At 72.7% G+C, this 53627-nt stretch carries 56 protein-coding genes (2 of these 56 only partly in view); 29 read left to right on the forward strand and 27 right to left on the reverse strand.

The genetic code is table 11. The features are described from left to right. A protein-coding gene (locus ACS5RC_RS05885) for a cytochrome ubiquinol oxidase subunit I (RefSeq protein WP_478342891.1) crosses the window boundary here: on the forward strand, nucleotides 1–190 show its final stretch. Its footprint begins 1226 nt before the window's first position; the window shows 190 of its 1416 coding nt (coding positions 1227–1416); the start codon falls outside the window, past its left edge; the stop codon is at nucleotides 188–190. Between the two features lie 32 nt (nucleotides 191–222). On the opposite strand, the gene ACS5RC_RS05890 is transcribed toward ACS5RC_RS05885, so the two are convergent. Both ACS5RC_RS05890 and ACS5RC_RS05895 read right to left on the reverse strand, forming a co-directional pair. Further along, a complete protein-coding gene (locus ACS5RC_RS05890) occupies nucleotides 223–882 on the reverse strand; it encodes a response regulator transcription factor (protein ID WP_478342892.1) in 660 nt (219 codons plus the stop codon). Nucleotides 883–1169: 287 nt separating this feature from the next. Continuing rightward, nucleotides 1170–2066, reverse strand: coding sequence for a GGDEF domain-containing response regulator (locus ACS5RC_RS05895; RefSeq protein WP_478342893.1), 897 nt, complete (start codon nucleotides 2064–2066; stop codon nucleotides 1170–1172). 92 nt (nucleotides 2067–2158) lie between these two features. Here ACS5RC_RS05895 and ACS5RC_RS05900 point away from each other — a divergent pair, with 92 nt between their 5' ends. Then, nucleotides 2159–2521: a hypothetical protein gene (locus ACS5RC_RS05900; RefSeq protein ID WP_478342894.1), complete on the forward strand. Its 363-nt coding sequence runs from the start codon at nucleotides 2159–2161 to the stop codon at nucleotides 2519–2521. A 107-nt stretch (nucleotides 2522–2628) separates the two neighbouring features. On the opposite strand, the gene ACS5RC_RS05905 is transcribed toward ACS5RC_RS05900, so the two are convergent. Both ACS5RC_RS05905 and ACS5RC_RS05910 read right to left on the reverse strand, forming a co-directional pair. After that, nucleotides 2629–3102, reverse strand: coding sequence for a hypothetical protein (locus ACS5RC_RS05905; protein WP_478342895.1), 474 nt, complete (start codon nucleotides 3100–3102; stop codon nucleotides 2629–2631). Nucleotides 3103–3362: 260 nt separating this feature from the next. Then, nucleotides 3363–3602, reverse strand: coding sequence for a hypothetical protein (locus tag ACS5RC_RS05910; protein WP_478342896.1), 240 nt, complete (start codon nucleotides 3600–3602; stop codon nucleotides 3363–3365). Nucleotides 3603–4048: 446 nt separating this feature from the next. Between ACS5RC_RS05910 and ACS5RC_RS05915 the strand changes: the two genes are divergently transcribed. Beyond that, a complete protein-coding gene (locus ACS5RC_RS05915) occupies nucleotides 4049–4879 on the forward strand; it encodes an FTR1 family iron permease (protein WP_478342897.1) in 831 nt (276 codons plus the stop codon). A gap of 146 nt (nucleotides 4880–5025) precedes the next feature. Here ACS5RC_RS05915 and ACS5RC_RS05920 read toward each other — a convergent pair whose 3' ends face one another. Continuing rightward, nucleotides 5026–6510, reverse strand: a complete 1485-nt coding sequence (locus ACS5RC_RS05920; protein ID WP_478342898.1) for a carbohydrate porin — start codon at nucleotides 6508–6510, stop codon at nucleotides 5026–5028. Between the two features lie 141 nt (nucleotides 6511–6651). Here ACS5RC_RS05920 and ACS5RC_RS05925 point away from each other — a divergent pair, with 141 nt between their 5' ends. After that, nucleotides 6652–8250 carry a gamma-glutamyltransferase family protein gene (locus tag ACS5RC_RS05925; RefSeq protein WP_478342899.1) on the forward strand — a complete coding sequence of 533 codons (1599 nt, stop codon included), beginning with the start codon at nucleotides 6652–6654 and terminating at the stop codon, nucleotides 8248–8250. A gap of 70 nt (nucleotides 8251–8320) precedes the next feature. Here ACS5RC_RS05925 and leuC read toward each other — a convergent pair whose 3' ends face one another. Next, the gene (leuC, locus tag ACS5RC_RS05930; protein WP_478342900.1) at nucleotides 8321–9733 is read right to left on the reverse strand and encodes a 3-isopropylmalate dehydratase large subunit; all 1413 of its coding nucleotides are present in this window, start codon (nucleotides 9731–9733) and stop codon (nucleotides 8321–8323) included. Between the two features lie 278 nt (nucleotides 9734–10011). Between leuC and oxlT the strand changes: the two genes are divergently transcribed. The 5 genes from oxlT (at nucleotide 10012) to ACS5RC_RS05955 (ending at nucleotide 14020) form a co-directional block, all read left to right on the forward strand. Then, nucleotides 10012–11301, forward strand: a complete 1290-nt coding sequence (oxlT, locus tag ACS5RC_RS05935; protein ID WP_478342901.1) for an oxalate/formate MFS antiporter — start codon at nucleotides 10012–10014, stop codon at nucleotides 11299–11301. A 153-nt stretch (nucleotides 11302–11454) separates the two neighbouring features. Continuing rightward, nucleotides 11455–11649, forward strand: a complete 195-nt coding sequence (locus tag ACS5RC_RS05940; protein WP_478342902.1) for a hypothetical protein — start codon at nucleotides 11455–11457, stop codon at nucleotides 11647–11649. Between the two features lie 145 nt (nucleotides 11650–11794). Next, nucleotides 11795–11944: a hypothetical protein gene (locus tag ACS5RC_RS05945; RefSeq protein ID WP_478342903.1), complete on the forward strand. Its 150-nt coding sequence runs from the start codon at nucleotides 11795–11797 to the stop codon at nucleotides 11942–11944. A 205-nt stretch (nucleotides 11945–12149) separates the two neighbouring features. Then, nucleotides 12150–13148: a 2-hydroxyacid dehydrogenase gene (locus ACS5RC_RS05950; protein ID WP_478342904.1), complete on the forward strand. Its 999-nt coding sequence runs from the start codon at nucleotides 12150–12152 to the stop codon at nucleotides 13146–13148. After that, nucleotides 13145–14020, forward strand: coding sequence for an AprI/Inh family metalloprotease inhibitor (locus ACS5RC_RS05955; protein ID WP_478342905.1), 876 nt, complete (start codon nucleotides 13145–13147; stop codon nucleotides 14018–14020). The genes ACS5RC_RS05950 and ACS5RC_RS05955 overlap by 4 nt, the downstream gene beginning before the upstream one ends. Before the next feature lie 9 nt (nucleotides 14021–14029). Here the strand turns inward: ACS5RC_RS05955 and ACS5RC_RS05960 are convergent, their stop codons facing one another. Beyond that, nucleotides 14030–14596 (reverse strand): cytochrome b, encoded by a 567-nt coding sequence (locus ACS5RC_RS05960; protein ID WP_478342906.1) that lies wholly within the window; start codon nucleotides 14594–14596, stop codon nucleotides 14030–14032. A 260-nt stretch (nucleotides 14597–14856) separates the two neighbouring features. Between ACS5RC_RS05960 and ACS5RC_RS05965 the strand changes: the two genes are divergently transcribed. The 5 genes from ACS5RC_RS05965 (at nucleotide 14857) to ACS5RC_RS05985 (ending at nucleotide 18653) form a co-directional block, all read left to right on the forward strand. Further along, on the forward strand, nucleotides 14857–15408 hold the full coding sequence (locus ACS5RC_RS05965) for a glutathione peroxidase (protein ID WP_478342907.1): 552 nt from the start codon (nucleotides 14857–14859) through the stop codon (nucleotides 15406–15408). 82 nt (nucleotides 15409–15490) lie between these two features. Continuing rightward, entirely contained in the window at nucleotides 15491–15640 is a 150-nt protein-coding gene (locus ACS5RC_RS05970) for a hypothetical protein (RefSeq protein WP_478342908.1), read from the forward strand. A gap of 220 nt (nucleotides 15641–15860) precedes the next feature. Then, nucleotides 15861–16574, forward strand: coding sequence for a TetR/AcrR family transcriptional regulator C-terminal domain-containing protein (locus ACS5RC_RS05975; protein ID WP_478342909.1), 714 nt, complete (start codon nucleotides 15861–15863; stop codon nucleotides 16572–16574). 133 nt (nucleotides 16575–16707) lie between these two features. Then, nucleotides 16708–16962, forward strand: coding sequence for a hypothetical protein (locus ACS5RC_RS05980; RefSeq protein WP_478342910.1), 255 nt, complete (start codon nucleotides 16708–16710; stop codon nucleotides 16960–16962). 155 nt (nucleotides 16963–17117) lie between these two features. Continuing rightward, nucleotides 17118–18653 carry a cation:proton antiporter gene (locus ACS5RC_RS05985; RefSeq protein WP_478342911.1) on the forward strand — a complete coding sequence of 512 codons (1536 nt, stop codon included), beginning with the start codon at nucleotides 17118–17120 and terminating at the stop codon, nucleotides 18651–18653. Here the strand turns inward: ACS5RC_RS05985 and ACS5RC_RS05990 are convergent. Then, a complete protein-coding gene (locus ACS5RC_RS05990; RefSeq protein ID WP_478342912.1) occupies nucleotides 18590–19399 on the reverse strand; it encodes a Crp/Fnr family transcriptional regulator in 810 nt (269 codons plus the stop codon). The genes ACS5RC_RS05985 and ACS5RC_RS05990 overlap by 64 nt on opposite strands. Nucleotides 19400–19751: 352 nt before the next feature. Between ACS5RC_RS05990 and ACS5RC_RS05995 the strand changes: the two genes are divergently transcribed. Next, complete coding sequence (locus ACS5RC_RS05995) at nucleotides 19752–20570, forward strand: Crp/Fnr family transcriptional regulator (RefSeq protein WP_478342913.1); 819 nt, start codon at nucleotides 19752–19754, stop codon at nucleotides 20568–20570. Nucleotides 20571–20583: 13 nt separating this feature from the next. Here ACS5RC_RS05995 and gshB read toward each other — a convergent pair whose 3' ends face one another. Then, complete coding sequence (gshB, locus tag ACS5RC_RS06000; RefSeq protein WP_478342914.1) at nucleotides 20584–21534, reverse strand: glutathione synthase; 951 nt, start codon at nucleotides 21532–21534, stop codon at nucleotides 20584–20586. Between the two features lie 407 nt (nucleotides 21535–21941). Beyond that, entirely contained in the window at nucleotides 21942–22244 is a 303-nt protein-coding gene (locus ACS5RC_RS06005; RefSeq protein ID WP_478342915.1) for a hypothetical protein, read from the reverse strand. Between the two features lie 488 nt (nucleotides 22245–22732). On the opposite strand from ACS5RC_RS06005, the gene ACS5RC_RS06010 reads away from it, so the two are divergent. Both ACS5RC_RS06010 and ACS5RC_RS06015 read left to right on the forward strand, forming a co-directional pair. Further along, the gene (locus ACS5RC_RS06010) at nucleotides 22733–22939 is read left to right on the forward strand and encodes a hypothetical protein (protein ID WP_478342916.1); all 207 of its coding nucleotides are present in this window, start codon (nucleotides 22733–22735) and stop codon (nucleotides 22937–22939) included. A 113-nt stretch (nucleotides 22940–23052) separates the two neighbouring features. Continuing rightward, the gene (locus tag ACS5RC_RS06015; RefSeq protein ID WP_478342917.1) at nucleotides 23053–23832 is read left to right on the forward strand and encodes a hypothetical protein; all 780 of its coding nucleotides are present in this window, start codon (nucleotides 23053–23055) and stop codon (nucleotides 23830–23832) included. A gap of 137 nt (nucleotides 23833–23969) precedes the next feature. On the opposite strand, the gene ACS5RC_RS06020 is transcribed toward ACS5RC_RS06015, so the two are convergent. The 3 genes from ACS5RC_RS06020 to ACS5RC_RS06030 all read right to left on the reverse strand — a co-directional run bounded on the left by ACS5RC_RS06020 (nucleotide 23970) and on the right by ACS5RC_RS06030 (nucleotide 26087). Beyond that, nucleotides 23970–24233 carry a 3',5'-cyclic-nucleotide phosphodiesterase gene (locus ACS5RC_RS06020; RefSeq protein WP_478342918.1) on the reverse strand — a complete coding sequence of 88 codons (264 nt, stop codon included), beginning with the start codon at nucleotides 24231–24233 and terminating at the stop codon, nucleotides 23970–23972. 278 nt (nucleotides 24234–24511) lie between these two features. Then, nucleotides 24512–25213: a hypothetical protein gene (locus tag ACS5RC_RS06025; RefSeq protein ID WP_478342919.1), complete on the reverse strand. Its 702-nt coding sequence runs from the start codon at nucleotides 25211–25213 to the stop codon at nucleotides 24512–24514. A gap of 265 nt (nucleotides 25214–25478) precedes the next feature. Continuing rightward, nucleotides 25479–26087: a DUF1134 domain-containing protein gene (locus ACS5RC_RS06030; RefSeq protein ID WP_478342920.1), complete on the reverse strand. Its 609-nt coding sequence runs from the start codon at nucleotides 26085–26087 to the stop codon at nucleotides 25479–25481. Nucleotides 26088–26321: 234 nt separating this feature from the next. Between ACS5RC_RS06030 and ACS5RC_RS06035 the strand changes: the two genes are divergently transcribed. Next, complete coding sequence (locus ACS5RC_RS06035) at nucleotides 26322–26774, forward strand: YHS domain-containing (seleno)protein (protein ID WP_478342921.1); 453 nt, start codon at nucleotides 26322–26324, stop codon at nucleotides 26772–26774. 33 nt (nucleotides 26775–26807) lie between these two features. Here the strand turns inward: ACS5RC_RS06035 and ACS5RC_RS06040 are convergent, their stop codons facing one another. Further along, nucleotides 26808–27653, reverse strand: coding sequence for a 3'(2'),5'-bisphosphate nucleotidase CysQ family protein (locus ACS5RC_RS06040; protein ID WP_478342922.1), 846 nt, complete (start codon nucleotides 27651–27653; stop codon nucleotides 26808–26810). A gap of 186 nt (nucleotides 27654–27839) precedes the next feature. Between ACS5RC_RS06040 and chpT the strand changes: the two genes are divergently transcribed. The 7 genes from chpT to ACS5RC_RS06075 all read left to right on the forward strand — a co-directional run bounded on the left by chpT (nucleotide 27840) and on the right by ACS5RC_RS06075 (nucleotide 35279). Then, the gene (gene chpT, locus ACS5RC_RS06045; protein WP_478342923.1) at nucleotides 27840–28568 is read left to right on the forward strand and encodes a histidine phosphotransferase ChpT; all 729 of its coding nucleotides are present in this window, start codon (nucleotides 27840–27842) and stop codon (nucleotides 28566–28568) included. Nucleotides 28569–28833: 265 nt separating this feature from the next. Continuing rightward, nucleotides 28834–31524, forward strand: coding sequence for a hybrid sensor histidine kinase/response regulator (locus tag ACS5RC_RS06050; RefSeq protein WP_478342924.1), 2691 nt, complete (start codon nucleotides 28834–28836; stop codon nucleotides 31522–31524). Nucleotides 31525–31617: 93 nt separating this feature from the next. Continuing rightward, nucleotides 31618–32136 (forward strand): chemotaxis protein CheW, encoded by a 519-nt coding sequence (locus ACS5RC_RS06055; protein ID WP_478343423.1) that lies wholly within the window; start codon nucleotides 31618–31620, stop codon nucleotides 32134–32136. A gap of 22 nt (nucleotides 32137–32158) precedes the next feature. Next, a complete protein-coding gene (locus ACS5RC_RS06060; protein ID WP_478342925.1) occupies nucleotides 32159–32545 on the forward strand; it encodes a response regulator in 387 nt (128 codons plus the stop codon). A 166-nt stretch (nucleotides 32546–32711) separates the two neighbouring features. After that, entirely contained in the window at nucleotides 32712–33935 is a 1224-nt protein-coding gene (locus ACS5RC_RS06065; RefSeq protein ID WP_478342926.1) for a protein-glutamate methylesterase/protein-glutamine glutaminase, read from the forward strand. Then, complete coding sequence (locus ACS5RC_RS06070) at nucleotides 33932–34834, forward strand: CheR family methyltransferase (RefSeq protein WP_478342927.1); 903 nt, start codon at nucleotides 33932–33934, stop codon at nucleotides 34832–34834. The genes ACS5RC_RS06065 and ACS5RC_RS06070 overlap by 4 nt, the downstream gene beginning before the upstream one ends. Nucleotides 34835–34979: 145 nt before the next feature. Then, complete coding sequence (locus ACS5RC_RS06075; protein ID WP_478342928.1) at nucleotides 34980–35279, forward strand: hypothetical protein; 300 nt, start codon at nucleotides 34980–34982, stop codon at nucleotides 35277–35279. Between the two features lie 3 nt (nucleotides 35280–35282). Here the strand turns inward: ACS5RC_RS06075 and deoA are convergent, their stop codons facing one another. The 4 genes from deoA to cdd are packed head-to-tail and all read right to left on the reverse strand — an operon-like array spanning nucleotide 35283 to nucleotide 38593. After that, on the reverse strand, nucleotides 35283–36587 hold the full coding sequence (deoA, locus tag ACS5RC_RS06080) for a thymidine phosphorylase (protein ID WP_478342929.1): 1305 nt from the start codon (nucleotides 36585–36587) through the stop codon (nucleotides 35283–35285). Continuing rightward, on the reverse strand, nucleotides 36584–37327 hold the full coding sequence (gene deoC / locus ACS5RC_RS06085) for a deoxyribose-phosphate aldolase (protein ID WP_478342930.1): 744 nt from the start codon (nucleotides 37325–37327) through the stop codon (nucleotides 36584–36586). Before deoC ends, deoA begins: the two co-directional genes overlap by 4 nt. Continuing rightward, complete coding sequence (locus ACS5RC_RS06090) at nucleotides 37324–38157, reverse strand: purine-nucleoside phosphorylase (protein ID WP_478342931.1); 834 nt, start codon at nucleotides 38155–38157, stop codon at nucleotides 37324–37326. The genes deoC and ACS5RC_RS06090 overlap by 4 nt, the downstream gene beginning before the upstream one ends. Continuing rightward, nucleotides 38138–38593 carry a cytidine deaminase gene (gene cdd / locus ACS5RC_RS06095; protein ID WP_478342932.1) on the reverse strand — a complete coding sequence of 152 codons (456 nt, stop codon included), beginning with the start codon at nucleotides 38591–38593 and terminating at the stop codon, nucleotides 38138–38140. The genes ACS5RC_RS06090 and cdd overlap by 20 nt, the downstream gene beginning before the upstream one ends. 192 nt (nucleotides 38594–38785) lie before the next feature. Between cdd and ACS5RC_RS06100 the strand changes: the two genes are divergently transcribed. Continuing rightward, nucleotides 38786–39373 carry a peroxidase-related enzyme gene (locus ACS5RC_RS06100; RefSeq protein ID WP_478342933.1) on the forward strand — a complete coding sequence of 196 codons (588 nt, stop codon included), beginning with the start codon at nucleotides 38786–38788 and terminating at the stop codon, nucleotides 39371–39373. 153 nt (nucleotides 39374–39526) lie between these two features. On the opposite strand, the gene ACS5RC_RS06105 is transcribed toward ACS5RC_RS06100, so the two are convergent. The 5 genes from ACS5RC_RS06105 to ACS5RC_RS06125 form a co-directional block, all read right to left on the reverse strand. Then, nucleotides 39527–40300 (reverse strand): YfdX family protein, encoded by a 774-nt coding sequence (locus tag ACS5RC_RS06105; RefSeq protein ID WP_478342934.1) that lies wholly within the window; start codon nucleotides 40298–40300, stop codon nucleotides 39527–39529. A 267-nt stretch (nucleotides 40301–40567) separates the two neighbouring features. Continuing rightward, nucleotides 40568–41149 carry a c-type cytochrome, methanol metabolism-related gene (locus tag ACS5RC_RS06110; RefSeq protein WP_478342935.1) on the reverse strand — a complete coding sequence of 194 codons (582 nt, stop codon included), beginning with the start codon at nucleotides 41147–41149 and terminating at the stop codon, nucleotides 40568–40570. Between the two features lie 138 nt (nucleotides 41150–41287). Then, nucleotides 41288–42055, reverse strand: a complete 768-nt coding sequence (locus ACS5RC_RS06115; protein WP_478342936.1) for an anti-sigma factor family protein — start codon at nucleotides 42053–42055, stop codon at nucleotides 41288–41290. A 75-nt stretch (nucleotides 42056–42130) separates the two neighbouring features. Then, nucleotides 42131–42751, reverse strand: a complete 621-nt coding sequence (locus ACS5RC_RS06120) for a sigma-70 family RNA polymerase sigma factor (protein ID WP_478342937.1) — start codon at nucleotides 42749–42751, stop codon at nucleotides 42131–42133. A gap of 135 nt (nucleotides 42752–42886) precedes the next feature. Beyond that, complete coding sequence (locus tag ACS5RC_RS06125) at nucleotides 42887–44065, reverse strand: patatin-like phospholipase family protein (protein ID WP_478342938.1); 1179 nt, start codon at nucleotides 44063–44065, stop codon at nucleotides 42887–42889. A 328-nt stretch (nucleotides 44066–44393) separates the two neighbouring features. Here ACS5RC_RS06125 and ispG point away from each other — a divergent pair, with 328 nt between their 5' ends. Further along, nucleotides 44394–45707: a flavodoxin-dependent (E)-4-hydroxy-3-methylbut-2-enyl-diphosphate synthase gene (gene ispG / locus ACS5RC_RS06130; RefSeq protein ID WP_478342939.1), complete on the forward strand. Its 1314-nt coding sequence runs from the start codon at nucleotides 44394–44396 to the stop codon at nucleotides 45705–45707. 265 nt (nucleotides 45708–45972) lie between these two features. Further along, nucleotides 45973–47937, forward strand: coding sequence for a potassium transporter Kup (locus ACS5RC_RS06135; protein WP_478342940.1), 1965 nt, complete (start codon nucleotides 45973–45975; stop codon nucleotides 47935–47937). A gap of 132 nt (nucleotides 47938–48069) precedes the next feature. Here the strand turns inward: ACS5RC_RS06135 and ACS5RC_RS06140 are convergent, their stop codons facing one another. Beyond that, complete coding sequence (locus ACS5RC_RS06140; protein ID WP_478342941.1) at nucleotides 48070–49656, reverse strand: DHA2 family efflux MFS transporter permease subunit; 1587 nt, start codon at nucleotides 49654–49656, stop codon at nucleotides 48070–48072. Nucleotides 49657–49707: 51 nt separating this feature from the next. Continuing rightward, nucleotides 49708–50919, reverse strand: coding sequence for an HlyD family secretion protein (locus ACS5RC_RS06145; RefSeq protein WP_478342942.1), 1212 nt, complete (start codon nucleotides 50917–50919; stop codon nucleotides 49708–49710). A gap of 120 nt (nucleotides 50920–51039) precedes the next feature. On the opposite strand from ACS5RC_RS06145, the gene ACS5RC_RS06150 reads away from it, so the two are divergent. Continuing rightward, nucleotides 51040–51684, forward strand: coding sequence for a TetR/AcrR family transcriptional regulator (locus tag ACS5RC_RS06150; protein WP_478342943.1), 645 nt, complete (start codon nucleotides 51040–51042; stop codon nucleotides 51682–51684). A gap of 3 nt (nucleotides 51685–51687) precedes the next feature. On the opposite strand, the gene dxr is transcribed toward ACS5RC_RS06150, so the two are convergent. Then, the gene (gene dxr / locus ACS5RC_RS06155; RefSeq protein ID WP_478342944.1) at nucleotides 51688–52866 is read right to left on the reverse strand and encodes a 1-deoxy-D-xylulose-5-phosphate reductoisomerase; all 1179 of its coding nucleotides are present in this window, start codon (nucleotides 52864–52866) and stop codon (nucleotides 51688–51690) included. A 16-nt stretch (nucleotides 52867–52882) separates the two neighbouring features. Beyond that, nucleotides 52883–53627 carry the 3' portion of a phosphatidate cytidylyltransferase gene (locus ACS5RC_RS06160; RefSeq protein ID WP_478342945.1) on the reverse strand. Its footprint extends 104 nt past the window's final position, so only the last 745 of its 849 coding nucleotides appear in the window; the start codon falls outside the window, past its right edge; its stop codon occupies nucleotides 52883–52885.

The following is a 53627-nucleotide window of genomic DNA, read 5'->3' on the forward strand; positions in this document are numbered from 1 at the left end:
CTCGATCTCGCTCGTGGCCTTCCTCGTCGCCTACGCGATCATCTTCGGCTTCGGCAGCTACTATCTCGCCAAGCTCCTGCGCAAAGGCCCGGAGCCGCTGGAGGAGGCGGTCGGCGGGGACGACGTCGCCCGCAAGCCGAAGCGGCCGCTCTCGGCCGTCGCCGAGACCCTCGAGCCGACGGGGGCCTGAAGCGCCCTCGGGCGCTGGCCCGCCCGTCGCGCTCAGTGGCGCGACGGACGGCCCTGGTCGCTCTCGACGACCGGTGCGAGGCCGAGCTGGCGGGCCAGCGAGACGAGGTCCTTGAGGCGGCCGGTCTGGGTCTTGCGCCGCAGGTTGAGCCGATGCGTCTCGACCGTGCGCACGCTGAGGGCGAGGCGCCGGGCCACCTCCTTGTTGCTGAAGCCGGCGCTGAGGAAGCGCAGCACCTCGGCCTCCCGGGGCGTGAGGCCGAGCGCCTCGCCGCCCGCATCCGCCGCGGCGCCCGCCTCCGCCGCGGCACCCGCCTGGGCCGTCAGGCAGGGCGCGTCCTCGGCGAGCGCCAGCATCGCGGCGCAGACCTCGCGGGGATTGGCCGAGCGCGCCACCAGGGCGTCGGCCCCCGCGGCCAGCACGGCCCGGATGTCGTCGGCGGCGAGCACCTGGATGGCGGCGAGCACGCGCATCCGCGGGCGGCGCTCCTTCAGGGCGACGATGCGGGCGAGGCAATCGGCCATGTGCGCGGCGTCGATGACCACCAGGGCGACGACGCGGTCGACGGCGGGCTCGTCGAGATCGGCCTCGCTCACCGTCTGGAATTCCGGCGCGTGCTCGAGGGTGGCGCGAAGCGTCGGGTTTAGAACGTGCGGCCCGTCGAAAACGAGGACGCCCACAGCTGTACTCATCACCCCACACCCTCTGTTCCCGGTATGAAACGTCTTCACCGGTTGCGGGGTAGGATTTCCAAGATTTGTTCCAAGCCGTTTCTGAATTGATTAAGGTTTATACGCAGCCGCTGCAGAGTGCTGAGCTTTGACGATGCGTTAAGACCTGTCCCATCCCGAAACCCGCCGCGGCCCGCCTCCGCGCCACCTGTACCGATCTTGGCCGTTTCCGTGGGGCCCGGAGGCCCGCGCGCGCCGAGCCCTCCCATTCTGACTCAAACCGGCGCGTCGGGCCGCCGGATCGCGGCTCAGCCGGCCCGGGCGAGGATCAGGTCGGTGGCCGCGGAGACCACGCGGTCGCGCCCGCTGGTCTTGGCCTCGTAGAGCGCGATGTCGGCCCGCTTCATCAGGGCCTGGACCGAATCGCCCTCCGTCCAGGTGCTGACGCCGAAGCTCGCGGTGAGGCGCACGGGCCCGCGCGCGCCGCGGATGCGCAGGTCGCGCGTCTTGCCGCACAGGCGCTTGGCCACCGCCTCGGCGGCGTCCAGATGGGTGTTGGGCAACAGGAGCGCGAACTCCTCGCCGCCGAGGCGGCCGGCCCGGCCCTCGCTGGCGATGAGCTTGGCCATCGCCTGGATCGCGAGGTCGCCCACGTCGTGGCCGTGCTCGTCGTTGACGCGCTTGAAGTGGTCGATATCGGCGAGCACCATCGACATCCGCCCGTGATTGCCGGCGCGCTCCGTCTCGGTACTCGCCTGCGCGAAGAAGGCGCGGCGGTTGAGGAGGCCGCTCAGCGGGTCGGTGTCGGCGAGGTGGATCAGGCGCTCCTGCAGCGAGGTCAGCCGCTCGGCGGCCCGGAGGCGGGCGTGCAGCTCCTCGGCGCTCGGCGGCTTCTCGATGAAGTCGTCGGCGCCGCTATCGAGGGCCTCGGCGAGATTGCGGGCGTTGCGCGCCGAGGACATGGTGATGACGTAGAGCGGCTGGCGCTCGTCCGCGAGCAGGCGGGCGGACCAGCACAGTTCCAGTCCGCTGATCGGCCGCACCTGCAGGCTGGTGATCAGGACGCGGACGCTCGAGTTGTCCTGTAGAAAGCTGAGCGCCTCGGTCGAGTCGGTGAAGCATCGCACGTCGTGACCGCGCGGTTCGAGCAGCCCCGCCACGATCTTGAGCACGACACGGCTGGAATCGACGATGACGATCTGCATGGGGAGCCTTCGAGCCAAGACGGGGCTTCTGTCCAAGTCTCGCGCAGAGTCCTTAATGCTCCGCCCTCTCCTGCCTTCTCCTCGGCCGGCCGATGCGTGAGCCGGACGACGGAAGCGGCCCACCCGTCACCCCGGACGGACGCTACATCGTGGTGCGCGGGCGGCTGTGGCGCCGCTCCGATCCCGGCCTCGGCGCGGCGGCCCGCGACGCGGCGGTCGCGGACCTGATGGCGGCGCGGCGCGCGGTGCGCTCGGCCAAGCAGGCCGAGCGCGACGGCGATGCGGCGGCGGGCGCAGCGCTCAGGGCGGCGCGTGCGGCGGTCGACGCCGCGAAGGTGGCGCTCGGGGAGCGGGGGCCGGTCTGGTGGCAGGACGGCGCGCCGGACGAGACCCGCCGCATGGCGCGCAACACCCGCTACGCGGCGTGGTTCGCCGCGCTCCCGGACGAGGCCTGAGGGCGCAGGTCCGAGCCATGTCAGGCCGGTCGGTTCTCAGGCCAGTTGGTTCTCAGGAAGGTCGGCTCAGGCCATTTGCCCCGGGACGGGTGGCGCCCGGGATCCCCTCAGCGTCGCGGAACCCGGACCTCGATGACGCGCAGATCCGCGCTGCGCGCCCCGCCGTCCTGCTCGACCCAGCCGCCGTCGCCGCCGCGCGCCAGGATGCGAGGGCCGCGGGCGCTCCTGGCCTGGCGGCGGACGGGCTCCTGCGCGTTGATCCGGGTCAGGGTCGGCTGGCCGACGGGCGCCGGGGCGATGCCCGAGACGGTCGGGATGCCGTAGGTGCCGTAGGTCCAGGCCGGCGGAACCAGGGCGCTCGGGCGCGGGAACCGGGTGAGCGGCGCGCCGATATAGGCTCCGCGCACCGCCTCGTCGGCGAAGCCGTAGCCGCTGCGGCCGTATCCGGTATCGCCGTACCCGTAGGCGGGGGCGTAGGCCGGCGGGATCTGCCGGACCTCGAGGGCCTGGGCCGCGCCGGACCCGGCGAGCAGGAGGACGGCGAGGGCGCCGAGGGCGGCCCGGGGGTGCGGCACGGACATGGGCGGATCCTCCGGCGCTGAGAAGGCGGGGCAGGCGCCGCGCGCGACGGGCCGCGCGGCACGGGAGAGCTGTCCGACGGGAACGGCCCGGTCCGAGATGTCGTTCCGGCCGGGCGCCCCGGACCAGCCGCGCAGAGTGCGTACCCGCCCGCGGGCGGCCGGCTGCGCACATGAAAAAGCCCCGGACGGGCCGGGGCTGCATCGACGGGGGGCTTGCGGGGACCGGCGCGAGTCCGGCGGCGCGATTCGACGGCCCTGCGTCAGCGGCAGGTCGTGATCCGCCGCACCACCCAACCCTCGCCCTCGACCCAGAGGCGGCGGCGGGCGCGGCTGCACGTGGCATCCTCCTCGCCCTCGTTCACCGAGGCCGGGCGGATATTCGTCGCCTCGGCCACCTTGGCCACGGCGTGGTCCGAGTTCGGGGCTGCCAGCGCGGGGCCGGCGCTGAGCGCGAGGAAGGAACCCGCGGCAAGGCTCGCGGCGAGGGCAAACTTGATCATGGCGATTCTGTCCGTTGATCGGTGCGCGGCGCCCCGCGATCCGGTGCGGGATGGCGGTCCTGCGACGCGCCCGTCTCTCGCCTGCTTCAATGCACGGCTCGGCCGTTCGGTTGCACGCCGCGACGCGCATTTCCGCGCGCGCCCGCGCCGGTTGCCCACAGCTATCCGAGCGCGCCGCCCGAGTGCCGTACGGCCCCCAGACGGCCCTCGCACCGCCCTCGCCGCGCGCGGGTGCGACGATCGGAGCGCGATTTCGCGGGCGCGCGGAGATCGGCGCCCTTGCGGGACGGCGTTGCGGGGATTAGGGACGCAGAGACAAGCAGATCCTCGCAAGCTCCAAGATCTCGACCCGCGGCCGGGCTTCTTCAGAACGCTTCTAATCAACGAATGCTCTGAAGCATCCGCCGCCGGCCTTGTTTTTAGCGCTTCCAAACTGGAGATCGATCATGGCGGATGGCTCGACATTCGTTCAGGCCTTCACCATCCTGTTCCGGGAGGGCCTCGAGGCGCTCCTCGTGATCGCGGCACTGGCCGCCTTCCTGCGCCGCGCCGGCGCGGCCGACAGGATCGCGCCGGTCTATGCCGGCGCCGGCGTCGCGGCGCTCGCCAGCGTCGCGATGGCCTGGGTGTTCGAGACCTATTTCGACGGCAACCACAACGACCTGATGGAGGCCGGCGTCATGCTCGCGGCCGCCGCGCTGATGTTCTACATGAGCGGCTGGCTGTTCGTGCGCCAGGATCCGCGGGCGTGGCAGGCGGACCTCAACCGCATGGCCGAGCGGGCGCTCGGGGCCGGCACCGTGGTGTCGCTCGCCGGCATCGCCTTCCTGGCGGTGTTCCGCGAGGGCGCGGAGACGATCCTGTTCCTGCACGCCCTGGCCAAGACCGGCAACGGCTTCGACGGCTCGCTGTTTGCCGGCCTCGGCGTCGCGGTGGTGGCGCTCGGGGCGATGTTCGTGGCGATGCAATGGCTGGCCCTGCGCCTGCCGCTGCGGCCGATGTTCCTGATCACCTCGGCCTTCCTGTTCGTGATGGCGCTGAAGATGATCGGCGAGGCGTTCCAGGAGTTCCAGGAGCAGACCCTGATCCCGGTCCACAACGACGGCGTGCCGGACCTCGTCACGAATCTCGGCTTCAACGGCAGCTGGGAGGCGCTGGGGACGCAGGGCGCCCTGGTGCTGATCGCGCTGGCCTGCCTCGGCGCCTACCTGATGCGGAACCGGGCGAGACCGCCGGCCGAGGGCGTGCGCCCGGCCGCGCACGCCAAGACGGCTTGACCAAGACCACTTGAACAAGACCGCCTGAAGGCGCCCGGGCGCACCCGCCCAGATCCCGGCTCCCGACGAAGGCCCGCCCCACGGCGGGCCTTTTCCGTTCCGGCACCGCCCGGAGGAGGCTCAGGCACGATGCCCAGGCACGCCGCTCAGTACTGGACGGTCGCCCGGACGCCGAGCACGGCGGCGTTGCGCAGGCGGCGCCCGTCCGGGCCCGCCACGCCCCCGCCGGGATGCATCACGTACTGGACGTCCGGCTGCACCGTGAAGCCCGGCACCACCAGGGCCTGATAGGTCGCCTCGATCACCGCCTCCGCCCGCCGCACCGGCATCGGATTGCCCGTGAACAGGATCGCGTCCCTGTCGGCCCGGCGCGTCGCGTCGCCGATGCGCGCGTAGGCGAGGCCGAGGCCGATCGTGTCGTCCTCGCGGCCCGGGAACAGCCCCTTGTAGGCGAGGCCGCCGTCGACATAGGCGTCGATCAGGCTGGAGCGGGTCGGCGAGACCGCGGCGCGCAGGAACACGCTCAGGCCCTCGTCGTCCTTGTCCTTCTCGATGAAGAGGCTCTGGTCGACGAGGGCGTAGAACCCGGCATTCCCCCGCAGGCGCCGGGGCAGCCCGGTCGAGGCGGGGTCGGCGAGCGCGCGTCCCGCCGTGTCGAGGCGCGGGTCGTCGAAGCGGCCGAAATGCTGCCAGCCGCCGAGGGTCACCGTCCCGGGCAGGGCCGTGCCGCCCCGCTCGGTGTTGTAGGCGTAGGCCGCCTCGGCCACGATCAGCGCCGGGTCGTGGGCGCGGAAATCCGTGCCGGTGCGGTTGAGGCGCTGCGCCTCCGGGTCGTCTCCGGGGCGGTTGGCGCCGGCCGGATCGCCGTCGTAGAGCCCGACCTGCAGCGAAAGTCCCCCGCCCGCCTCGTATTTCATCCGCACCGCCGGCGTGGAGAGCGGATAGGCGGGGCCGCCGCTCGGCAGGTTGAGCCCGGTGATGGCCGGCCAGCCGAAGGTCGAGTTCACGAACAGCGTCGCGGTCTGGCTCACGATGAACTCGGTGTCGGCCGCCTGCTGGCCGATGCGGATCCCGAGCTTGCCGTCCATCAGGCTCTGGTCGAACCAGAGCACGTAGAGGCGGGTCGCCGGCAGCGCCTCGATCACGCTCGTCGTCAGCAGGTTGCCCACGTAGTAGCGCGACAGGCCGGTGCCGTGGATGAAGTAGGCGTTGGCGTGGACGGTCGCGCCCTCCCAGCCGGCGATCCGCTCCAGGTTGAGATTGAGCCGCAGGTTCAGCCGGTCCTCCGCGATGGCGCCCCGGCGCAGGCCGCCGACGGGGTTGCCGAGCACGTCGGCGATGTAGGTCAGGCTGTACTCGATGCCGCGCGCCTTCAGCTCCGGGCGGATCCCCAGGGGATCGGCGAGCGGCCCGAGATAGGGCTCGACCGAGCGGACATAGCCGCCCGAGGCCTGGCTCGTCGTCTCGGGCTGGGCCACCGAGGTGCGGGGATCGGCGCCCGCGCCCTCCCGGATCACCGGGATGAGCCGCGGGGCCGCCGGGCCGGCCTGTTGGGCCGCCGCCGGCCCGGCCGCGAGCGCGAGGCAGAGGGCGGTCCGGAGGGAGAAGCGGGACAGGCGCGGGCGGGACATGCGCGGTGGGGATCTGCGGCCGGAACCTTGCAACGAGAGGTCGCATCCTGGCACGGCGCGGCGCCCGCATCCACCGGACGTCTTTCCAGGCGGCGCGCCCTCCCGTAACCCTCAGGCACGATCGGCCTTCAGGAACGCATCATGTCCGAGACCCCCGTCTTCGCGCACGCCGCCGTCGCCGCGCCCCACAGCCTCGCCGCGCAGGCGGGCCGGACAGTGCTCGCGCAAGGAGGCAACGCCATCGAGGCGATGGTGGCGATGGCGGCCTCGATCGCGGTGGTCTACCCGCACATGAACGGCATCGGCGGCGACGGCTTCTGGCTGGTGCGCGACCGGCGCGGCCGGGTGCGCGGCATCGAGGCCTGCGGGCCGGCCGGATCCGGCGCCACCCGCGCGCGCTACCGGGAGAAGGGCTACGACGCCATCCCGGCCCGCGGCCCCGACGCGATGGTGACGGTGGCCGGCGCCGTCGGCGGCTGGCGCCTCGCCCTCGAGCTCTCCCACGCGCTCGGCGGGCGCCTGCCGCTGGACACGCTGCTGGCCGACGCGATCGGCCAAGCCCGCGACGGCGTCCCGGTCTCGCCCTCCGAGGCGCGCTACGTGCCGCAGGAGCTCGACAGCCTGCACGACGCCCCGAACTTCGCCGCGACCTTCCTGAAGGACGGCAAGCCCCTTCCGGCGGGCGAGATCCGCCGCCTCCCGAAGCTCGCCGCCACCCTGGAGCAGCTCGCCCATGCGGGGCTCGCCGACTTCTACCGCGGCGATCTCGGCCGCGAGATCGCCGCCGACCTCGAGCGCCTCGGCGCCCCGGTGACGCGGGCCGATCTCGAGGCCTACCGCGCGGCCGAGCGCGCGCCCCTGACGATCCGGCGGCGCGACGCCACGCTCTACAACTTCCCGCCCCCGACCCAGGGCCTCGCCGCGCTGATGATCCTCGGGATCTTCGACCGGCTCGCCATCGCCGAGGCCGAGAGCGCGGCGCATTACCACGGCCTGATCGAGGCGACGAAGCGCGCCTTCGCGGTGCGCGACGCGGTGGTGACGGATTTCGGCCGGCTGCGGCACGATCCGGCAGCGTTCCTGACGGCCGACGCCCTCGCCCGGGAGGCGGCGCAGATCGACATGCGCCGGGCGGCCCGCGTGCCCCTGCCGGCGCCGGGCCACGGCGACACGGTCTGGATGGGAGCGATCGACAACGACGGGCTCGCCGTCTCCTACATCCAGTCGGTCTACTGGGAATACGGCTCGGGCACGGTGCTGCCGGGCACCGGCATCTGCTGGCAGAACCGCGGCATGTCCTTCTCGCTGGATCCCGCCGCCGTGAACCCGCTGGAGCCGGGGCGGCGCCCGTTCCACACCCTGATCCCGGCGCTCGCCGCCTTCGACGACGGCCGGGCGATGGCCTACGGCAGCATGGGCGGCGACGGCCAGCCGCAATTCCAGGCCCAGATCTTCGCGCGCTACGCCGATTACGGGATGTCGGTGGCCGAGGCGATCGACGCGCCGCGCCTGCTCTACGGGCGGACCTGGGGCGCGCCCTCGCTCAGCGTGAAGGTGGAGGACCGCTTCGATCCCGGCTGCATCGCGGCTTTGCGCCGCCTCGGCCACGAGATCGAGGAGCTCGACGCCCCCTACATCGACTCGCTCGGCCATGCCGGCATGCTGGTGCGCCACCCCCGCGACGGCCGGATCGAGGCGATGCACGATCCGCGCTCGGACGGGGGCGCTTTGGGCCTCTGAGGCGGCGCGCGCCGCCCCGGGATGGGGCCGGCGCGCCGAGGCCCTGACCGGGAGCCTCGACCCTGGGGCCTCAGCCCTGCGGCCACTCCCGGATGTCGACGAAGCGGCCGGCGACCGCCGCGGCAGCGGCCATCGCCGGGGAGACGAGGTGCGTGCGGCCGCGATGGCCCTGGCGGCCCTCGAAATTGCGGTTCGAGGTCGAGGCGCAGCGCTCCAACGGGTTCAGCCGGTCGGCGTTCATGCCGAGGCACATGGAGCAGCCCGGCTCGCGCCAGTCGAAGCCCGCGGCCTTGAGCACCCGGTCGATCCCCTCGGCCTCGGCCTGCGCCTTCACCAGCCCGGAGCCCGGCACCACCATCGCCGAGACCCCGTCATGGACCTTGCGGCCCTCGACCATCCTGGCCACGACCCGCAGATCCTCGATGCGCCCGTTGGTGCAGGAGCCGATGAAGACCCGGTCGAGGGTGATGTCGGTGATCGGGGTGCCCGGCGTCAGGCCCATGTAGGACAGGGCCTGCTCCTTCGACTTGCGCTTGTTCTCGTCGGCGATCGCGGCCGGGTCCGGCACGCGGCCCCGGATCGAGATCACGTCCTCGGGGCTGGTGCCCCAGCTGACGATCGGCGGCAGGGCGGTGGCGTCGAGGCGGACCTCCCGGTCGAACTGCGCCCCCGCATCGGTGACGAGGCTCTCCCAGTAGGCCTGCGCCCGCGCGAAGGCCTCGCCCTTGGGCGCCTTCGGCCGGTCCTTGACGTACGCGAAGGTGGTGGCGTCGGGCGCCACCAGGCCGGCGCGCGCGCCGCCCTCGATCGACATGTTGCAGATCGTCATCCGGCCCTCCATCGAGAGGGCGCGGATGGCCTCGCCGGCGTATTCGATGACGTGGCCGGTGCCGCCCGCGGTGCCGATCTCGCCGATGATGGCCAGGATGATGTCCTTGGCGGTCACGCCGGCCGGCAGGCGGCCGTCCACCGTGACGCGCATGTTCTTCGCCTTCTTCTGCACCAGCGTCTGGGTGGCGAGCACGTGCTCGACCTCCGAGGTGCCGATGCCGTGGGCGAGCGCGCCGAAGGCGCCGTGTGTCGAGGTGTGCGAATCACCGCAGACGATGGTCTGGCCCGGCAGGGTGAAGCCCTGCTCGGGACCGATGATGTGGACGATGCCCTGGCGGCGATCCAGCGCGTCGTAGAACTCGATGCCGAACTCGCGCACGTTGTCGGCCAGCGCCTCCAGCTGCGTGCGGCTCTCCGGATCCTCGATGCCCTTGCTGCGGTCCGAGGTCTGGACGTTGTGGTCGACGACGGCCAGGGTCTTCTCGGGATGGCGCACCCGGCGGCCGGCCGCGCGCAGTCCCTCGAAGGCCTGGGGGCTCGTCACCTCGTGCACGAGGTGGCGGTCGATGTAGAGGAGGCTGGTGCCGTCCGGCTGAACATCGACGACGTGGTCGTCCCAGATCTTGTCGTACAGGGTGCGCGGGTTGGCCATGGCTGTGTTCGCTTGCGGAGGCTGCCGGCGCCTCGCGGGACACCGGACGGTCGAGCCCTTCTGTTTAGGGATTCCGGGCCGGTTTCGAAAGTGGGCGGGCGCGCGGCGCGGCGATGCCTGGGTGGCGCCCGTCGCAGAGATGGGCGACCTCGCCCACCGGTTGACCGCAGCCGCGAGGCATGTACGGGTGTGGTTGCAATTTAATCCGTGGTATATTGCATACAACGAAATTTAATGCTCTTCTGGGGCCGGGAGAAAACGACGAAAGGGAATCCCGGATGGAACGCCACGATCCGCCGGCCGCCAAGTGGTGGCAGCTCAGCTTCGGCATCCTGTGCATGGCGATGATCGCCAACCTTCAGTACGGCTGGACGCTCTTCGTCGATCCCATCGACGCGCAGCACCACTGGGGCCGCACCGCGATCCAGTTCGCCTTCACGATCTTCGTCGCCACCGAGACCTGGCTCGTCCCGGTCGAGGCGTGGTTCGTCGATCGGTACGGCCCGAAGATCGTCGTCTGCTTCGGCGGCGTCATGATCGCGCTGGCCTGGGTGCTCAACGCCTACGCCTCGTCCCTCGTCGTCCTCTACCTCGCGGCCGTGATCGGCGGCATCGGGGCGGGTTCCGTCTACGGCACCTGCGTCGGCAACGCGCTGAAGTGGTTCCCGCATCGCCGCGGCCTCGCGGCCGGCGCGACCGCCGCGGGCTTCGGCGCGGGCGCCGCCGTCACGGTGGTGCCGATCGCCAAGACCATCGCGGCCAGCGGCTACCAGACCGCCTTCCTGTATTTCGGCCTCGGCCAGGGCATCGTCGTGGTGCTGCTGTCCTTCCTGCTGCGCAAGCCGTCGGTGGCGGTGGCGGTGCAGCGCAAGAGCCTGCGCCTGCCGCAGTCGAAGGTCGACCGCACCCCGCGCGAGACCGTGCGCACGCCCGTCTTCTGGGTGATGTACGCGATGTTCGTGATGGTGGCCTCCGGCGGCCTGATGGCGGCGGCCCAGATCGCGCCCATCGCCCACGACTACAAGGTCGCGGACGTGCCGGTGAGCCTGTTCGGGCTGCAGATGGCGGCGCTGACCTTCGCGATCTCCCTCGACCGGATCTTCGACGGCTTCGGGCGGCCGTTCTTCGGCTTCGTCTCCGACAACATCGGCCGCGAGAACACGATGTTCATCGCCTTCTCCACGGCGGCGCTGGCGATCATCGTGCTCACCACCTACGGCGCCAACCCGCTGATCTTCATCTTCGCCACGGCCATCTACTTCGGCGTCTTCGGGGAGATCTACTCGCTGTTCCCGGCGACCTGCGGCGACACCTTCGGCTCGAAATTCGCCACCACCAATGCCGGGCTGCTCTACACGGCCAAGGGCACCGCATCCTTCCTCGTGCCGGTGGCGAGCATCATCTCGGCCCGCTACGGCTGGTCGGCGGTGTTCACGATCATCATCTGCCTCAACGTGGTCGCGGCGGCGCTGGCGATGTTCGTGCTCAAGCCGATGCGGAACCGCTACCTCGCCGCGTCCGAGGCGGCCCCCGCCGCCCGCGAGGCCCAGTCGATCAAGCTCGCCTGAGCCTGATCCCCGGCGCTCCCGCCCGCGGGCGGGAGCGTCGACCGGAACCCGTGCCCGGCCCGGCGCCGGGCACGCCTCCACCCCCTGTCCCGGGATCGGCGGCCGACAGCCCATCGCCCGGCATCGCCGTCTCCGGCAGGCAACGAGGTCGGCATGAACGTACCCGCGATCCTGGCCATCCAGAGCATCCCCTTCGCCGGGCTGGCCCTCGTCCAGAGCAAGCACAAGGATCTGCTCCTGGTGTGCTACATCTGCGCCCTGGGCCTGATCCTCTCCACCATCGCGATCATCGACGATTACTACGGCTTCTCCCCCTTGATCGGGATCTCGGTGGAGGCGCTGCAATAGGGCGATCCGGGTCGCGCGCGGGGCTCCGGGTCGCCGCCCGGCTGGCTATGCAGGCTTTGCAGATCTGATCAGTGGGATGTGGCATACCAAGGTCGATGGTGCGGTGCCATATCCGCTGCATCGCAACCGCCACCAGATCGCTCCGATGACCGCTCTCCTCCTCGCCTCCCTGATCGCCGCGGCCGCCGCCAACATCTCGCTGGTCGCCTACGTGGCCGACCGCCTGAGCCCGACGGACGGCGCCGATGCCGCCTCGCGCGGCTTCTCCGCCGGCAAGGCCGCGCACGCCGCCTGACCGCCGCCGGGCCATCCGCCGCCGTCGTTTTCTTTTGCGGCGCACCATGACGCCGTCGTTCGGCCGGTCCTGCTCGAGGGGCCGGCCGAACGCGTTTCGGGACGTCTCCGCTCCGGGATCCTGCCAGTGAGCGCGTGGCGGCGCTCCGCGCCTCCGACCGGCGCTTGCATCCGGGCGCCGCGAGGGACACAGCACGGAGGCCCGCATGCCGGGCCCAGTGGAGGCTGAACCCGCGTTGACCGACCCCGCCGACATCCTGCTGATCCGGCCGATGCATGCGGCCGTGATCGACGGCCTCGCCAAGGCCTTCACCCTGCACCGTCTCGATACGGCGCCCGACCCGGACGGGCTGCTCGCCGCGGTCGGCCCGCGCATCCGCGGCCTCGCGGTCGGCGCGCAGACCCGGGTCGACGGCGCCCTGATGGACCGGCTGCCGAAGCTGGAGATCGTCGCCAATTTCGGCGTCGGCTACGAGACGATCGACGCGCACGCGGCGGCCTCCCGCGGCATCGTCGTCACCAACACGCCGGACGTCCTCACCGACGAGGTCGCCGACCTCGCCGTCGGCCTCCTGCTGGCGACGCTGCGGCGCATCCCGCAGGCCGACCGCTACCTGCGGGCCGGGCATTGGCCGAAGGCCCCGTTCCCGCTGAGCCCGTCGCTGCGCGGGCGCCGGGTCGGCATCCTGGGTCTCGGGCGGATCGGCCGGGCGATCGCGCGGCGGCTCGAGGGCTTCGGCGTCGAGATCGCCTATCACGGCCGCAACCCGCAGGCGGACGTGCCCTACGCCTACCACCCGACCCTTCTGGGCCTCGCCGAGGCCGTGCAGGTGCTGATGGTGGTGGCGCCGGGCGGGACGGAGACGGTCAACCTCATCGATCGCCCGGTGCTGGAGGCGCTCGGTCCCGAGGGCGTGCTTGTCAACGTCGCCCGCGGCAGCCTCGTCGACGAGGCGGCGCTCGCCGCCGCGCTCCGGGACGGCACGATCCAGGCCGCGGGCCTCGACGTCTTCGCTAACGAGCCGCACGTGCCGGCCGAACTCGCCGCCCTCGACCAGGTGGTGCTGCTGCCCCATGTCGGTTCGGGCTCGCACCACACCCGGGCCGCGATGGGCCAGCTCGTGATCGACAACCTCCTCGCCTGGTTCGCCGGCCGCGGGCCGCTGACCCCGGTGGCCGAGACGCCCTGGACGGCCCGCTCGTGAGGCGGCGCGCGGCACTCGTCGGCCTCGCGCTCCTGGCCGCCGGCCCGGCGGCGGCGCAGGTGCCCGTGCCCGACGCCGTTCCGAACCCCGACGCGGCGCCGGCTCCGGACGCTGCCGTCCCTGCGCCGCCGGCGCCGCCCGAGCCGTCGGCGGCCGGGCGCCTGCCGGACCGGGTCACCGGGGTGCCGGGCACCTGGGACCTCTCGCGCGACGGCACCAACATGCGCTGCGTGATGACGCTCGGCCTCGACAGCGGACCGGCGGGCCGGCGCCTCGGCTTCCCGGCCGGGTGCCGCCGGGCGCTGCCGATCACCGCCACCATGGCCGGCTGGCTGTTCACCGAGGCCGGCGTGCGCCTCGTCGACCGGAACGTGCGGCCCCTGCTGATCTTCACCCGGCGGCCCGACCAGGGCAGCTTCGTCGCCCGCGCCGAGAGCGGCGAGGTCTACAGCCTCGTGCCCCTCGACATCGCGGCGATGCGCCCGGCCGAGCCCGAACCCGCCGCGCCGCCCGCCGCGCCCTCCGCGCCGGACGGCGCGGCAGGCGCTGCGGGCACGCTCCGCCAGCCCGCCGCTCTGCCGGCGGCGGAGGGCGTGCGGCCGGCGCCCGGGCTCTACGCGCTCGACCGCTACCGCGACCAGGACGTCTGCCGGCTCGACCTGGAGGCCGCCGCGGGCGTGCGCCTCCTGCCGGGCTGCCGCGACAGCGGCATCGAGGTGTTCGCCCCGGTCTCGTGGTCCTTCGCCAACGGACGCCTGACCCTGAAGGCGAAGCGCGGCCACACGGTCAGCCTCGTCCCCAGCGGCGAGGGGACCTGGCGGCGCGACCCGGAGACCGGCGCGACCTTCATCCTGCGTCGCCTCGATCCCTGAGCCCGGGCCTCAGCCGACCCGGTCCTGCACCGGCATCATGCGCTCGTGCAGGCCGTCGCGGCGGACCATCACGTGCCAGACGGTCGCCAGGATATGCAGGCCGACGAGCCCGTACACCGCCCATTGGCCGACGAGATGAATCGCGGCGAACGTTTTCTGCAGGCCCTCGTCCTTGGTCAGGCCCGGGATGGTGAACAGCCAGAAATACGGGGTGGCCCGGCCTCCGAAGGCGCTCAGCAGGTACCCGCTCACGGGCATCACCAGGAACACCGCGTAGAGCAGCCAGTGGTTGATCCGGCCGAGCACGGCGAGGGCGGTGGGCATCCGCGGCTCGGGCGGGGCGGGCTGCCGGGCGCGCCAGAGGATGCGGGCGGCGACGAGGGCGAGGAGGGTGAGGCCGACGGACTTGTGGAGCACGAACAGGGGGCCCTTGCTCGGCGCGTCGGGCGCGAGGCTGGTGGCGACCCAGGCCAGAGGCAGGACGGCGGCGACGAGGAGCGCGGTGAGCCAGTGCAGCGCCTGGGAGACCGGATGGTAGCGCGGCATGCCCGAGGCGGTGACATAGGTGGGCGGCATCGGAGTCTCTCCTCCCGGAGGGATCGTTCTCCGTTCACCTAGAGTGCCTTTGGCCGAAGGGGATGCCGGCCCGGCGCATGAAAGCCCCGCCCGACGCAGGTCCAGCGCCGGGCCCGGGGCAGGGATCGCGGGGGACCGGGAATGCGGTCCGTCCGTCGGGCGCCTCCGCGCGGGCCGCGATGTCGCGGGGCGTGGACCTGCGCCGCCGCGGCGCTAGACTTTCGCCGACGCGGCGAAGAACCGCCTCCGGGAATCACGCCATGACCCTTCTGCGACGCGAGGCCCTCGTCCTGATCGGCGCCGCCCTGGCGGGGGGCGCCCGCGCGGCCGGCGAACGGGCCACCGCCTTCGCCTTCGACCGGCCCGAGGGCGGGGCGATGCCGCTCTCCGCCTATGCGGGGCGCCCGATCCTCATCGTCAACACCGCCACCGCCTGCGGCTTCGCCGGCCAGCTCTCCGGCCTCCAGACCCTGTGGACCCGGTTCCAGGACCGGGGCCTCGCGGTGATCGGCGTGCCCTCGCCGGATTTCGGCAACCAGGAGCCCCTCGACGGCCCCGCGATCGCCGAGGCCGCGCGGAAGAACCACGGCGTCACCTTCCCGCTCACCGCCAAGACACGGGTGAAGATGCCGCGCGCGCACCCGTTCTACGCCTGGGCGGCCGAGCAGCGGCCGGGCGAGACGCCGCGCTGGAACTTTCATAAGTACCTCGTCGCCCGCGACGGCAGCTTGGCCGGAGCCTTCGCCACGCAGGTGGAGCCGACCGATCCGCGCGTGATCGCGGCGATCGCGGCCGAGCTCGACAAGGCCTGACGCGTCCCCGGGCCGGCGCGCGGAAGCGGGCCGTTAACCCGCGTCGGCGATGCTTCCCGCACCCGCAGCGGGAGGACGCGCGATGGACCGGATCTATCACGGCCTGGAGACCGGATTGCTCGGCCTCACCCTGGGGCTGGTGCTCGCCGCCTTCACCGCCTTGGCGGTGCCGCGCGAGACCGCCGGCCATCTCGCGATCAGCCTGCCGATGCTGACGGTCACGGCGCCCTGAACCGACGGCCGCGCGCCGGCGGCAGCGCCGCTCGGGACCGGAACCGGGCCGGGTCTCGATCGCGGTCTCGGTTTCGGTCTTGGTCGGCCCCGGAACCGCCTTGACCGGCCGGCGATTTGTCGAGACCACAACCTTCGGTGGTGTCGGTCCTTCGGGGCGACGGGACCGGCAGTCCTGCGGCCGGTCCGGGGCCGGAGGGCTCGGACAAGGGGACCGGGACGTGAGCGCGAAGGATCTGACTGCGCCGCGCCGCCTCGGACGGCCGCCGCGCGGGAGCGAGGGCGAGGCGACGCTGCGCCTCCTGGCGGCGGCCCGGCCGATGTTCCTGGCCCAGGGCCTCGAAGCCGCGAGCCTCGACGCGATCGCGGCGGCGGCCGGCATCTCGAAGAAGACGATCTACGCGCGCTTCGCCTCCAAGGTGGACCTGTTCGAGGCCGTCTGCGTGCGCTTCATCGAGGAGAACGTGCCGGCCATCGAGCGGGTGGCCATCGCGGGCGGACCCGTCGCCGGGCGCCTGCAGCGGGTCGCGCTCGCCCTGCTCGAGGTCGCCCTCACCCCGGATGCCATCGCCATGCGCCGCATCATCGTGGCCGAAGCGGGCCGCTTCCCCCAGCTCGCCCGGCTGCTGAACGATGTCGGCATCGCCCGCGTGCTCTCCCTGGTCGAGCGCTGCCTGGACGAGGGCGCGGAGGCCGGCGAGATCGCAGTCCGGGACGTGCGGCACGCGGCGGAGATGTTCGTGAGCCTGACGGTGCGCGGCTTCATCGACCGCGCCGAGCTCGGGCTTGAGCGGCCCGGCCTCACCCATGTGAAGCGCGAGGCGCTCCGGCGCGCCATCGATTTCTTCCTGCGGGCCTGTCGGCCGGATACCAGCGCCGCGGTCCCGCCGAGCCAGGGCCTGCACGAGGCGCCCTGCCCGCCGGGCGCGGCGTGATCCGGCGGACGGGCAAAAGGAACCGCCCCGGGACCTTTGCATTCTGTCGTCTCGGCACTCAATCGCCCCAGGACAGGATCCGGCCGCCTCGGGCCCGGTCAGGTCGGTGGGGGCGCAGCAAGGACGGCGGCGAATGCGCGGCATCTTGGTACTGGCGACGGGGATCGCCCTCCTGGGAATTGGGACGGCGCCGTCCCGCGCGGGCGAGGAGGAACAGGCCGCCCTGTGCCGGGGCGACGTGATGCGTCTCTGCATGAGCGAGATCCCGGACCGGGGCCGGATCGTCGCCTGCATGAGCGTGAAGCGTGCGAGCCTCAGCCCGGGCTGTCGCGCGGCCTTCGACGGCGGCACGCGCGCCCAGGGCGGGCAGCGGACCGCCCTGCGCTGAGGCGGGATCGGTGCCGGCGGGGGAACGCCGGCCCCTCCCGGACGAGGCGGCGTCTGCGCGCAGCTTAGGCTCGCGACGCCGGGAAGTGCCTATAAAAGAGACGCGCCGGCCCTCGGATCGATGGAACGGGCCGGCGACGAGACCCTTTCCTGAGCATGCTGATCTTCGAATGGGTCGTCGGCGTGCTGTTCGGCGCGGTTCTTCTCGCGTCGCTGGCGCGCCGGGTCGGCGCTCCCTACCCCGCCTTCCTCGCTCTCGGCGGCGTCGCCCTCGCCTTCACTCCGGGGGTCCCGAACCTCGCCCTCGACCCGAATCTCGCGCTGGCGCTGTTCCTCGCGCCCGTCCTGCTGGATGCGGGCTACGACATCTCGCTGCGCGACCTGAAGGCCAATTGGCGCCCGATCGGGGGTCTGGCGCTCGGCGCCGTCGCGGCAACGACGCTGGCGGTCGCCGTGGTGGCGCATCTCCTCGTGCCCGAGATGCCGTTCTCCGCCTGCATCGTGCTGGGGGCCGTGGTGGCGCCCCCGGACGCGGTGGCGGCCCTCTCGGTGCTGCGCCACGTCAACCTCCCCCACCGGCTCACCACCATCCTGCAGGGCGAGAGCCTGCTGAACGACGCCGGCTCGCTCCTGATCTACCGCCTCGGCGTGGCCGCGGTGCTGGCGGGACATTTCGATCCCGCCGAGGTGGCGCCGACCTTCCTGCTCGGGGTCGTCGGCAGCCTGATCGCGGGCCCATGCCTCGCCCGGCTGTTCACCATCGGCGCCCACCGCTTCCCCGACGCGGCGAGCGCCATCGTGATGCAGTTCGTCGCGGCCTTCGGCATCTGGATCCTGGCCGAGCGGCTCGAACTCTCGGGCGTGCTCACGGTCGTCACCTTCGCGATCACGGTGGCGCGCTACAGCCCCGGCATCACCACGCCGCGCACCCGCATCATCTCCTACGCGGTCTGGGACACCGCGGTGTTCGTGCTCAACGTGCTGGCCTTCGTGCTGATCGGGATCCAGATCGGACCGATCCTCGAGCGGCTCACGGGGGCCGACCGCGCCACGGCCCTGATGCTCTCCGCCGCCGTCTTCGCCACCGTCGTGCTGGTGCGCATCCTCTGGGTCCTGCCGGCCAACAGCCTGCGCGGGCGCGGGCGGACGTCGGGCGCCGACGCCTCGATCGGCCTGCGGCCGGCCTTCGCGGTCGCCTGGGCGGGCATGCGCGGGATCGTCACCATCGCCACGGCCCTCGCCCTGCCGTCGGGCTTTCCGAAGCGCGACCTCATCGTCTTCGTGGCCTTCTGCACCGTGCTGGGCACCCTCGTGGTGCAGGGCCTGACGCTGAGCCCGCTGCTGCGCTGGCTGCGCCTGGAGGATGACGACCTGGTCGGGCGCGAGACCGGCCAGGCGCGCGCCGACGCCTATGCGGCGGCCCTCGATAGCCTCGGCGACGCGGCGGACGACAGCGTGGCGGCCCTGCGGGCCGAGTTCGCGGCGGCGCTGAAGGAGGCCGAGAGCCACGAGGAGGGCCTCGCGCCCGAGAGCCTGCCCTCGGACGCCGCCCGGCGCCGGGCGATCGCGGCCGCGCGCGACACGGTGCTGCGCCTGCGCCGCGAGGGCCGCATCGGCGACGACGCCTATTACAGGCTGGAAGAGGAGTTCGACTGGGCCGAGTTGAACGCCACGCCGCGCGCGGAGGCCTGAGGCTCGCCGATCAGCCGGGCATAGGCGGCCTCGGCCACGCCGTAGCTCCCTTCCGTCAAGGCCGCGAGGCCGGTGCGGTCGAGGATCAGGATCCGCTTGCGCCGCCCGCGGATCAGGCGCGCGCCCTCTAGTGCCTGGAGCGCGAGGGTCACCCCGGCGCGGCGGGTGCCGAGCATCATCGACAGGAAGGCGTGGGTCAGCGGCAATTCGTCGACGCCGAGCCGGTCGTGGCACATGAGCAGCCAGCGCGCGAGCCGCCCCTCGAGGTTGAGCGCGGCCTGCGCGAAGACCGCCTCGCCGAGTTGCAGCATCTGGGTGTGGATGTAGGCGAGCAGCCGGGCCCGCAGGGTTCCGCTGCTGGCCAGGACCGCCCGCAGATCGGGAGCCGCGACGAGCCAGCCCTCGCCCGGCATCTGCACCGTGCAGGCCTGCGACAGCCGGGCATCGCCGAGGAGCACCGGCGCGGCGCCGACGAGCCCTTCCGGCCCCACCACGTCGAGCTCGACCCGGGTTTCGCGGTGCACGAGGGCCAGGGAGGCGAAGCCGGATTCGATGAAGCAGCAGTTCGACACCGTCTCGTTCGGGACGAGGAGGGCGGCCTGCGCCGGGAGCGAGACCCGGCGCAGATGCGGCGCGAGCAGCGCGAAATCGGCCGGAGGGAGGGCGCGCAGGAGCCGGTTCCGGAGCCGCGCCTGCTGGGGCAATCCGTCACCCATCCGATCGGGCTCGGGCGAAAGCTCGATCATCCTCTCCACCGATGTTCTCTTACCGGGCCATCAGAGGTCTTAATCGAATGCGAAGCACATCGAACAGGCGTGAATTGTCAGCATGAACAACTGAAGACCTGATCCATGTTAAACCTCAAGCCATTCTTGCCTCCTTGGTTCGGTATCGAACAGAAGCACCTCCGCCTCTGGCGCGGCGTCTGTCGCCTTCCTAGAAACTGCGGCATGACACTATCCAGACGCGTCAATCGTTCATTCACGGCGTGCAACGGGGGCGGGCGCAGGGCCGCCGGCCACGCGTGAACCCGTGATGCGGCTCTCGGATCCCCATAGCCTTGCCGCACCGGCGTTCGGAGACCCGGAGCCCGGATCCGTGGGCGACCGCCACGATCCGGGCTCCGGGGCAGGCCCGGCGCACCCGCTGCCCGATCTCGGGCTCCCGGGCGGCGAGGGGCTCGGCACGGATCTTCCCCTGATACGCAAGCTCGCGCATTTCGTTCCGCTGACGGAGGCCGACCGCGCCGCGCTGGCGCGGGCCTGCGGCCGGCCACGCGGGATCGCGGGACAGACCGAGCTGGTGCGGCAGGGCGCCCTGGCGGATTCGGCCGTGGTGGTCCTGCGCGGTTTCGCCTGCCGCGTCCGTCATCGTCCGAGCGGCGCCTGCCAGATCCTGGCCTATCTGCTGCCGGGCGACCTCTGCGAACCGGACCTCGCCTTCGCCCAGCCGATGGACCACGTCCTCAGCACGCTCTCGACCTGCACGGTGGCGCGGATCCCGCGCGAGACCTTCCTGACGCTGCTCGAGATGCATCCGAACATCGACCGGGCCCTCCGCCTGTCGCAGACCGTCGATGCCGCCATCGCCCGGGAATGGCTGGTGAGCCTCGGGCGCCGCTCGGCCCGCGAGCGTCTCGCCCACCTGTTCTGCGAGTTGCTGGTGCGGCTGCAGGCGGTCGGGCTCGCGGGCTCGGATTCCTACGAGCTGCCCCTGACGCAGGTGAACCTGTCGGACACCCTGGCGCTGACGAGCGTGCATGTGAACCGGACGCTGCGCGAGATGCGCCGCGAGGGTCTGATCGAGCTGAAGGGCCGGCGCTTCGTCATCCGCGACATGGAGCGCCTGCGGGCGATCGCCGAATTCAACGACGCCTATCTGAGGCCCGCCGCCGCCCTGCCCCAGGCCCTCGGCTGAGCGGCGGGGCCCGTCAGGCCCGTGCGGCGAGCCGCGCCTCGATCGCGTCCCAGACCGAGACCGCGAGATCCGGCCCGCCGAGGCGGCGGATCGCCCGGATGCCGGTGGGCGAGGTGACGTTGATCTCGGTCAGGTGCCCGTCGATCACGTCGATGCCGACGAGGATCAGGCCGCGCCGCCGCAGCTCGGGCCCGATCGTCGCGCAGATCTCGCGCTCGCGCTCGGTGAGCTCGGAGGCGTTGGCCGCGCCCCCCCGCACTAGGTTCGAGCGGATGTCGTTGAGGGCCGGCACCCGGTTGATCGCCCCCATCGGCTCCCCGTCGACGAGGATGATGCGCTTGTCGCCCTCGGTGATCTTCTCCAGGAAGCGCTGGATCACCCAGGCCTCCCGGAAGGTGGTGGCGAAGAGATCGTACATCGAACCGAAATTCGGGTCGGTCTCGGCGACGCGGAAGACCGCGGCGCCGCCGTGCCCGTGCAGCGGCTTCATCACGACGGTGCCGTGCTCGCGCCGGAAGGCCTCGATCTCCGCCTTGTCGCGGCTGATCAGGGTGGGGGGCATCAGCTCGGGGAAATCGAGGACGAAGAGCTTCTCGGGGGCGTTGCGCACCTCGGCCGGGTCGTTGACCACCAGCGTCCGCGGGTGGATCCGCTCCAGCATGTGCGTGGCCGTGACGTAGGCCATGTCGAAGGGCGGGTCCTGGCGCATCAGCACCACGTCGGCCTCGGCGAGATCGATGCGCTCGATCGGTCCGAGGCTCGCATGCGCGCCCTCGACGTCCCGCACCGTCAGGGACTCCACCCGCGCGACGACGCGCCGCCCCTGCAGCGAGAGCCGGTCGGGCGTGTAGTAGAGCAGGCGGTGCCCCCGCGCCTGCGCCTCGAGCAGCAGCGCGAAGGTGGTGTCCCCGGCGATCTTGATCGCCTGGATCGGGTCCATCTGGACAGCCACGGTGAGGGCCATGAGCGGGGCCTTGTCGGATCTGCGCCGCGGCGCGGGGGTCGGACCCGCGCGGGCGCGGAGCGCGGGCGCGCGGGGAGAGGCGAGACGGAGGTGCCGCCGGCCCCTCCGGGGTCCTGAGATGGGAACCGCCGATCGGGATTGCACCCGGCGGGATCGGCTCGTGTCCTGCGGGGCCGGAGGCGGCCGCCGACCGCTCGGCGCGAGGGGCTCGCGCGGGGACGGGCATGCCGCCCATCGGGACGGTGCGCGCAGGCCGCGAGAGCCGGAGGACGCGAGGGCGGCCGACCCGAAGGGGCCGGGTTAGGAGCGCCTCACACCAAACCCCCGATCAGCGGGAGCCCTCCCGCCGTCTGCAGCCTCTGCACGCGTCGGCGCGGCGACGGTTCGCGGGCGGCTCCGATCGGCTCCTATTCCTCGGGCATCGACTTGCTGCCGGTCCGGCGGTCGTAATCGCCGATGGCGGAGCGGCACTCGGGCGAGAGGCGCTTGCGGTTGCGCGTCATGCAGCGCTCGGCATCGGGGCTGTTGGGATCGACGCCGGCGCAGAGCCGGAAATAGTCGTTGGCGCAACCGAGCTGCAGGCCCTGATCGTCGCGCTGGGCCTGGGCCGGCGCCGCCGCGAGGATCGTGAGCGCGAGCGGCAGGAGGCCCAGGGACAGGATCGTGCGGGCCGCTGCCGAGCGCGGGAATCGTGCCGTGTCCAATCGCATCCAGCCGTGTCCTTGCATGTTCGATGGCGAAGTTCGTGCGTGGCCCGGCATATCGGGCCGCAGCGCCGGTAGGCAAGCGTCAGGATAGCGCGGCGGTTCCGGGCCGCGGTGCCGGGTTCGACCGCCGGCGGAGCCGGTGCCCGGGCGGGGATCCGGGCCTGCCAAGAAAATGGCCCCGCCCCAGGATCGGGTGCGGGGCCAGTCTTAGGGAGGAAACGCCCGCCATGGGCTGAGAAGCCGATGCAAGCGCCGCGCCAGCACGCCCCGAAGCCCCGTCCGCGCGCCGGCCGGAGGTCGCCGGGGCGGGCCGCGATCCCGGCGGGGTGGCGCCTCCGCAACGTCGGCGGACGCGGTCGACGCCCGCGATCCGCCGGGGCCGGGCCATCAAGCTTCCGTTAACCACCGCATGCTGATCTGCCGCCATCGCTCTTGCCGACGCCCTTCGAGGGGCCCGGGCGACCTCGTCCGGATCGCCGACAGGTGCCAGAATGCTGCTCTCGTCCTACCTCGCCCTGCCCCCGACCCTCCCGCGCCCGGCCAACGAGGAAGTCGCGCCGCGGCGGCCCGCGGCGCGCCCCGCGACGATCGTGCCGTTCCCGGCGGCCCAGCGACCGCGCATCCGGCGCGAGGCCGGGGGGCATCGCGGCGAGATCCTGCTGTTCCTCGGCGTGCGCTACGAGCGCCGGGCCTCCTGAACCCGTATTCCTCCCGCGGGGCGCGGCGCCCGGACGGAGAGCTGAGCGAGACGGTGGCCATGGCCGAGACCGCGCCTGAGGCAAAGGGTGGGAGCGCCGGCGCGGCTTCGCGGATGGCTGCCGGATCCGTGCTCGCCGCGCTGCTGACGCTGCTCGCGGCCTGCGCGCAGGAAGGCGATTTCGGCCGGCCGCGCGCGGGCGCCTGGAACGCCCTGGTCGACACCACCGGCACGATCGCGGCGCATGAGCGCGGCGAGCCCGCTTCGCTCGCCCCCTTCACCGACGACGAGGCCGCCCTGCGCGACCGCGCCTGGCGCTTCCTGATGCCGGCCGCGCCGCGGGCGGCGTTCCTCGACGCGGCGGCGAACCTCGCGCGGGCGCGGGTCGTGCCGCCGGGCTGGTTCCCACAGGATCCGGCCGCCTATCTCGAGGGTCTCACCGCGGGGCCGGTGCAGTCGCCCGTCCCGCTCTACCGGCGACTGGCGGACGACGCGGTGGCGGATGCGCGCCTGGTGGCGCCCTTCGGGGACATCGCCGCCCGGGTGATCGCGGCCGATGCGCGCCGCCTGCGTGCCCTGCCCCTCGCGCGGACGCTCGACGACTGGGACGTGCGGCGGGCCGCCCTGCGGGTCGCCGAGAACCGCTGCCTGATCGCCTGGGTCCGTCTGGAGACGGGCGCGCGGATCGGCCGCTACCGTTACGCCCTGGAGCACCTGTTCGCGGCGCTGCCCGCGGCGGAGGCGGTGCAGGCCGAGCGGGCGGTGACGGACTTCGCCGCCCGGCGCGGCCTGCTCGACCCCCTGCTGCCGCCGGACGCCGCCGCCCGCTGCGGGCTCGTCCCCGCGGGACAGCCGGCGGCGGAGCGCCTCGGCCCGCTGGTGGTGAAGGACTGACCCGGCCCGGCGGCGCCGGGTGGGACGTGTCCCGGGCCCAGACCGCCGCGAGGGCTGATGCCGCGGCGAAACGCGGATCCGGCCCCGTCGTCGCCAAGGTGCGATCCCGGGCCGAGCCGGATCCGGCGGACGAGGTTCTAGCCGCGCTTGCCCTTGGTGGTCTGGCTCGCCTGATAGGCGTCGATCGCACGGCGGCAGTTCTCCGAGAGCTGCTTCCAGTTCTTCTCGAAGCAGGCGTCCAGGGCCGGATCTTCCGGAGCGAGGTTGCCGCAATAGTTCAGATAATCGCCGGTGCAGTATTTCTTCAGGGTCTCGTTGCCGCGCTTGGTCTGCTGCGCCGCGGCCGGCAGGACGAAGGCGGCACCCAGGGCCAGGGCGACGATCGTACGCTTCAACACCATGGTGGCTGGTTCCATTCGTGCGAGTCGGGAGGAGATGACGCTGCGATGATGCCTTCGCGTGGTCGAAACAAGGCATCGTCGCCGTGATTCGCGCGGGCGTCCTGCATTCTCGGCAGGCCTGATGGAGGGCAAACGTCGGGAGGGCAAGACTGCGGGAGAGCGGAAGTCGGGAGGGCAGGACGTCCGGACGGGATGCCCGGACGGCGCGGAGCGGCCCGCTCGCATCCGCGAGGGCCGGCCGTCCGTCGGGAGAGGAATGCCTGGACCCCGGCGCGGGTTCAGCGGCCGGCCGAGACCACGGGCGAGAAGCTGCCGACGGCGGGCATGCGCTCGCGCCGGGTCAGGGCATCGGCGACCTCGCCGATGCGGGCCCGGAGCTCGGCGTTCTCGCGCTCGACCTCGGACCCGCGCGCCGACAGGGCCTGGGCCAGCGCGTCCTCGGCCGCCGCGAGGCGGTGGCGGAGATCCGCCCGCTCATCGGCTCCCGGATCGGCCCCGGCGGCCTCGGACGCCGGCACCGCGCGCCGCGCGGCGAGCAGCCCTTCGAGCAGGTCGGCATGCGCCTCCTCCAGGGCGCGCAGGGTGGCGAGGCTCAGCGACCCGTCGGCGCGCGCCGTCTCCAGCTCGGCCTCGAGGCGGGCCTTGTGCGCGAGACCGTCGGCCACCGCCGCGCTGCGCCGGTCGAGTTCCTGGGCGAGGCGGGAGACCTCCATGGCGCGGGCGCCGATCTCGGCCATGTCGGCGTGCCGCTTGGCCCGCACCGCCTCCACGGTGCGCTCCAGGCGTCGCTGCTGGACGGCGAAGCGCGCGCGCAGGAAATCGCGCTCGGCGGCGATCTCGGACGGGGCCAGCGGCAACAGAGCCTCCGCCCGACGCCGGGCGAGGCGCGCGGCGCGCGCGTTGAGCACCGGCAGGAACAGGAGGCCGAACAGGCTCGCGGCCAGGAAGCCGAGAGCGAAGATCATCAGGGTTTCGATCACGCCTTGGGACCGCTCGTCGATCGCGCCGGGCGGCCGGGCCCGGCGCGGCCCGGGGCCGGGCCGGGCCTCATTCTAGCCGAAGCAGGTTGCCGGGGGCCAGCCCGGTCTGGACGGGCCGATACTGGGCCGTGACCCGCAGATCCGGAGAAAGACCTGCGCGCTACCTTGGCCCCGGCGAGCGTCTGCCTTGCCGAACCGGCCATCCCCCCGGCGAACCCCGGTGCCGGAAGGCCATGGGCGCGTCGACCTCGGCCCGCAAAAGGGCTCAGAACGGGTTCCAGGTCGGCTGGTCGGTGAATTTCAGGTAGCCGACATTGATGCCGAGGCGGGCTCCGACGCCGGTGCGGATCGGCACGACCACGATCTTGCCGTTCGTCACCGCCGTCATGCCGAAGCCGCCGACGAGATAGGCCGAGCCGTCCACTCCGCCGAAGCGGCGGTACAGGCTGCGCACGGCCGGCAGGTTGTAGACGAGCATCATCGTGCGCGCGCCCTCGCCGCCGAGGTCGAAGCCGAGCGAGGGGCCCTGCCAGTAGACCCGGCGCTGGCCGGCATTGCGGGTGTAGAGCGTGCCCTCGCCGTAGCGCAGGCCGCCGACGATGGCCCCGGAGGCCTCCTGGCCCAGGATGTAGCCGTTGGGCTCGCCCCAGCGCCGGGTCGCCTCCTCGACGGTGAGGGCGAGCCCGCGGGAGACGGAGCCGAAGAAGCGATGCCCGCTCTCGACGATCTCGCCGGGGCGGAAGGAATCCGGCATGCCCGGATCGTCGCCGGGGCGCGCCTCGGACGGTCCCGCCCCGAGGGCGAGGCCGGCGGCGAGCGCGGCGAGGCCCGACAGGACGCGGCGCCGTCCGGCGCGGTGATGCTCTGGTGCCATGGTGCTTCCTCCTCGGCGCCGTCCCGGCCCGACCGCCCTGCCCGCCTGACCGCCCTGCCCGGCTTGCGCGGCCATCTTGCCCCGTCACTTCGCCCGGCCCAATCGCCCGATCGCCGCGCCCGGCAGTCGATTCGGCCGCGCGATTGCGGCAAACCGGCGGTCGCGATCCGCGACCGGTTGGCGCCGGGCCCTCCCGCCGCCGGATCGGCGTCATCACGGCGGAACGGAGTGAAAATGTGGTTAACGCGCCGTAGCCTCCGGGCCCTCCCGCTGCTGGCGATCCCCGGGCCGGCCCTGGCGGAGCCGCCCGCCGCGGCGCTGGCGCTGCGCGGCTTCGATCCGGTGAGCTATTTCCTGCCCAGGGGCCCGCAGGCCGGGCTCGCCCGCTTCGAGACGCCGTGGCGGGGTCTCGCCTGGCGCTTCGTCTCGGGCGCCAACCGAGCGGCCTTCCTGGGCGCACCGCAGGTCTACGCGCCGCGGCTGGGCGGCTACGACGCGGCGGGCGTGCTGGTCGGGCGGCGGGTCGACGCCGACCCCCTCGTCTTCGCGCTCGTCGGCGAGCGGCTCTACCTGTTCCGGGATGACGCGCGCCGCGCGCGCTTCCTCGCCGACCTCGCGGAGCAGCCGGACCTGGTCGCGCGCACGGAGGCGGCCTGGTCCCGGCTCGACCGGCCGGGGCGCGATTAGGGGGCCGTCCGCCGAGGCGCCGCCCGGCGCGCCTCAGGCCGCGCGCACCGGCAGGGCGAGGCGCGGGGCGAGGCGCGGGTCGGCGAAGGCCGCGAAGGCGCCGTTGCGGTAGCCGGCGGCGAGCCCCCCATAGGCGATCGCCCGGCCGGCCGGCGTCACCACGCAGCCGCCCGCGGTGGTGACGATGTGGTCGCCCGCCGCCGTGTCCCACTCCATGGTCGGGCCGCAGCGCACGTAGAGATCGGCCTCCCCCGCCGCGAGCAGCCCGAACTTCAGGGCGGAGCCGACCGCGCGCTCCTCGGCGATGGGCAGGGTGGCGAGGCAGGCCGCGGTCTCGGGGTCGCCGTGCCGCCGGCTGCCCAGCGCCACGAGGCCCGCCTCCGGCAGCGCGCGCGCGCGGACCGGCCGCGGGCCGCCCGGCCGGCTGTCGATGACGGGCGCCTCGAAGCAGGTTCGGCCCGCGTGCCAGACCCGGCCGAGACCCGGCGCGGCGAGCGCCGCCGCGACCGGCCGCGCGCCCGCGATGAGGGCGATGTTGACGGTGTATTCCGGGCTGCCCGCGAGGAACTCGCGCGTCCCGTCGAGGGGATCGACGAGGAAGAAGTGGCCGGCCGGCGCCACGTCGCGGCAGGTCTCCTCGGCGATCACGGGCAGGCCCGGGAAGCTCTCGGCGAGGGCGGCCAGGATCAGCGCCTCCGCCTCCAGATCGGCGACGCTCGCGGGGGATCCGTCGGCCTTGAGGCTGTGGCTGCAGCCGTGGCGGTGATGGTGGCGCAGGATCTCGCCCGCCGCGCAAGCGATCTCGGCGAGGCGCAGGGCGACGGTCCCGGGATCCTCGCCCGTCTCCGCCGCCGTCCCGGATGCCGCCGCGCCCGCCATGCCCCCGTCATGCCCGAGGGGCGGTCCGGTGTCGAGCCGGCGCTTTCCAAACTTCGCGCGGGACTCTATCCGTGCAGCCCGAGACCTGATGTGAGACACCCGGCGAACCCGCCTCGCGACCCGTGTGGGAGCCGCGCGGCCGACGGCACGGCGGGGCCGGATCATCCGAAACGCCCGGAGCGTGCCATGACCACCGTGAACCTCGAAGCGCTCGACCTCTCCGCCCTGCTCTGCTCGCGCGTCTGCCACGATGTGATCAGCCCGGTCGGCGCGATCGTGAACGGGCTCGAGGTTCTGGAGGACGACCAGGACGAATCGATGCGCGAGTTCGCCCTCGACCTGATCCGCAAGAGCGCGCGCCACGCCTCGGCCCGGCTGCAATTCGCCCGCATCGCCTTCGGGGCCGCCGGCTCCGCCGGGTCCTCGATCGATCTGGCGGATGCCGAGAAGGTCTCGCGCGGGATGTTCGCCGACGAGAAGACCCAGCTCACCTGGAGCGCGCCGCAGGCGCTGTTCCCGAAGAACAAGGTCAAGCTGCTGCTCAACCTCGTGATGCTCGCCACCGCGGCGATCCCGCGCGGCGGCCTGATCGACGTCAAGGTCAGCGGCGAGGGCGACGCCCCGACGCTGCTCCTGGTCTCCAAGGGCTCGCACGCCCGCATCCCGCCCCACGTCGAGGCGCTGATGGCCGGGACCTCGGAGACCGGCACCGTCGATGCGCACGGGATCGTGGCGTACTATGCCGGGCTCGTCGCCCGCGCCGCGGCGATGCAGGTGGCCTTCTCGATCGAGGGCGACACGGTCACGATCCGCGCCGAGCCCGCCGCCGTCCCGGCAGCCCCGGAGGCGCCCGCCGACGCGCCGGAGGAGGCGCGCCCCTCCGACAGCGAGCCGTCGGACACCGCGCTGGCCTGACGCCGCCGCCAATCCGCAAGCACATCTCGGCCCGGCGCGACGCCCGCCCGGCCCGATACTGCTTCAGCGCCCGCGTCCGCACCGCGATCAAGAGGATTGCGGGACCGATCCGGGCCTGTAATCCATCGCCGGGTCGGGCCAGGAATGACAGGAACTGTCGCTTCGGCCCGCAACGCATCGGAAATTTGCAACGCTTTCCTAACCCGCCGGCCTCACAGTGACGCTTGAACCGACGACAGGTCGGTCATGAGTTCGAGTGTCGCCGATGGACGATCTGCTGCGTGAGTTCCTGACCGAGAGCAGTGAGCATCTCGACACCGTCGATACCGAGCTCGTTCGGTTCGAGCAGGATCCGAACAACGAGACGATCCTGCGGAACATCTTCCGCCTGGTGCACACGATCAAGGGCACCTGCGGCTTCCTCGGCCTGCCGCGCCTCGAGGCGCTGGCCCATGCCGCCGAGACCCTGATGGGCCGCTTCCGCGACGGGCTGCCCGTCAGCGGCGCCTCGGTCAGCCTGATCCTCGCCACCCTCGACCGGCTGAAGGCGATCCTGGCCGATCTGGAGATCGCCGGCACCGAGCCCGCCGGCTCCGACGACGACCTGATCCACGCCCTCGAGCGCATGTCCCTCGGGGAGGCGCCCGCCCCGGTCGCCGCGCCCGCCCCCGTGGCCGCTCCCGCCATCGTGCTGCCGCCGCCCGTCGAGCGCGAGCTCAAGCCCGGCGAGGTCAGCCTCGAGGATCTCGAGGCCGCCTTCAATGCCGCGCCCGGCCCGGAGGACGAGCCGGCCCCGCTTCCCGCCCCGAGCGCCGCCGCGCCGGCCCGCCCGGCCCCCGCGCCCGCCCCGGTCGAGGCGGCGCTCCCGGCGGCGTCCCGCGGCGAGGCGCCCGCGCCGGCCGCCTCCGAGGGCGAGGGCCCGGCCAAGGTCCAGACCATCCGGGTCAACGTCGACACCCTCGAGCACCTGATGACGATGGTCTCGGAGCTGGTGCTGACCCGCAACCAGCTCCTCGAGATCGCCCGCCGCCACGAGGATTCGAGCTACAAGGTGCCGCTGCAGCGGCTCTCGCACGTCACCGCCGAGCTGCAGGAAGGCGTGATGAAGACGCGCATGCAGCCGATCGGCAACGCGTGGCAGAAGCTGCCGCGGGTGGTGCGCGATCTCTCGGGCGAACTCGGCAAGCAGATCGACCTCGTGATGGTCGGCGCCGAGACCGAACTCGACCGCCAGGTCCTCGACGTGATCAAGGACCCGCTCACCCACATGGTGCGCAATTCCGCCGATCACGGCCTGGAATCGACCGCCGTGCGCGTGGCCGCCGGCAAGCCCGCGCGGGGCACGATCCGGCTGGCCGCCTACCACGAGGGCGGCACCATCACGATCGAGATCGCCGACGACGGCAAGGGCCTGGATCTGGCCGCCATCCGCCGCAAGGTGGTGGAGCGGGGTCTGGCCGGCCAGGCCGACGTCGAGAAGATGACCGACGCCCAGGTCTCGAAGTACATCTTCGATGCCGGCTTCTCGACGGCGGCGGCCGTCACCTCGGTCTCGGGCCGGGGCGTGGGCATGGACGTGGTCAAGACCAACATCGAGACCATCGGCGGCGTCATCGACATCAACACCCAGGCGGGCCGCGGCACCACCTTCACCATCAAGATCCCGCTGACGCTGGCCATCGTGGCCGCGCTGATCGTGCGGGCGGGCGAGAACCGCTTCGCCCTGCCACAGGTGGCGGTGCTGGAGCTGGTGCGCGTCGACGCCGCCTCGGCCCAGACGATCGAGCGCATCAACGGCGCGCCGGTGCTGCGCCTGCGCGAGCGGCTCCTGCCCATCGTCACGCTCACGGGCCTGCTCGGCCTGGATGCGGGCCAGACCCAGTCGGGCTTCGTGGTGGTGGCCCAGGTCGGGCGCCAGCGCTTCGGCATCCTCGTCGACGAGGTCTTCCACACGGAGGAGATCGTCGTGAAGCCGATGTCCTCCAAGCTGCGCCACCTGCCCCTGTTTGCCGGAAACACCATCCTGGGCGACGGCGCCGTCGTGCTCATCGTCGACCCCAACGGCATGGCGCGCCAGGTCAGCCAGAGCACGCAATCGGGCCAGATCCCGGCCGAGGCCGAGGCGGAGGAGATCGAGGCGGGCGAGGCCAAGACCACGCTGCTGGTGTTCAAGGGCGGCAACGGCGCCTTCAAGGCGGTGCCGCTCTCGCTGGTGACGCGCCTGGAGGAGATCGACGCCGCCAAGGTCGAGTGGCTCGGCGGGCGCCCGCTGATCCAGTACCGCGGCCGGCTGATGCCCCTGGTGGTGGCCGACGAGGCCATCCAGATCCGCAGCGAGGGCAGCCAGGCCCTCGTGGTGTTCTCCGACGGCGAGCGCGCGATGGGCCTCGTGGTCGACGAGATCGTCGACATCGTCGAGGAGCGCCTGGACATCGAGATCTCGGCGGAGCGCTCGGACCTGATCGGTTCGGCCGTGCTGCGGGGCCGCGCGACCGACATCATCAACATCGCCCACTTCCTGCCGCTGGCCTACGACGACTGGGCCCGGGGCCCGCGCCGCCCGGAGACCCGCGCGCGCACCCTGCTCCTCGTGGACGACTCGGCCTTCTTCCGCGACATGCTCACGCCCGTGCTCAAGGCGGCGGGCTACAGCGTGGTCGCGGCGGCGAGCGCCGAGCAGGCGCTGTCGCTGATGCAGGGCGAGGCCCGCATCGACGTGGTCGTCACCGACCTGGAGATGCCGGGCCGCAGCGGCTTCGACCTCGTCGCCGCCATGCGGGGCACGGGTTCGGCGCTGACGAGCCTGCCGGTGATCGGCCTATCGGGCGCGGTCGGCACCGAGATGGTCGAGCAGGCCCGCCGCCTCGCGATCTCGGACATCGTGGCGAAGTTCGACCGGTCCGGCCTGATCGCCGCGCTCGGCGAGATAGAGGCCCCCACCGCCCGGGCGGCCTGACCGCACGCGGCGCGGGGCGCTCCCCCCCGCACCGCCTCGTAATTTTCTGTCCGCGCCTCCCCGCGATCCCGCTCACCGGACGACACACCCATGATGCAGCCTGCCAACAGCAACGGCGCGGCCAGGAGATCCCAGGACGCCGACAAGGAGGCCCTGAAGGACGCCGTGCACGAGTTCGTCACGGTCTTCGTCGGGGAGACCATGTTCGGCCTCGCGATCAACCGCGTGCACGACGTCTTCATCCCGACCGGGATCACGCCGGTGCCCCTGGCGCCGCCCGAGATCGTCGGCCTGCTCAACCTGCGCGGCCGCGTGGTCACGGCGATCTGCCTGCGCCGGCGCCTCGGCATGGCCCCGGCCGAGACGCAGGGGTCCGGGATGGCGATCGGCCTGGAGCAGGCCGGCGAGACCTTCGGCCTCGTGGTCGACGGCGTCGGCGAGGTGATGAAGCTCGGGCCCGACACCCACGAGCCGGTGCCGATCAACCTCGACGCCCGCTGGCGCGACCTGACGCTGGGGGTCCACCGCCTCGACGGCCGTCTCCTCGTCATCCTCGACGTGGACGGCCTCCTGAAGTTCGGGGCCGAGCGCCCCGAGGCCAGCGCCGCCTGAGCGGATTCCGGGAGCCCCGCCCATGAAGACCTGCCTCATCGTCGACGATTCCGCCGTGATCCGGAAGGTCGCCCGCCGCATCGTCGAGACGCTCGGCTTCAACGCCGCCGAGGCCGAGGACGGTTCGGACGGCCTCGACATCTGCAAGACGGCGATGCCGGAGGCGATCCTGCTCGACTGGAACATGCCCAAGGTCGACGGCTACGCCTTCCTCCAGGCCGTACGCCAGATGCCCGACGGAGACCGCCCGAAGATCCTGTTCTGCACCACCGAGAACGATGTCGGCGCCATCGCCCGGGCGCTGCGGGCGGGCGCCGACGAGTACATCATGAAGCCCTTCGACCGGGACATCCTCACGGCCAAGCTCGAGCAGGTCGGCGTCGTCGCGGTCGACGCCCTCCCCGCCTGAGCGAGGCCCGGATCCGTGATCCGCAAGGGCACGATCGGATCCGGAGCGAGACGACCCGAGGCGTCGGCACGACGCCTCCTCTGCCCGGGCTCGACCCGTACGCGCCCGAACGCGGGTCCGCGCGGTCGGCCCTTTCGTCAACGACCCGTGACCGAGGCGTGACCCCATGTTGGCATCCCCCGCGAATCTCGCGCCGCGCCCCGTGCCGAAGGCGCCGGGCACGGCCGCCCCGGGCGGCGTGGGCCAGCCGGCGCCGGGCCTGATCCGGGTGCTGATCGCCGACGATTCCGCCGTGGTGCGCGGGCTCGTCGCCCGCTGGATCGGCGAGGCCGGGTTCAACGTGGTCGGCACCGCCTCGAACGGCCGCATCGCCCTCGAGATGATGAGCCGCCACGACCCCGACGTGGTGCTCCTCGACATCGACATGCCGGAGCTCGACGGCACCGAGGCATTGCCCCGGATGCTCGCCGCGAGCCCCGGCCTGCAGGTCGTGATGATGTCGACGCTGACGACCCGCAATGCCGACATCTCGTTGAAATGCCTCGCGCTCGGCGCCGTCGACTACCTCGCCAAGCCCGAGAGCAATCGCGGCGTCACCACCTCCGACGCCTTCCGGGCCGATCTCGTCGAGCGGGTCCGCCTGTTCGGGGCGGTTCGCGCCCGCGGTCGCAAGCCCGTGCCGGCCAGCGCACCCGCCACCGCCCCGGTCAGCGTCCCGGCCCCCGGCGCCGCGGCGGCCCCGCCCCCGCTCTCGCGACTGTCCGCGCCCTTCACCCTGCGCCCGAAGGCGCGCCCCGGCACGCCGCGCGTCCTGCTGATCGGCTCGTCCACCGGTGGCCCGCGCGCGGTCGGCGAGGTTCTGGAGAAGATCGGGGCCGCGACCCTGCGGCGCCTGCCGACCCTGATCGTGCAGCACATGCCGCCGATCTTCACGGCGGTGTTCGCCGAGCATCTCGCGGCCCGCACCGGGCTGGTGGCCGCCGAGGGCAAGGCCGACGAGGCGCTCCAGCCCGGCCGGATCTACGTGGCGCCGGGCGGGCGCCACATGGGGCTCGTGGGCGGCCACGGGCGCGAGCCGGTGATCCGCCTCGATGACGGGCCGCCGGTGAATTTCTGCCGCCCTGCGGTCGACGTCCTGTTCAAGGACGCCGCCCAGATCTTCGGGGCCGCGACGGTCTCGGTGATCCTCACTGGGATGGGCTCGGACGGCACCCACGGCGCGCGCGCGCTCGTCGATGCCGGCGGCCCGGTCCTGGCCCAGGACGAGGCGACCAGCACGGTGTGGGGCATGCCCGGCAGCGTGGCCAAGGCCGGACTCGCCCAGGCGGTCCTGCCGCTCCCCGAGATCGGCAATGCCCTGCGCAACCTGATCACGGGGCAGTCGGCATGACCGAGCACGAGTTCGACTTCCTGCGCGGCTACCTCAAGCAGCGCTCCGGCCTCGCGATGACGGCCGAGAAGCGCTATCTCGTCGAGAGTCGCCTCACCCCGGTCTGCCGGCGCTTCAACCTGCCGGCCCTGGGCGACCTGGCCGCCGCTTTGCGCCTCGGCCGCGACAGCGCGCTGGAGCGCGCCGTCGTCGAGGCGATGACCACCAACGAGACCTTCTTCTTCCGCGACCGCACGCCGTTCGACCTGTTCCGCGACGTCCTCCTGCCGCAGGCCCTGAACCGGAACGCCGCCCGGCGCCGGCTGCGGATCTGGTGCGCCGCCGCCTCGACCGGGCAGGAGCCCTACTCGCTGGCGATGCTGCTGCAGGACGCCGCCCCGCGGCTCGCGGGCTGGCAGACCGAGATCGTCGCGACCGACCTGTCCACCGAGGTGATCGAGCGGGCCCGGACCGGGATCTACACCCATTTCGAGGTGCAGCGCGGCCTGCCGGTGCAGTGGCTGATCAAGCATTTCACCCAGGTCGGCGAGCAGTGGCAGATCTCCCAGGCCCTGCGTGCGATGGTGGATTACCGACCCCTCAACCTGCTGCACGGGTTCGAGGCGCTGGGCCAGTTCGACGTGATCTACTGCCGCAACGTGCTGATCTACTTCGACGCCCCGACCAAGGCCGACATCCTCAACCGGATCGCGGCCGCGCTGGCGCCCGGCGGCGCCCTGGTGCTCGGGGCCGCCGAGACGGTGATCGGCCTGACCGACCGGCTGAGCCCGAACCCCGAGCATCGCGGCCTCTACGGCCACGGCGTCGCCGCGCGGACGGTTCAACCCGCGCCCCTCCCGAATGCGGCGCCCGCGCCGGCCCTCGGGCTGCCCCAGATGCGGGTCGCGGCGGGGCGCTGAGGCGGCCCGCCTCCGAGCGCCGGCCCCGTTCGTATCCGAACGCGGGCTGTCCGCGGGCGTCAGGCGCCGTTCAGAGCCGCACGCCTAGACCGGGGTCCGAAGCCGGTGCCGGACGGTGCCGGCACCAAGACCCAGGAGAACGTCCATGTCGATCGTCCCCCGCGTCCTCGCCGTCCTCGGGCTGGCGGGCGGCCTGCTCGCCGCGGCGCCCGCCGCGAACGCGGCGCCCCTCGCCGTCGCGCCCGTGGCCTCCGAGACCGGCCTCGTCACCGTCCAGTACGGGTACGGATACGGCCCGCGCCATTTCGGCCACCATCGCGGCTGGGGCCATCGCCGCCATTTCGGCCACGGTTACGGCTGGGGGCACCGCCCGCATTTCGGCCATCACCGCGGCTGGGGGCACCGCCATCACGGCTGGGGCCACGGCCACCATCGCGGCTGGTGAGCCTCAGCCGATCCGCTCCAGCACCGCGGCGCCTTCGGGCGCCGCGGCTCCCATCCGGTAGGCCGCGCGGAGCGCCGCCTCCGCCCGGTCCGCCCCCGCGGCGTCGGCCGCGTGCACGATCCCGATGAGGCCGCCCGCATCGCCGGGCCGCGCCAGCGCGCTGAACCCGACCCGCGGGTCGATCCCGTCCTCCGGTCGGGTCCGGCCGCCGCCGAGCCCGATCACCGCGAGCCCGATCGCCCGGGTGTCGATCGCGGCGACCGTTCCCGCCTGCCGGACCTCCCGCCGCACCGGCGCGGCGGGCAGGTGGCGCTCCGGCCGCTCGACGAGATCGCCCGGGCCTCCGAGCGCCGCCACCATCCGCCCGAAGGTCTCCGCCGCGCGCCCCGTCGCCAGGGCGTCCTCGAGCCGGTCCGAGGCCGCCGCGACGGAGGCGGCGAGCCCGCCCGCCACCAGCATCTCGGCCCCGAGCGCCAGCGTCACGGCGTGGAAGCGCGGCTCGCGGGAGCGCCCGGTCAGATAGTCGAGGGCGTAGGCCACCTCGAGCGCGTTGCCGGCGCTGCTCGCCAGGGGCGCGTCCATGTCGGTGAGGAGCGCGACCGTGGGCAGGCCGGCGCCCGTGGCGACGTCGACGATGCTGCGGGCGAGCGCGCGCGCCTCGGCGAGCCCCGTCATGAAGGCACCCGAGCCGAGCTTCACGTCCATCACGAGCCCGTCGAGCCCGGCCGCGAGCTTCTTCGAGAGGATCGAGGCGGTGATCAGGTCGAGGGATTCGACCGTGCCGGTCACGTCCCGGATCGCGTAGAGCCGCCGGTCGGCCGGGGCGAGGTCGGCCGTCTGGCCGATGATGGCGCAGCCGGCCTCCCGCACGGCCGCCTGGAAGCGGGCGAGGCCCGGGACGGCGTCGTAGCCCGGGATGCTGCCGAGCTTGTCGAGGGTGCCGCCGGTATGGCCGAGGCCGCGTCCGGAGATCATCGGCACGTAGCCGCCGCAGGCCGCGACCATCGGAGCGAGCGGCAGGCTCACCGCGTCGCCGACCCCGCCGGTTGAGTGCTTGTCGAGCACCGGGCCGGGCAGGTCCCAGACGAGCACGCGGCCCGATTCCGTCATCGCCCGCGTCAGCGCCACCCGCTCGGGCAGGGCGAGGCCGCGGAAGAACACCGCCATGGCGAAGGCCGCGGCCTGTCCCTCGGTGACCGACCCGTCGGTGAGGCCGGCGATGAAGGCGGCGATCTCCGCCGGATCGAGGGCGTGGCCGTCGCGCTTGCGCCGGATCGTCTCCTGCGGGAGCCCGCGCGGAGAGGTCATGCGCCGCCGTCCCGCGCCGCGACGAGGGCGCCGTAGAGGCTGCTGGCCCCGAGCCGGAACGTCGCCGGCCCCGCCCAGGCCGGCCCCATGATCCGGTCGGCGAGGGCGAGGTAGGTTGCGGCATCCTCCACCCCGCGCAGGCCGCCGGACACCTTCAGCCCGGCCGGGCGCCCGGTCCAGGCCCGGATCTCGCCCAGCATCGCCGCGGCGGCCACGGGCGTCGCCGAGACCGGGCTCTTGCCCGTCGAGGTCTTGAGGAAGTCGGCACCCGCCTCCAGCGCCAGCCGGGAGGCGGCCGCGATCCGCTCGGGCGTCTCCAGCGCGCCCGTCTCCAGGATCACCTTGAGGCAGACCCGCCCGCAGGCCTCGCGCACGGCCTCCACCATCTGGCGGGCGATCTCGGGCTCGCCGCGCAGCAGGGCGCGGTAGGGCAGGACGAGGTCGATCTCGTTGGCGCCGTCGCGGATCGCCTCGCAGGCATCGTCCACCGCCCGGTCGATGTCCTCGCCGCCGTCGGGGAAGTTCACCACCGTGGCGATGCGCACCGGCCCGCCGCCCAGCGCCCGGCCGCAGGCGGCCACGAATTGCGGCCAGACGCAGACCGCCGCCACGCCGCCCGCCCGGGCGTCGCGGCAGAGGGTGTCGATGCGCGACTCGGTACAGGTCTCCGACAGGTCGGTGAGGTCGAGGAGCGGCAGGGCGCGGGCGGCCACGGCCCGCGGATCGGTCGTCTCGGTCACGGATCGGCTCCCGGCAGGGCGGCGGCGAAGGCGCGGATCAGGCGGGCGAGATCGTCCGCGGCGGCGCGCGCCGCCGCCTTGGTCTCGGCGTGGTGGGGTGCGCCCCCCGAGACGCCCGCGGCCCAGTTCGTCACCACCGAGACGGCGCAGACCCGGAGGCCAAGGAAGCGGGCGAGGATCACCTCCGGCACCGTCGACATGCCGACGAGGTCGGCGCCGAGCCGGCCGGCCATGCGCACCTCCGCCGGGGTCTCGAAGCTCGGCCCCGAGAACCAGGCATAGACGCCTTCGGCGAGCGGCACCCCGCAGGCCCGCGCCGCCTCGGCGAGGCGCGCGCGCAGGTCCGGGTCGTAGGCGGCGTTCATGGGCACGAAGCGGGCGTCCGCTGCCTCGCCGATCAGCGGGTTCATCCCCGAGAGGTTGAGATGGTCGGTGAGCATCACGAGGCGGCCGGGGCCGGCCTCGGGCATCAGCGAGCCGGCGGCGTTGGTGAGGAGCAGCGCCCCGGTGCCGAGCGCGGCCAACGCGGCGAGCGGCACGCGCATGGCGGCGGCGTCGCCCCGCTCGTAGGCGTGGGCCCGGCCCTCCAGCACCAGGACGTCGCGCCCGGCGATCCGCCCGCGATGGAGCCGGCCGCCGTGGCCGGTGACGCCGGGCTCGGGAAAGCCCGGGATCTCCGCGTAGGCGAGCGAGGTCCGCCCCTCGAGATCCTCGGCGATCCGCCCGAGGCCGGTGCCGGTGACGACGGCGCAGGCATGGGGACCGGCAAAGCCCGCGGCACGGAGCGCCGCCACGGCGGCGGCGACGGGATCAGCCACCGGCGGTCTCATCGATCGTCTCGCCGAGTGTCTCCGGGCCGAACGAGACGGGCAGGAGTTCGTCGAGGCTGAAGCTGCGGCGCACGCCTTCCGGGCCGGCGACGTGGATCGGCGTCGTCCCGGTGGCGAACTCGCGGATGCGCTGGCGGCAGGCGCCGCAGGGCGTCACCAGCCCCGCGCCGTCGCCCAGCACCAGGATCGCCCGGATCGCCCGCCCACCGCTCGCGATCATGGCCGCGATCGCGCCGGCTTCCGCGCAGGTGCCGACCGGGTAGGCCGCGTTCTCGACGTTGCAGCCGGCATGGACGGCGCCCCGCTCGTCGACGAGGGCCGCGCCGACCCGGAAATTGGAGTAGGGCGCGTGGGCGCGCGCCCGCACCGCCGCGGCCGCGGCGAAGAGGGCATCGAGGGCGCCGGTCCCGCGCGTCTGTTCGGGGTCAGCCCGCATGGGGACCTGTTTGGCATCCCGCGGGCCGGCCTGTCGAGGCCGCGAGGCCCGTTCCGCGCGAGCCCGGTCGCCCCTGCGAGTGCGCGACCCCGACCGCGACGGCTTCGTCGGGATCGGCCCTCCTGAACCGATCCGGGATCCCCTGGGGCGGAAAGCGGTCTAGACTGGTCCGTACCCCCTGCAGGTCGCCCCATGCCCGACGAGACGAACGCCCCGGTCAGCCGCTACCCGATCCCGGCGCTCGATGCGATGCCGGAGGATATCCGCGCCCGCATCCTGGCGGTGCAGGAGAAGTCCGGGTTCGTCCCCAACGTCTTCCTGATGCTCGCCTATCGGCCGGACGAGTTCCGCGCCTTCATGGCCTACCACGACGCCCTGATGGACAAGCCGGGCGGCCTCACCAAGGCCGAGCGCGAGATGATCGTGGTGGCGACGTCGGCGGCGAACCAGTGCCAGTACTGCGTCATCGCCCACGGGGCGATCTTGCGCATCCGGGCCAGGAACCCCCTGATCGCCGATCAGGTCGCCAGCAACTACCGCAAGGCGGACATCACCCCCCGCCAGCGCGCGATGCTCGATTTCGCCCTGAAGGTCTCGCAGCAGGCCCACGAGACGGGCGAGCCCGACAGCGTCACGCTCCGCGCGCACGGCTTCAGCGACGACGACATCTGGGACATCGCGGCGATCGCGGCCTTCTTCGGGATGTCGAACCGCCTCGCCAACTTCACCAGCCTGCGTCCGAACGACGAGTTCTATGGCCTGGGGCGCGGATCGGCCTGAGCGTCGCTCGGGCCGGCGCCCGGGCGGAACACAGTCGGGTGGCCTCGGAGGGTGTTCAGCCCGGGTGGCGGCTCGGGCGGCTTGGATAGCGGCCGGCGCGCCCTTCGGTGCGCCGACCCTGCCGGGATCGAGCCCGTGTCGATCCCCGATCGGTCAGTGTCCGGCTTTCGCGCCGGGTGCCTGCGGGGAGGCCGTGTCGGCCGTCGCGGCCGCGGCCTTCCGCGGGACGGCGACCGCATCGATCCTGTCGAAGCGCATCCCATCCTGGGCCGTCTTCAGGATCGCGTTGGCCTCATAGTACTTGCCCTGGTCGATCAGCGCGGCGGCCTGGTCCACGTCGGCCCGGGTCTTGTCGAGCGGCAGCACCGCCATCGTGACGCTGACATCGACATGGGCGAGCTTGAGCTTCTCCAAGGCGCCCTTCTGGTCACCGTGGGCGAGGTTCCTGTTCGCCTCGGTCACGGCCGAGGCCTTCTCGGGCGTCGCCACGAAGTCGTCCGCCAGCACCAGCTGCGCATCGACCGGCACCCAGGCGACCGGCGCCTTCGAGGCCGGCGCGGCATCTGGCTTCGCAGCGGGTGCAGACGCCGTCCCGCCGGCGAGATCGGCCGCGGTCTTGAGGTCGGCCTCGGCCTTGTTGAACACCGCATCGTCGGCCTTCGCCTTGTCGAAGGCCGCCCGAGCCTTGCCGATCATGGCCTTGGCCTGGGCCGGATCGGCCTCGAAGATAGCGAGGCGGGTGAGCTGGAGATCCCTGAACGCCTGGGCGCCATCCTTCGAGAGCCTGCCGACATCCTTGTCGACCGCCGTCCGGCCCGCGCTCGTCTGCGCCGCGCCCTGTTGGGCCGCCTGCTCGGCGGCGAAGGCCGTGCCGCCGAGGATCGTGGTGAGCACGAGCGCGGCAGTCGTCGATCTGCGATAAGCCATCGTCCTATCTCCACCTGAACGCCGGATTGAAGGCTCTATTGGATATCCGCCTTCTTCATTCCGTGTTCAGACAATAGACCGATGACTTTCCGCCGGCATGGCCGATTGATTAAAAGACCGCAACGGTCGTGCGATCCGTGGAAACGGCCGTGTGGCGCCAATTGAACGGACGAGCGCGGACGACAGGGCATCGCAGCCCCGCCGCACGCGGCGCGGGGATCGGGCGCCACATCGGCGCGGCCGCCAGCAGGTCGGCCGCCCGCTCGCTCACTTCATGCAGGCGTCTTCGGCCTTCTCGAACGCGGCGGGCTTCGCCTCGTGCTCGGCGGGACGATTGCGGCCGAGGGCACCGTCGGAGCGGGCCCGCAGGTAGGTGTAGATGTCCGGCATGTAGCACATGACGTTCTTGTTATCCCGGAAGGCCGGCATGACCAGTTCCTGCGAAGCATTCACGTCCCGCTTGCCGCCGACGATGATGCCGGCGAAATGCGCGTAGTCCATACCCTTCAGCGCGTTGACCAGAGAGGGTGCGTAGGTCGATCCCATGCCGTCCGGCCCGTGGCAGACGATGCAGTTGGCGCTGTAGCGCACATATCCGGACATCGTGTACCAATCGACTTTCTTGCCATCCTCGGTGACGTGATAGGTCGGATCTCCGTTCGTGTCGGTGTACTGGCCGTCCTGGACCTTGGCCGGCTGGGTCGGGCCGTCGCTCTTGAGGGCGGCGGGGTTGGCCGCAGGGGCTGCCGTCTGACCGGTCGCGGGGGCGTCGGGCCCCGCTGCGATCGCGCTCCCGCTGCCGAGGAAGGCCAGGGCGAGCGCGGTCACGACACCTGTGGCGGAATGCATGATGGAACCCTCCCACGCTGGCCGCCCGGGGCCGGCAGGGGATAACCGCGAACGCCGAGATCAGAGGCCGCGCGGTTCGGTCACGTTCTCGCGAAGCGTCGCCCCGCGATGCGGGAGCGGGTTGCCGGGCTTCGACCCCTACGGCGTCGCGACGGCGAGGGCCGCCGCGGCGTTGCGCCGGGCCACCTCGTCGCGGCCGCCGCTGACCGCGTAGGCCGAGCTGCCGGCGCTCCAATAGACGGCGTCGCCGTCGGCCTCGCTCGGCCAGGCCGCCGGCTCGGTCGCCGGCCCGCTGCCGCGCCGGTGGGTGGCGAAGAGCGAGATCTCGCCGTCCGTGCCCGCATCGAGGGCGATCTCGACGCCGGTGCCGTGGCGCGACGGGAAGACCTGCACGTCGCGTACGATCCAGTCGGCCGGGAGCGCGGGCAGGCGGATGCCGGTCGCGGTCGCGATGGCGTCGCGGTCGTAGGCGGCGCTGCGCTGCGAGGCGATGCCGGCCCGCAGCCGCGCGACCTCGCGGGCCTGCCGGGCATCCTCCACGAGGGTCGGATCGATGGTGGCTGCGAAGGTGCCGGGGACGCCGAAGCTGCCGACCTCGTCGTGGGCGAGCCAGCCGGCCCCGACCAGCACCGCGATCGCCGCCGCCCGCTTCAGGCGGGCGCCGATCCGGCGCCAGCGCAGGGAGCGGTCGAGGCGCCGGGCGGCCTGCCGGTTGCGTTCCGGCCCGGGGCCGGGAAGGCGCGAGAAGGCGGCCCGCAGGGCATCGCGATCGTGCATCTCGGCCATCACGCGGGCCGCCGTCTCGGGATTGCGGCCGAGATGGGCCTCTACCTCCAGCCGGCGCATCACGTCGAGCTGGCCGTCGATGAAGGCGGTGAGATCGCTGTCTGTGATCGGGTCGATCATCGCGCGCAGTCCTGTCCGTCCAGATTTCGTCTGAGGGCGACGCCGGTCAAGGGCCGATAGGCCTCCGGCCGGCGGCTACCAGCCGCGCAGCGCCCGGCGGAAGACCGGGCCGTCCGTCTCCGCCTGTCCGTCGCGCGAGACGAGGCGCAGGCCCCCGCGCTCGGGCCGGGGCGGCTCGGCGGATTCGTCGGCCGCCCGGCCCCCCTGCCGACCCTCTTCGAAGGCCCGCAGCGCCGCGCGCCCGCGGCCGAGGCGCGACATCAGCGTGCCGATCGGGATGCCGAGCACGGCGGCCGCCTCGGCATAGGCCATGCCCTCGAGCGTGACGAGGTGCAGGGCCGCGCGCTGCTCCTCCGGCAGCGTCATGAAGGCCTGGCGGATCTGGGAGAGGCGGACCTGCCCCTCCTGGGCGGGCGGCACGGTCTCCTCGCTCAGCTGCACCAGCACGTCGGCGTGGCGCGCCTCGACCTGCTTGCGGCGCTGGTCGTCGATGAAGACGTTGTGCAGCACCGTCATCATCCAGGTGCGCAGGTTGGTGTTCGCCCGCAGGCCGCCCTGGGATTCGAGGGCGCGCACGAGGGTGTCGTGCACGAGGTCGTCCGCCCGCAGGGTGTCGCGGGTGAGGGACCGTGCGTAGCGCCGCAGCGGCACCAGCAGGTCGACGATGTCCGGGCGCGGCGTCTTGTCGGAGCTCATACAGACATCAACGGCCGGAGCGCGGGGTTAATCCCGACCGCGGACCCTGCGGCGCTCGCGGGGCTCCGCGCGCCGCGGCGGATGCGGGGACGCGACGTCCTGGGCCGAGCCCGCATCCCCGCGGCGGAACGCAGGCTAGCCGTAGGCCGATTCGAGGTCGAGGCTGCAGCGGCGGCCGATCGCATCGTAATGCTCGGCCAGCCACGCCTGCGCCGCCGCGCGGCCCTTGTCGCGCAGGCTCTCGAAGACCCGCCAGCGGGCATCGAGCTTCGAGGCGGCGTTGAAGTGCTCCAGCGCGTCGGTGCCGTCGATCCGGTGCACCAGCACCCGCTGGTAGGCGCCCTGCCCGAGCACGCCCTCCTCGATCAGGCCGTCCACGAAGTCGATGGCGCGCAGTTCGCGCATGAGGTTGGCGTTGAAGGTGATCTCGTTCAGCCGGTCCTGGATCTCGCGCTCGGTGCGCGGCGTCTCGCGCCGCTCCACCGGGTTGATCTGGACGAGCAGGATGTCCCGCGTCTCGGCCCCGCGATGGAGCGGGTAGAGCGGCGGGTTGCCGAGATAGCCGCCGTCCCAGTAGGGCACCCCGTCGATCTCGACGGCCTGGAACACGGTCGGCAGGCAGGCGGAGGCCATCAGGTGATCGACGGTGAGGCGCTCGCGCTCGAACACCGCGAGCTTGCCGGTCCAGACGTTGGTCGCCGAGATGTAGATGCCGGCGGTCTCGGCCTCGCGCAGGCGCTCGAAATCGACCTGGGCGGCCAGCGCCTTGCGCAGCGGGTTGATGTTGAGCGGATTCGAGACGTAGGGGCTCGGCGTCAGCGCCTTGGCCCAGAACTCGGCGACCGGGTTGCCCTTCCAGAAGCCGAGCAGGCTGCTGACGACGCTGCGCTGGGCCGGCCCGAGATCGCCGTCGAGGCTGACCTCGCGCCAGAACCGTTCCAGGCCCTCGCGCGCCCCCTCGGGCCCGCCCTTCAGCCAGCCGTCGATCATCACCACGCCGTTCATGGCGCCCGCGCTCGCCCCCGTCACCGCCTCGAATCCGAGCCGCCCGTCCTCGATCAGCGCGTCGAGCACGCCCCAGGTGAAGGCGCCGTGCGCGCCCCCGCCCTGGAGCGCCAGCGCCACGGTCTTCTCGGCCCGCGGCCCGGCCAGGATGCGCAGGGGCGGGTGGCGGGCCGGGTCGTCCCCCACCGCCGTGTCGGCGGGGGCGGTGTCCGCGCCGACCGCCTGCGCGGAGGTGCGGACGCGATCGGAGCCCGGCACCGCGGTGACGGGGTTATGCGGCTCGTCGCCGTGGGGATGTGCGTGCGTCATGCCGTCCAACATGGGATACCGCAGCGCGGGAGCAACGGTTGCAGTGCAGCATTTCGTCCATCGCGGGTCTGCAGGGGTGATGCGGCGGCGGCGAACTCGACATCCGCGGCCGGATGGGACATGACACGCGCGCAGACTCGGGCTGCGCCGCGTCCGGCCTTGACGCGGCGCGCCGTCGATCGCAGCTCAACGGTGCCGTGCGCAGGGTCTCGCACGGAGCCCGAACCGGATCACCGCGCGCGGCGGCCCCCCACACGGCACGGGACGGACAGGTCCCGCCGACGCGGTTCCGTCAGACGTGCCAGAAGGCCTCGAACGAAGGTCCCCGATGGAAGCCATGGAAGCCGACACCCGCCCCGCGAACCCGCTCGCCGGCACAGGGCCGGAGATCGCGGGCCCGGCGCCCCGGCACCGCACGGTCGGCGTGCGCGTCGGCGAGGGCGAGGGGGCCATCACCGTCGGCGGCGGCGCCCCGATCGTCGTCCAGTCGATGACCAACACCGACACGGCCGACATCGACGGCACGGTGGCCCAGGTGGCCCAGCTCGCCCGCGTCGGCTCGGAGCTCGTGCGCATCACCGTCGACCGCGACGAGGCGGCGGCGGCGGTGCCGAAGATCCGCGAGCGCCTCGACCGCATCGGCGTGCACGTGCCGCTGGTCGGCGACTTCCACTACATCGGCCACAAGCTCCTCTCCGACCATCCGGCCTGCGCCGAGGCGCTGGCGAAGTACCGGATCAACCCGGGCAACGTCGGCTTCAAGGAGAAGAAGGACACCCAGTTCTCCACCATCATCGAGCAGGCGATACGCTACGGGAAGACGGTCCGCATCGGGGCGAACTGGGGCTCCCTCGACGGCGAATTGCTCACCCACCTGATGGACGAGAACGCCCGGTCGGCGCGCCCGATCGATGCCCGCGCCGTGATGCGCGAGGCGATGGTGCAATCGGCCCTCTCCTCGGCCCGGCGCGCCGAGGATCTGGGCCTGCCGAAGGACCGGATCATCCTGTCGGCCAAGGTCTCCGCCGTCCAGGACCTGATCGCGGTCTACCGCGAGGTGGCGCGCCGCTCGGACTACGCGATCCATCTCGGCCTCACCGAGGCGGGCATGGGCTCGAAGGGCATCGTGGCGGCCTCGGCGGCGATCGGCGTGCTGCTGCAGGAGGGCATCGGCGACACCATCCGCTACTCGCTCACCCCCGAGCCCGGCGGCGACCGGACGCTGGAGGTCAAGGCGAGCCAGGAACTGCTGCAGACGATGGGCTTCCGCACCTTCGTGCCGCTGGTGGCCGCCTGCCCCGGCTGCGGCCGCACCACCTCGACCACGTTCCAGGAACTCGCCCGCGACATCCAGAACTGGATCGTCACCTCCATGCCGGAATGGAAGAAGACCTATCCGGGCGTCGAGGGCCTCAACGTCGCGGTGATGGGCTGCATCGTGAACGGCCCGGGCGAGTCGAAGCATGCCGATATCGGCATCTCGCTGCCCGGCACCGGCGAGACGCCCTCCGCGCCGGTCTTCATCGACGGCAAGAAGGCGATGACGCTGCGCGGCAACACGCTCGCCAAGGATTTCGAGGCGATCGTCATCGACTACATCGAGCGCCGCTTCGGCCAGGGCACGCGCAGCGCGGCCGAATAGGCCGGACGACGGCCGCGCCGGGCCGCCGCTCTCTCCCCGACCGCGCGAGGACAACCGGACCGAGCCATCGCCTGCGACGACTCGCGGAGCGGTGGCTGTTTCCGGCCGCGCGCCGGCATGATAACCAGACCGTCACGATCCCTTGTGCGAACCGGCCCCGCGCCGCGCACGCACCGGCAAGCTTTTCGCGTCCCCGTCGCATCCTCCGGCGAGGATCCCGATTTTCAGCGAAGCGCCGGGCAGGCCTGAGCCTCGATCAGATCCGATGACCCACTCCGCCACACCCGGCGCCACCGCCGCTCAGCCCGAGGCCGCGCCGCAACCGGCGATGCCCGAGGCCCTCGCCACACCCGCGGGCGCCCTCGACGCGGAGGGCCACCGTCACGCGGGCTTCTGGAGCCTCGTGGTCGGCTCCGTCGGCGTGGTCTACGGCGATATCGGCACCAGCCCGCTCTACGCCTTCCGCGAGGCGCTGGGGCCCGCGCGCACCGACAACATCCTGCTGCCCGAGGAGGTGCTGGGCACCGCCTCGCTGATCCTCTGGGCGCTGTTCCTGATCGTCACGGTCAAGTACGTGGCGATCCTGCTGCGCATGGACAACAACGGCGAGGGCGGCATCCTCTCGCTGATGGCGCTCGCCCGCAAGGCGGTCGGCGGCTCGCGCATCGTGCTGACGCTGGGGCTGCTCGGCGCCGCCCTGTTCTACGGCGACGCCGTGATCACGCCCGCGATCTCGGTCCTCTCGGCGGTGGAGGGCCTGAAGCTCGTCACGCCCGCCTTCGAGAACTCGGTGCTGCCGATCACGGTGGCGATCATCGTCGCGCTGTTCCTGGTCCAGAGCCGGGGCACCAGCAAGGTCGCGGCCTTCTTCGGGCCGGTGATGGTGGTGTGGTTCCTGGCGCTCGCCGCCGCCGCCCTGCCGCACGTCGTCGCCCACCCGGTCGTCTTCAAGGCCGTCAATCCCTGGTACGCCGTGCATTACCTGCTCGGTCACGGCAGCGGCGCGCTGATCGCGCTCGGCGCCGTCTTCCTGGCGGTGACGGGCGCCGAGGCGCTCTTCGCCGATCTCGGCCATTTCGGGCGCAAGCCCATCCAGATCGCCTGGATCGGTCTCGTCTTCCCGGCGCTGGCGATGAACTATCTCGGCCAGACCGCTCTGGTCCTGGAGAAGCCCGAGACCTCGGACCCGTTCTACCAGATGGTGCCCGAATGGGGCCTGCTGCCGATGGTGATCCTGGCCACGCTCGCCACCGTCACGGCGAGCCAAGCGGTGATCACGGGCGCCTTCTCGCTGTCGCGACAGGCGATCCAGCTCGGCCTGCTGCCGCGGCTGGAGATCCGCCACACCTCCGAGGCCCATTCGGGGCAGATTTACCTGCCTCAGATCAACGGCCTCCTGCTCATCGGCGTCGTGGCCCTCGCGGTCCTGTTCCGCACCTCGTCGGCCCTGGCCTCGGCCTACGGCATCGCGGTCACCGGCACGATGCTGCTCACCGCCACCATGACCTTCCTGGTGATGTGGCGCCTGTGGCGGTGGTCGCCGATCGCCTCGGCGGCGATCATGCTGCCCTTCATCGCCATCGAGTTCCTGTTCCTGCTCTCGAACCTGCTCAAGGTGTTCGAGGGCGGCTACGTGCCCCTGCTGCTCGCGGGCGTCCTGATCGTGCTGATGTGGACCTGGGTGCGCGGGGTCACGATCCTGTTCAACAAGACCCGCAAGACCGACGTGCCGATCCTCGAACTCGTCGGCATGCTGGAGAAGAGCCCGCCCCACCACGTGCGCGGCACGGCGGTGTTCCTGACGAGCGACCCCGAGATCGCGCCGGCCGCGCTGCTGCACAACCTCAAGCACAACAAGGTCCTGCACGAGAAGAACGTCGTCCTGACGGTGGAGACGGTCGACAGCCCGCGCTCGAACGAGGCCGACAAGGTCCGCATCGAGCCGATCGGTCCGCATTTCTACAAGGTCGTGATGAAGTTCGGCTACATGGAGACGCCGAACATCCCGAAGACCCTGACCCTGCTGCGCCGCCAGGGCTTCAAGTTCGACATCATGGCGACGTCGTTCTTCCTCTCGCGCCGCTCGATCCGGCCGGCCGCCCATTCGGGCATGCCGCTCTGGCAGGACCGGATCTTCATCACGCTGGCCAAGAACGCCAACGACGCCACGGACTTCTTCCAGATTCCCACGGGCCGCGTGGTCGAGGTCGGTACGCAGGTCACGGTCTGACCGTCGCGGTCTGATCCCGCCCGCAGGGCCCGCGCGGGGCCGGAGCGAGAGCCGCCCTCCCCCCCTCGGCCCCGGCGGGATAGGCCGGAGCCGCGCCCGGCCCGCTGAGCCGGCGGCGGCCCCTCGCCGGGTTCAGTGCCCCGCCCCGCCGACCGCGGCGGTGGGGCGCCGGATCAGCGGCGTGGCGCAGGCCATGGCGAGGAACAGGCCGGTGAGGACGAGGAACACGTCCTCGAAGCTCATGACGAGGCCCTGCACCCGCACCGTGTTGGTCATGGCCTTCAGCGCCATGCCGGCGGCGTCGCCCCCCATCGCCTCGAACTGCCGGCGCATCGCATCGAGCCGCTCGACCGCGGCGCCGTTCGCCCAGGTGAAGCGCTCGTGCAACCGGGCGAGGTGGAGGTCCCAGCGATCGTTCAGCAGCGTGTTGATCAGCGCGAGGCCGACCGCGCCGCCGAGGTTGCGCGTGAGGTTGTAGAGGCCCGAGGCGTTCTTCATCCGCGCCGGCGGCAGGGTGCCGAGCGCGATGTTGTTGATCGGGATCATGCACAGCATCAGCGAGCAGCCGCGCAGCACCTGCGGCCAGAGCAGCTCCCAGAAATCCCAGTCCTTGGTCAGGCCGGTGACGATCCAGGTACCGGCGGCGAAGCCCGAGAAGCCCAGCGCCATCAGCAGGCGCGGATCGGCCTTGCTGAGGAAGCGCCCGGCGATCGGCGCGGTGGCGAACATGCAGAGCCCGGAGACGAACATGGTCTCGCCGATCTGCAGCGCCGAGTAGCCGCGCACCCGCGCGAGATAGACCGGGTAGAGGTAGGTCAGGCCGTAGAGGCCGATGCCGAGCACGAAGCTGAAGATGCAGCCCGCCGCGAAGTTCCGGTCGGAGAAGGCGCGCAGGTCCACGATCGGCTGGCGCGCCGTGAACACGCGGGCGAAGAACAGCAGGCCCGAGACGGCGCAGACGATGGCGCAGGCGAACACCGCCTCGTCCTGCATCCAATCGTGGTTCGGCCCCTCCTCCAGCACGTATTCGAGGCAGCCGAGGAAGCCCGCCATGAAGGCGAGCCCGGCCCAGTCGAAGGATTTCAGGAGGTCGAGGTTGGGCTTGTCGAAATCGACCAGGATCCAGGTCGAGACCGTGACGAAGATGCCCGGCACGATGTTGATCAGGAACAGCCAGTGCCAGGAGAACAGGTCGGTGAGGTAGCCGCCGACCGTCGGGCCGATGGTGGGGGCCAGCGTCGCCACGAGGCCGATCATCGGCGAGACGATCGAGCGCTTCGAGGGCGGGAAGATCGTGAAGGCCGAGGCGAACACCGTCGGGATCATGCCGCCGCCGATGAAGCCCTGGAGCGCGCGCCAGACGATCATCTCGCCGATCGAGGACGAGGTGGCGCACATCAGGCTCATCAGGGTGAAGCCGCCCGCCGAGATCGCGAACATCCAGCGCGTCGAGAGCACCCGCGAGAGGGTGCCCGAGAGCGGGATCGAGATCACCTCGGCGATGAGGTAGCTGGTCTGGACCCAGGGGATCTCGTCGCCGGAGGCCGAGAGGCCGGCCTGGATCTCGTTCAGCGAGGCCGAGACGATCTGGATGTCCAGGATCGCCATGAACATCCCGAACACCATGCAGAGGAACGCCACCATGCGGCGGCGGTCGAGCGGGGGCTCGACCGGGACGGCCCGCGGAGGCGCACCCTGGATCGTGGCGGTGGCGGCCATGACGGCTCTACCCTCTTCGGATCGGGCGGCGCGCCGCCTCAGGCATGGGCATCAGGGATGGGCGGCGAGCCTCTGGACGGGGGCGTCGGCCCCCGCGCGGGTATCGACCCTGACGACCACCGAGAGGCCCGGGCGCAGCAGGCCCTCGCGGGCGACGTCCTCCGGCACGCGCACGCGCACGGGCAGGCGCTGCACGATCTTGGTGAAGTTGCCGGTGGCGTTGTCGGGCGGAAGCAAGCTGAAGACCGAGCCCGAGGCCGGGGACAGCGATTCCACCGTGCCGACGATGTCGCGGTCCGGATAGGCGTCGACCGCGATGTGCACGGTCTGGCCCGGCCGCACCCGGGCGAGCTGCGTCTCCTTGAAGTTCGCGTCGACGCGGGCGCTCTGCAGCGGCACGAGGGCGGCCACGCGGGAGCCCGGGGCGACGTAGGCGCCGGCCTCCACGGCCTTGTTGCCGACGACGCCGTCGAAGGGGGCGCGCACCACGGTGAAGTCGAGGTCGCGCCGGGCGCGGTCGACCGCCGTGCGCAGCTCCGCGGCGAGGCTCTCGGCCTCGCGCGCCTGAGCCTTCAGCACCTCGACATTGGCCTTGGCGGCGAGCAGCCCCGCCTCCGCTCCCTTGACCGCGGCGTCGGTGCGGTCGCGGTCGGCCCGCGTCTGGTCGAGCTTGGATTTCGCCACGAAGTCGGACTGCATCTGGGTCGCGCGGACGTAGTCGGCCTGGGCCCGCACCGCGTCGGCCCTGGCGGCATCGATCTGCGCCGCGCCCTGCGCGACCTGAGCCTGGGCCGCCTCGGCCTGGCGGGCGATCCGCGCGATGGTGCTCTCCTGGGTGGCGAGCTTGTCCTCGGCCGCCCGCAGCGCGAGGCGGTAATCGCCGTCGTCGAGCTTGGCGATCACGTCGCCCCGGTGCACGGCCTGCCCGTTCACCACCGGCACCGCGTCGAGATAACCCGAAACCTTGGCGGCCAGGACCGAGATGTCGGCCTGGACATAGGCGTCGTCCGTGGAGACGAAGAACCGGCCCACGGTCCACCATTGCCAGCCCGCATAGGCGCCGCCGCCGAGCGCGCCGGCGAGGATCAGCAGCAGCAGCGCGCGCCGGAGCGGGCGCTTGCGCTTCGGAGCCGCTGCCTGCGGCTCAGCAGGCGCAGGCGTGGCAGCAGGCGGCGCCGGGCGAATGGGTCCGCGCTCGGCGCGCTCGTCCTCGGCGATCTCGACCGCGCTCTCGGGTCGACCGGCGTCTTCGCGCAACGACATGCCAACCATCCTCACCGCATTGACCGAACCGTTCGGTCATTCGCCGGACCGAGTTGACGTCCGGGCCGACGCGGCGCTAGATAACATTGACTGAACGGTTCGGTCAATCGGGGCAGGGCGATGGCTGGAACGGCGACGCTGGAACGAGACCAGGGGGCGCATCCGGCGGAGAGCGAGAAGCGCCGCCAGATCCTGGAAGGCGCCCGCAGCGTGTTCATGGCCGCAGGCTTCGACGGCGCCAGCATGGGCGAGATCGCCAGGGCGGCGGGCGTCTCGAAGGGCACGCTCTATGTCTATTTCGACAGCAAGGAGGCGCTGTTCGAGGCGCTGACCGTCGAGGAGAAGAGCGGCCTCGCCGAGGCCCTGTTCCGCCTCGATGCGGACGACCCGGACGTGCGCGCCGTGCTGACCCGCCTCGGCACGAGCTATCTCGGCATGATGGCGCGGCCCGAGCACGTCTCGATCATCCGCATGGTGATCGGGGCCAGCGAGAAGTTCCCGCGCTTCGGGCAGGCCTTCTACGAGGCCGGCCCGGTCTGCGGCGTCGGGCGGCTCCAGGCCTATCTCGAGGCGCAGGTCGCGCTGGGACGGCTGCGGGTCGCCGACACCGAACTCGCCGCCAAGCAGTTCCTGCATCTCTGCCAGGCCGGCCTGCTGACGCGGCTGCTGTTCAACGCGGGCGGGCCCCCGACCGAGGCGGAGATCGAGCATCGCGTGCGGGAGGCGGTGCGGATGTTCTTCGCCGGATACGGGCCCGAGGCCTGAGTCTCAGCCTGCCGCGCGCATCCGCGGCAGGGCCGCCGCGCTCCAGGCCCGGACCTCGGCGTCGATCGCCAGGGCCTCGTCCACGTCCGCGGGCGCGGCGCGGTGGATCGGCGCGAAATGCTCGCAGGTCCGTTCCACGAGGTCGGCGATGCCGTAGAAGGCGATCTCGCCGCGGATGAAGGCGGCGACCGCGATCTCGTTCGCGGCATTCATCACGGTGGGCACCGAGCCGCCGGCCGCGAGCGCCGCCTTCGCGATGCGCAGGCAGGGGAAGCGGGCCTCGTCCGCCGGCTCGAAGGTGAGGCTGCCGGCCGCCGCGAGGTCGAGGGGGCGGCCGCGCGCGATGGTCAGGCGCTCGCCGAGCCCGAGGCAGTGGGCGATCGGCACGCGCATGTCCGGCATGGCGAGCCCGGCGGTGACCGCGCCGTCGCGCCAGTAGACGAGGCCGTGCACGATCGACTGGGGATGCACGATCACGTCGAGCCGCTCGGGCTCCAGGGCGAACATGTGGTGCGCCTCGATCAGCTCCAGCCCCTTGTTCATCAGGGAGGCCGAATCGATGTTGATCTTCATGCCCATCGACCAGGTCGGGTGGGCGGCGGCCTCGGTGGCGGAGGCGCCCGCGATGCGCTCGCGGGTCCAGGTGCGGAAGGGGCCGCCGGAGGCCGTGATCGTCATCTTGGCGACGTCCGCGATCGGGCCGTGGCCGAGGGCCTGGGCCAGCGCGTTGTGCTCGGAATCCACCGGCAGCAGCGTCGCGCCGTAGCGCTTGGCGTCGCGCATGAAGGCTTCGCCCGCGCAGACGAGGCTCTCCTTGTTGGCGAGCGCCACGGTGCGGCCGAGCTTCAGCGCCGCGTGCGTCGGCCGGAGCCCCGCCGCGCCGCTCACCGCCGCGACCACGATGTCGGCGGGGCGGGACACCGCCTCCAGCACGGCGCTCTCGCCCGCGCCGTGCGCGATGCCGGTCTGCGCCAAGCCCTCGCGCAGCGCCGGGCCGGCGCTCTCGTCGGCGAGCGCCACGAAATCCGGCCGGAGATCGCCGGCGAGCGCGATCAGCGCCTGCGCGTCGCGGCCGGCGACGAGGCCGCCGATGCGGAAGCGGTCGGGGTGCTGGAGCAGCAGGTCGATGGTCGAGCGGCCGATCGAGCCGGTCGCACCGAGGACGGTGACGGTGAGGGTCACGGGGTCGCTGTCTCCTTCAGGGGCCGAGCCGGTGCAGGACGAGGTAGAGGCCCGCCAGCAGCGCGACCGCGAAAAATCCGTCGCAGCGGTCCATCACGCCGCCGTGGCCCGGGATCGCCCGGCCCGAATCCTTGACCCCGTAATGCCGCTTCAGGGCGGATTCGAGGAGATCGCCCGCCTGGCTCAGCACCGAGGCCGCGGCGCTGACGAAGGCGACCAGGGGCAGCGCCGTCGCCGCGAGCGGGCTCCAGCCCTCGGCCCGCGCGAGCGCCACCACGAGCGTGCCGGCCGCGACCCCGCCGACGAGTCCGCCGAGCGCGCCCGACCACGTCTTCTTGGGCGAGACCGCGGGCATCAGCTTCGGCCCGCCGAGGGTGCGGCCGGTGAAGTAGGCGACGATGTCCGTCGACCAGACCACAGCGAACATCCAGGCCGGCCCCAGGATGCCGATCTCGGGCGCGTCGCGCAGAGCCGGCGGCACCAGGGCCAGCACGCCGCCGCCGAGGAGCGCGCCGAGCGCTCGCAGCCGCGCCGCGCCCCCGCCCTGCGCCAGCCCGAGGCAGAGCAGGCTGCCGACCCCGAGGAGCGCGAGGGCGGCGCCGAGCGGCAGCTCGCGCTCCAGGCAGATCGTGAGGCCGACGAGCGTCGCGGCGACGACGGCGAGGAGCAGGCGGCGCGGGCCGGTGCGGCTCATGCCGATCCACTCGGCGGCGCCGACGATGCCCGCCGCGAGCCAGATGCCGGCGAAGGGCCAGCCGCCG

This window comes from Methylobacterium sp. HJ2, assembly GCF_056431005.1.

What these genes read in the sequence shown, in the direction of transcription:
- ACS5RC_RS05900 (WP_478342894.1), top strand. Translation starts at nt 2,159, where the DNA reads ATGCGTGAGCCGGACGACGGAAGCGGCCCACCCGTCACCCCGGACGGA.
- ACS5RC_RS05910 (WP_478342896.1), bottom strand. Translation starts at nt 3,602, where the DNA reads ATGATCAAGTTTGCCCTCGCCGCGAGCCTTGCCGCGGGTTCCTTCCTC.
- ACS5RC_RS06015 (WP_478342917.1), top strand. Translation starts at nt 23,053, where the DNA reads ATGGCTGCCGGATCCGTGCTCGCCGCGCTGCTGACGCTGCTCGCGGCC.
- ACS5RC_RS05925 (WP_478342899.1), top strand. Translation starts at nt 6,652, where the DNA reads ATGTCCGAGACCCCCGTCTTCGCGCACGCCGCCGTCGCCGCGCCCCAC.
- ACS5RC_RS06005 (WP_478342915.1), bottom strand. Translation starts at nt 22,244, where the DNA reads ATGCGATTGGACACGGCACGATTCCCGCGCTCGGCAGCGGCCCGCACG.
- ACS5RC_RS05985 (WP_478342911.1), top strand. Translation starts at nt 17,118, where the DNA reads ATGCTGATCTTCGAATGGGTCGTCGGCGTGCTGTTCGGCGCGGTTCTT.
- ACS5RC_RS06105 (WP_478342934.1), bottom strand. Translation starts at nt 40,300, where the DNA reads ATGGCTTATCGCAGATCGACGACTGCCGCGCTCGTGCTCACCACGATC.
- oxlT (WP_478342901.1), top strand. Translation starts at nt 10,012, where the DNA reads ATGGAACGCCACGATCCGCCGGCCGCCAAGTGGTGGCAGCTCAGCTTC.
- ACS5RC_RS06010 (WP_478342916.1), top strand. Translation starts at nt 22,733, where the DNA reads ATGCTGCTCTCGTCCTACCTCGCCCTGCCCCCGACCCTCCCGCGCCCG.
- ACS5RC_RS05965 (WP_478342907.1), top strand. Translation starts at nt 14,857, where the DNA reads ATGACCCTTCTGCGACGCGAGGCCCTCGTCCTGATCGGCGCCGCCCTG.
- ACS5RC_RS06090 (WP_478342931.1), bottom strand. Translation starts at nt 38,157, where the DNA reads ATGAGACCGCCGGTGGCTGATCCCGTCGCCGCCGCCGTGGCGGCGCTC.
- ACS5RC_RS06060 (WP_478342925.1), top strand. Translation starts at nt 32,159, where the DNA reads ATGAAGACCTGCCTCATCGTCGACGATTCCGCCGTGATCCGGAAGGTC.
- leuC (WP_478342900.1), bottom strand. Translation starts at nt 9,733, where the DNA reads ATGGCCAACCCGCGCACCCTGTACGACAAGATCTGGGACGACCACGTC.
- ACS5RC_RS06135 (WP_478342940.1), top strand. Translation starts at nt 45,973, where the DNA reads ATGACCCACTCCGCCACACCCGGCGCCACCGCCGCTCAGCCCGAGGCC.
- gshB (WP_478342914.1), bottom strand. Translation starts at nt 21,534, where the DNA reads ATGGCCCTCACCGTGGCTGTCCAGATGGACCCGATCCAGGCGATCAAG.
- ACS5RC_RS06035 (WP_478342921.1), top strand. Translation starts at nt 26,322, where the DNA reads ATGTGGTTAACGCGCCGTAGCCTCCGGGCCCTCCCGCTGCTGGCGATC.
- deoA (WP_478342929.1), bottom strand. Translation starts at nt 36,587, where the DNA reads ATGACCTCTCCGCGCGGGCTCCCGCAGGAGACGATCCGGCGCAAGCGC.
- ACS5RC_RS06030 (WP_478342920.1), bottom strand. Translation starts at nt 26,087, where the DNA reads ATGGCACCAGAGCATCACCGCGCCGGACGGCGCCGCGTCCTGTCGGGC.
- ACS5RC_RS06110 (WP_478342935.1), bottom strand. Translation starts at nt 41,149, where the DNA reads ATGCATTCCGCCACAGGTGTCGTGACCGCGCTCGCCCTGGCCTTCCTC.
- ACS5RC_RS06055 (WP_478343423.1), top strand. Translation starts at nt 31,618, where the DNA reads ATGCAGCCTGCCAACAGCAACGGCGCGGCCAGGAGATCCCAGGACGCC.
- ispG (WP_478342939.1), top strand. Translation starts at nt 44,394, where the DNA reads ATGGAAGCCATGGAAGCCGACACCCGCCCCGCGAACCCGCTCGCCGGC.
- chpT (WP_478342923.1), top strand. Translation starts at nt 27,840, where the DNA reads ATGACCACCGTGAACCTCGAAGCGCTCGACCTCTCCGCCCTGCTCTGC.
- ACS5RC_RS05895 (WP_478342893.1), bottom strand. Translation starts at nt 2,066, where the DNA reads ATGCAGATCGTCATCGTCGATTCCAGCCGTGTCGTGCTCAAGATCGTG.
- ACS5RC_RS06100 (WP_478342933.1), top strand. Translation starts at nt 38,786, where the DNA reads ATGCCCGACGAGACGAACGCCCCGGTCAGCCGCTACCCGATCCCGGCG.
- ACS5RC_RS05970 (WP_478342908.1), top strand. Translation starts at nt 15,491, where the DNA reads ATGGACCGGATCTATCACGGCCTGGAGACCGGATTGCTCGGCCTCACC.
- ACS5RC_RS06145 (WP_478342942.1), bottom strand. Translation starts at nt 50,919, where the DNA reads ATGTCGTTGCGCGAAGACGCCGGTCGACCCGAGAGCGCGGTCGAGATC.
- ACS5RC_RS05915 (WP_478342897.1), top strand. Translation starts at nt 4,049, where the DNA reads ATGGCGGATGGCTCGACATTCGTTCAGGCCTTCACCATCCTGTTCCGG.
- ACS5RC_RS06115 (WP_478342936.1), bottom strand. Translation starts at nt 42,055, where the DNA reads ATGATCGACCCGATCACAGACAGCGATCTCACCGCCTTCATCGACGGC.
- ACS5RC_RS06140 (WP_478342941.1), bottom strand. Translation starts at nt 49,656, where the DNA reads ATGGCCGCCACCGCCACGATCCAGGGTGCGCCTCCGCGGGCCGTCCCG.
- ACS5RC_RS06125 (WP_478342938.1), bottom strand. Translation starts at nt 44,065, where the DNA reads ATGACGCACGCACATCCCCACGGCGACGAGCCGCATAACCCCGTCACC.
- ACS5RC_RS05940 (WP_478342902.1), top strand. Translation starts at nt 11,455, where the DNA reads ATGAACGTACCCGCGATCCTGGCCATCCAGAGCATCCCCTTCGCCGGG.
- ACS5RC_RS05905 (WP_478342895.1), bottom strand. Translation starts at nt 3,102, where the DNA reads ATGTCCGTGCCGCACCCCCGGGCCGCCCTCGGCGCCCTCGCCGTCCTC.
- ACS5RC_RS05920 (WP_478342898.1), bottom strand. Translation starts at nt 6,510, where the DNA reads ATGTCCCGCCCGCGCCTGTCCCGCTTCTCCCTCCGGACCGCCCTCTGC.
- ACS5RC_RS06020 (WP_478342918.1), bottom strand. Translation starts at nt 24,233, where the DNA reads ATGGTGTTGAAGCGTACGATCGTCGCCCTGGCCCTGGGTGCCGCCTTC.
- ACS5RC_RS05890 (WP_478342892.1), bottom strand. Translation starts at nt 882, where the DNA reads ATGAGTACAGCTGTGGGCGTCCTCGTTTTCGACGGGCCGCACGTTCTA.
- ACS5RC_RS05950 (WP_478342904.1), top strand. Translation starts at nt 12,150, where the DNA reads ATGCCGGGCCCAGTGGAGGCTGAACCCGCGTTGACCGACCCCGCCGAC.
- cdd (WP_478342932.1), bottom strand. Translation starts at nt 38,593, where the DNA reads ATGCGGGCTGACCCCGAACAGACGCGCGGGACCGGCGCCCTCGATGCC.
- ACS5RC_RS06120 (WP_478342937.1), bottom strand. Translation starts at nt 42,751, where the DNA reads ATGAGCTCCGACAAGACGCCGCGCCCGGACATCGTCGACCTGCTGGTG.
- ACS5RC_RS05980 (WP_478342910.1), top strand. Translation starts at nt 16,708, where the DNA reads ATGCGCGGCATCTTGGTACTGGCGACGGGGATCGCCCTCCTGGGAATT.
- ACS5RC_RS06150 (WP_478342943.1), top strand. Translation starts at nt 51,040, where the DNA reads ATGGCTGGAACGGCGACGCTGGAACGAGACCAGGGGGCGCATCCGGCG.
- ACS5RC_RS06050 (WP_478342924.1), top strand. Translation starts at nt 28,834, where the DNA reads ATGGACGATCTGCTGCGTGAGTTCCTGACCGAGAGCAGTGAGCATCTC.
- ACS5RC_RS05990 (WP_478342912.1), bottom strand. Translation starts at nt 19,399, where the DNA reads ATGATCGAGCTTTCGCCCGAGCCCGATCGGATGGGTGACGGATTGCCC.
- ACS5RC_RS06040 (WP_478342922.1), bottom strand. Translation starts at nt 27,653, where the DNA reads ATGGCGGGCGCGGCGGCATCCGGGACGGCGGCGGAGACGGGCGAGGAT.
- ACS5RC_RS05960 (WP_478342906.1), bottom strand. Translation starts at nt 14,596, where the DNA reads ATGCCGCCCACCTATGTCACCGCCTCGGGCATGCCGCGCTACCATCCG.
- ACS5RC_RS06065 (WP_478342926.1), top strand. Translation starts at nt 32,712, where the DNA reads ATGTTGGCATCCCCCGCGAATCTCGCGCCGCGCCCCGTGCCGAAGGCG.
- ACS5RC_RS05945 (WP_478342903.1), top strand. Translation starts at nt 11,795, where the DNA reads ATGACCGCTCTCCTCCTCGCCTCCCTGATCGCCGCGGCCGCCGCCAAC.
- ACS5RC_RS06070 (WP_478342927.1), top strand. Translation starts at nt 33,932, where the DNA reads ATGACCGAGCACGAGTTCGACTTCCTGCGCGGCTACCTCAAGCAGCGC.
- ACS5RC_RS06075 (WP_478342928.1), top strand. Translation starts at nt 34,980, where the DNA reads ATGTCGATCGTCCCCCGCGTCCTCGCCGTCCTCGGGCTGGCGGGCGGC.